Raw genomic sequence first — 57,671 nt, forward strand, 5'->3', positions numbered from 1 at the left:
CGGAGTAGCGATTAAAAACTGAATGTAATCTTGTTCGGTACATTTTGCAGCGTTCATCTTTGTATAGCCAAGCCAGAATAAATTGATTGCGGCACAACAGTAGGATTGAAGGTGCTGCGCCGATTTTAACAATCATTTTGTGGTGGATCGACTATATTCTAAAGCTATTTTTGGTCAACTGCGTAACTCCTATAGTCATCAGCTCTTCGCGCATCGCCACGCACCTTTGCAGCGGGATAGCGAATAGCGTTAATTGCGATTTTCTCGTTAGCCGCCGCAATCAAATCAATATCCAATCGCTCTGCCAAGCGAATGAGATACAATAAAATATCGGCCATTTCATACCCCACCTGCTGCTTCTTATCGTCACTTAACGTTGCGCTCTGGGTTTCAGTCAACCATTGAAAATGTTCCAGCAATTCGCCGGTTTCACCTGCCAACGCCATTACCAAATTTTTTGGCGTGTGAAATTGCTCCCAATCGCGCTCACGCGCAAATTGTAGCAATTGAGCATTTAATTGATCAAGGCTGTCTGTCATCATCACTGTTACCGTTGCGGTGAATACAAATACAGCATTTTCAATAGACGTTACTTGCGCAAATGCTGTTCACAATGTCATCTATTGCCAAGCGATTATTGAACGGCACTGATTGCCTGTAATCGCACCCGTGCCCGCACAATTGCTGCCCGCACCTGATTAGGTGCAGTACCACCAAAATGATCGCGGGCAGCCACGGAACCTTCTAACGTTAATACCGTAAACACGTCATCTGTAATCATTGTAGAAAACTGTTGCAATTCGCTTAACGTGAATTCAGATAAATCACGTCCTTCGCGCACTCCAAAAGCCACTGCTTTACCAACGATTTCATGTGCATCACGAAAGGCAATACCCCGCCGTACTAAATAATCCGCTAAATCAGTCGCTGTACTAAATCCCTGTTGTGCTGCTGTCCGCATCTGTTGTCGATGACAGGTGATATTGCCCATCATATCGGCGTATACGCGCAGCGCACCTTTTAGATTGTCAACGGTATCAAACAGCGGTTCTTTATCTTCTTGATTGTCTTTGTTATACGCCAGCGGTTGACTTTTCATTAAAGTGAGCAACCCCATCAAATGCCCAAAGATGCGTCCAGTTTTACCCCGCACCAATTCAGGTACATCAGGATTTTTCTTTTGGGGCATGATAGAAGAACCGGTGCAAAAACTGTCGGCTAATTCAATAAAATTGAATTGTGCAGATGACCATAAAATGAGCTCTTCAGAATAACGCGAGAGGTGCATCATTAAAATAGCGGCAGCAGCGGTGAATTCAATCGCAAAATCTCGATCTGAGACCGCATCAAGTGAATTTTCAGCGGGTCGTTCAAAACCCAATAATTGTGCAGTGTAATGCCGATCAATAGGATAAGTCGTGCCCGCTAATGCGGCAGCACCCAGTGGCATCACATTTAAGCGCCGCCGACAATCAATTAGCCGCTCATAATCACGTTCCAACATCGCAAACCATGCCAATAGGTGATGTCCAAATGTAATGGGTTGCGCAACCTGTAAATGTGTAAAGCCGGGCATGATTGTATTCAATTCGCGCTCGGCTAAATCAAGCAATGCAGTTTGTAGCCGCAGTATTTCTAAACAAATCACATCAATTTCAGCGCGTAGCCATAACCGCACATCGGTTGCCACTTGATCATTGCGCGAGCGTCCGGTGTGCAGTTTTTTACCTGCTTCGCCAATTCGCGCCGTCAATGCCGTTTCAATGTTCATGTGTACATCTTCTAACGGAATTGACCAATTAAAAGCTCCGGCATCAATTTCTGCTCGCACCGCTTCCAATCCGGCAATGATCGCGTCGCGTTCGACAGTAGTCACGATGCCTTGTTGCGCCAACATGGTGGCGTGCGCAATTGAGCCTTGAATATCATAGGCATACAGCCGTTGGTCGAAGCTGACCGAAGCGGTGAAGGCTTCAACAAACGCATCAGTTGGCGCATTAAAACGTCCCGCCCAAGGTTTGGCAGTCATTGTCATGTCGTGCATTGAAAAGTCCTGCAAAGTTGAATTGATCGTGAATAGTAACGGTGGCTATTATTGCGTAGTGGTGCGGAATTGTGGAATTAACCGCCAATAAATAACGGTGATTAACCCGATCCATAGTGCGGCGAGCCAACCAATGACGCCATCATAATGCCCAACTAAATAAGCAAATGGGGCGCTGCTATTATTGTCGGTGAGCCAGCGCGTCAGTTGAATTACCAGCACCCAGCCGGCATGAATCCCAACGCACCAGCCAATATGCCCGCTGTGTTCGCGTATAAGTGCTAGTAGAATTCCACAAAACAATAACGCGGTGAAACTGTCAATCTGGTGCCAATTGAACGCATCAGTAAAGGCGTGGGTGAATAAAAACCATGCGGTGCTGCTATTAAATACAACGTCGGCGGGTAATACGCCGGGTTTGAGAAAATGCACAGCCGCATATAATAATGCCGAGCCAATGATCGCAGCGCGTATTCCTTCGCGGGCGCGAATGGCGCTGTACAGTGCGCCCCGAAAAAAGGTTTCTTCCATGAGACCAATGAGTAAACCGCCCAATAATGCTTGCGTGAGTTTCGGTAAGAATTCAGCCCAAAATGTCATTGGCGGGGCGGGAATCCGAATAGTGAGTGCTAATAGCGCCAGCACTACTATCAATAACATGGCGCTGCCAATCACACTGCCATAAATAAAACTGCGCCACCAAATGCGCCGCGTGATGTCATAGCCAAGCGCGGCGCGGTTAGTAAGTGCCAATGCGGATAATAATGGCCAAATGCCAATTAAAATCAGGAGTTGCGTGAGACGGCTCATTATTCGCTGTGGTTCTATAGTGAACCAGCCGGTCGCTACCAATAAAGGCGTCAGTAGCGTGGCGACTATGAAGCAGAATAGAAGGAAGGTGAAAAAAATGAGGGTGCTGCGCATCGCTAATTGGCACGAGGTGAATGGGTTATTCAGGTGACGCTGGAGTCAATGACGTTTACGTTGCAGTAAATGGTAAGCGTCCGTATAGCCGCGTTAATTCGCGCAATTGCGCGGCGGTGGCGGCAGTATCTAATTGCGCTTCACAATAGCGCCATTGCCAATTGCCGCCCGCCACGCCGGGGCGATTCATACAGGATTCAGCACCTAAACCCAATACGTCTTGCAAGGGAAATAGTGCTAATGCGGCGACCGAACTTAATGCAACGCGAATTCCATCCCAATGAATCTCTTTTCCGGTGCTATTGAGATAGCGGCAAATTTGCTGTTGCGTGGCGGGATCACGTTCTGCCCACCAGCCTTGTAAGCTGTTGTTATCGTGGGTTCCGGTGTATACCGCTTGTTGCGGGCGATGATGATGGGGCAAAAAGGAGGAGCGCCCAAAATCACCTTCAATTCCTTCAAAACCGAATTGCAACACGGCCATGCCGGGCAGTTGCAGCGTATCGCGCAGCATTTCAACATCCGGTGTGATGACGCCCAAATCTTCGGCAATCAGCGGCAAATCGGCACCCAGTGCGGTTTGTAGTGCTTGAAATAGCGCCAGCCCCGGCCCTTCCACCCAGCGTCCATTGATGGCGGTCTCTTCGGTCGCTGGGATTTCCCAGTACGCCGCAAAGCCGCGAAAGTGATCAATCCGCACCAGATCAACCAGTTGCAGCATCCGCTGTAAGCGATTGATCCAAAACTGATACCCGTCAGCAGCGAGTACGTCCCAGCGATACAGCGGATTGCCCCAGCGTTGTCCGGTGGCGCTGAAATAATCTGGCGGGACACCAGCGATGACAGTGGGATGACCGGCGGCATCGAGCGTAAACCAGTCGGGATGCGTCCACACTTCGCTCGAATCGTGGGCGACAAAGATGGGGATGTCGCCGACTAGATGGACGCCGTGCTGGTGGGCGTAGGTGCGAAGTGCTTGCCACTGTTGGAAAAATACAAATTGCGCAAAGCGTTGTAAATCCAGCGCCTCGCCGTGTGCGGCACTCCACTGCGCGAGCGTTTCCGGCTCGCGTTGCGCCAATGCGGGTTCCCAGTCCGTCCACGGCAAATGCTCGTGATGGATTTTGAGGGCGCAATACCGCACAAAATCCTCCAACCATCCCGCCTCTGCCGCGCAAAATTCGGCAAAAGCCTGACGGTCAGCGGCGCTGGCGCCAGCATTGAAACCATCCCACGCCGTCTGCAATAACGCATGTTTCCAAACGGCCACTGCTCCAAAATCAACCTGCGCGGCGGGAAACTCAGGACGCGCCTCCAGCGCAGTCGCCGCCACCCAACCGGCTTGCACCAGGTCTTCAGGGCTGATGAGCAGCGAATTACCGGCAAAGGCGGAAGTACATTGATAAGGCGAATCCTGATAACCCGTTGGCCCCAGTGGCAACATTTGCCACAACCCCTGTCCGGCTTCGGCAAGGAAATCGACAAAATGGCGGGCGCTGGGCCCAAGATCACCGATCCCAAAAGGGCTGGGTAACGACGTAGGGTGGAGCAAAATGCCGCTGGTGCGGTGCATGAGAGGAGGTCTCCGTAAGACGCTGCGTGTTTAACCAGATCAGTCTACCCAAAGCACCAGCGAAAAACCCGCCTTTGACAGTCAAAACGCCACGGAATGACGCCGGCGCGAGTCTCGAAGAATCGGCATATCTGTGAAACAATCGGTCAACTTGGTTGCCGTTTGTTGAACGCTGTTGACGGTACCACCTCAATTGATTCACGATTTCTGCATTATGATGCAAAAAATAGCATGATCCTGTATAAAATAATGTTAAAACTTACAAAAAGTTGTGTTTCATTTTTAATGGTTGGTTGCAAGACTAATGAAAATTAGCAAGACCTTGATTGAAACAACGCGCTTGCGGGAACAAGCACGGCGTATCTTGCATGATCATTCCTTTGATAGCGTGTTGGCTGAATTCAAACGCGGTGAATTTAGTTTGGATATGCTGTTAGAAGAGCTGCACATTTATCATGCCGAGCTGCTCATTCAACAAGATGCGCTGCGAGATAGCCAAGAAGCGAATGAATTGGCGCTCACGCGCTTTATTCGTTTATATGAAAATTTGCCCTTGCCCGCATTATTAGTCTCGTGGCAAGGACGCATCAAAGAAGCGAATGCTGCTGCAATCAATTTGCTGGCGCTCAATCGCCAACTGTTCAGTCATCTTGCTAATCCTCATCATGTATCAGTATTAGAAAATGCGTTTGAAAAAGCACGCAGTTCTGGTAAAGCGGATTGTTTAGAAATTTCACTGCATGGATTGAAAAACAGCACCTTGGTCGCTGATTTAACGCTCATTCGTCTGCCCGGCACGATTAACGAAAACGCAGAATTTGTTTGCACGGTTATCGATCAAACTGAACGCATTGCCCGCGAGGGACGCTATCGGCAACTGACCGCAATTATGACTGATATTGCCTATTCCTGCGTTGATTCTGGCGCAGGTGTTTTACAAGTCGATTGGATGACTGGCTCCGTTGAAGCACTCACTGGCTATTCAATCGGCGAAGTGATTACAAAAGGCTGTTGGGGGTTTCTCGTTATTCCCGATGATCTCCACATTTTCCAAACGCAGGTCGCGCAAATTCAACCCGGGCAAAGTAGCAGTTGTGAATTACGTTTGCGGCATCGTGATGGTTCAATATGCTGGATGCGGGTGACGAATGAATGCGTATTGGAACTCGGACAAAATCCGCTGCGCCGTGTCTATGGCGGTTTGGTCAATATCACCGCCAACAAACAGCAACTAACTGAAATTCAACGCTTGGCGCTGGTGATTGAACAAAGTCCAAGTATTGTGGTCATTACGGATACGCAAGGCATTATTGAATACGTCAATGAGCGGTTCTGTGAAGTGACGGGTTACACGCGTAAAGATGTGTTTAAGCAGCCAGTGGCGTTGTTGCGTTTTAGTGGTATCGCAGATTCCATTGAAGAGAAAATGTGGCAATTGTTGGCGGCGGGACAACCGTGGCGAGGTGAGTTTCAGAATCGCAAAAAATCTGGCGAAGCGTATTGGGAACAGGCGTTCATCACGCCGTTGCGTAATGAACACGGGCTGGTGTCGCATTTCGTCAAGATGGCGGAAGATGTCAGCGAGAAGCGGGCATTATCAGCGCAATTGAGCTACGTCACGCGCTACGATCCGCTCACCGGCTTGCCCAATCGCATTTTGATGCGCGAACGGATTGAACAGGCGCTGCTGGAGGCGGCACGCACGACGTCTCACTTGGCGGTGCTGTCGGTTGACTTGGATAATCTCAAGTTTATCAATGACTCGCTGGGGCACGCTGCCGGTGATCGGCTGTTGCAAGCCGTCGCCCAACGCCTGCGGACGTTGTTGCGTGAAGAAGATGTGCTCGCCCGCCTCGGCGGTGACAATTTCCTGCTGTTAATCACGCAGTTGCGGCAAGTCCGCGATGCCGCCAGTCTCGCCGAACGGATTCAAACCGCGCTGGATGAACCGATCACTTTTGGCATTGATCGCGCTCATATCACCGCCAGCACGGGCATTGCGCTGTATCCCGAAGATGCCAGCACGACCGACGCTTTAATCAGCCACGCCGATGCCGCGCTGCACATCGCCAAAGCTGACGGGCGGCACACTTATCGCTTTTATACCGCCACGCTCAATCAACAATTATTGGAGCAATTTCAGCTTGAGCAGGCGCTGCGACTGGCATTCGAGCGCGATGAGTTGGTGCTGCATTATCAACCTCGCGTCGATATGGCGACCGGAGCGGTATTGAGCTTGGAAGCCTTGGTGCGCTGGAATCATCCTGAGTGGGGATTGGTATTGCCGGGGCGCTTTATTCCGATGGCGGAAACGACCGGCTTGGTGGTGCAAATCGGGCCAATTGTGTTGCGGCGAGCGTGTGAGCAAATTCAACGCTGGCGGCAGGCTGGAGTGCCGCTGGTGCCGGTGGCGGTAAATTTGTCGGCAAATGAGCTGTATCAAGATTATTTAATCAGCCATATTCAACAGGTGATTGCAGAATACGAAGTGAGCGCCGCTGATTTGGAATTCGAGGTCACTGAAAGCGCGGCGATGCACTCAATTGAACAGGCGGTGGTGATTTTATCGCGGCTGCGCGAGTTGGGATTTGCACTCTCGCTGGATGATTTCGGCACCGGCTATGCGTCGCTGAGTTATCTCAATCGCCTGCCGATGCAGGCGCTCAAAATTGATCGGTCGTTTCTGGCTGACATTACGGCGGCGGATATTGTGCCCGGTGCGTCGCCGACGCAGAGCGTGACTATCGTCAAGGCAATCATCGGCTTAGGTGCCAATTTGGGTTTGCACATCATCGCGGAAGGCGTGGAAACGCAAGCGCAGCGCCAGTTTTTAATTAACCACCACTGTTTTGTTGCGCAGGGCTATCTTTTTGCGCATCCGCTGCCCGCCGCCGAGGTGACGCCGCTGTTGACTGCGGGCATGGTCGTGATTCCGACTTAACGCGCTGGCGCTGCTTGACGTACTGCCCACGCGACGGCAGCGGCGTGGCGATTGGCAGCAACATCGTGAACGCGCAGCACGGCAACTCCGGCGGCGACGCCCAGCGCGGTGGTCGCGCAGGTGGCGGAGAGCAAAGCGGCTGGCGCAGCACCGTCGCTCACCGTCGCCAAAAACCGTTTGCGACTCGCACCGAGCACGACCGGAAATCCCAGTGCCACCAGTTCTGAGAGTCCCGCCAACAATGCCCAGTTATGTTCAAACCGTTTGCCAAATCCCAGCCCCGGATCTAACGCAATCTGGCGCGGAGCAACGCCCGCCGCCAGCGCCGCCGCCACGCGAGCGGTTAATTGCGCACAGACTTCAGCGACCACGTTGTCGTATTGCGGATTCATTTGCATATCACGCGGCTGACCTTGACGGTGCATCAACACGATGGGCACACCGTGCGCGGCTGCCAGCGGCAACATGTCTGGATCGTCACTGCCGGCGGAGGTGTCATTGATCCAATTTGCTCCCGCCGCCAGCGCCGCCGCTGCCACCTGCGCCGAGGTCGTGTCAATGCTCAACGCCACCCGCGCTGGAATCCGCTCCCGCAACTGCCGCAGCACCGGCACCACCCGCTGTTCCTGCACCGCGACCGGCACCGGCTCCGCCCCGGGGCGAGTGGATTCGCCGCCAACATCAATCACATCCACTCCCTCCGCACACATCGCCAACCCGTGCGCCACCGCCGCCTCGTGCGCAAGATAACGCCCGCCATCGGAAAAGCTGTCGGGCGTGCAATTGAGAATTCCCATAATACTAAATGGGGCAGATTGAATGAGCGCAGTACGCATCATCACGCAGTCCTGTTTTAAGATGTCATTAACGCAATGATACCAATATAACGATAATCACCAGAGGAATAACTGATGCCCAAAAAACCATTTGATGAACGGCGACATGCGGCGCGTAAATTGTGGGAAGGGCAGGTGCAATTATTGCCATTGATTCCAAAAATTCCAGTTTTGGGAATTGAGCAAGTGTTGGGGCAAGATTTGAGTGAAAAAGGGTTACAAGTGCAAAGCAAACGCGCCCTGCCCTTACAAACAACCGTGTTAATTGAAATGCACATTCCAGATTGTCAGCAAGGAATTCAAGTGATGGGCGCAGTGAGTTGGATTTCACCCGCAACAAATAATCAATGGAATTTAGGCATTGAGTTTTCTGATGTGGGTGACAGCGCCCGCCATAGCATTCGGGCGTTATTAGAAATGGATGAACTGCACTGCGCCGAATCTCAAACTGTGGTCGCCAATTGCCGATAGATGTCTAAATACCGCTGCGCCGGCTGCCGCCAAGAAAAATCATACGCCATGCCATTGACGCGCAATTGGCGGAAATACTCGGGATAAGCGTGCCATAAACCAATGGCGCGTAATAAGGCGCTATCCAAACCGGCGGCGCTGAGTTCATCAAACACATAACCATTGCGCAATTCAAAAGGCTGCTCAGAATAATTGGCATCAAACACCGTATCTGCCAAGCCGCCCACCCGTCGCACTACCGGCACTACTCCATATTTCATTGCGATCATTTGCGTTAAACCGCACGGTTCATACAGGCTTGGAATTAAAATCATATCCGCGCCCGCATAAATCAAATGCGCTAACTGCTCGTTATAACCCAATTCCAAATGACAATCGGGGTTAGAGAGTGTTTCCTGTTTTAATTGCGCAAACTGCGCAGCAATCACCGGATCAAGCGCAGTGCCGAGTAGCACCACTTGACTATTATTTGCCAATGCGGTGCGAATACCGTGCGCCATTAACGCCACACCTTTTTGATGATCGAGACGGCTCACAATCGCAATAATGGGTTTACTGTCTGTTTGTAATCCCAACTGCGTGCGCAGCGCCTGCCGACTCAAGGCTTTATGCGGTAACGTGTTGATGTTAAATGGTTGTGGCACCAGCGGATCGCAGTCTGGATTCCAAATCGCATCATCAATGCCATTTAAGATGCCGCCGAATTTATGCGCATGAGTTTTGAATAGCGGCTGCAATCCCATTCCTTGCTCAGTGTGTTGAATTTCCCAAGCATAGCGCGGTGATACTGTATTCACAAAATTGGAATACACGATGCCACCTTTTAATAAATTAGCCTGCCGTCCATCGTGCGGATCACACAACCGATCTGCTTGTAATAAGCGGCGCGGTTCTAAACCTACTTGCTGCAAAAGCTCTGCACTCACTTGTCCTTGATAACCAAGATTGTGCAGGCTATAGCAGACGCGAGTGCGGTTCATTCCCAAGGCTTGATAAATTTCGTATAACAGCACCGGAATCAAGCCGGTATGCCAATCATTGCAATGCAAAATATCTGGCTGCCGTTTGGAATTCAAAATGAATTCCAACACCGCCCGCGCAAAAAACGCAAAGCGTTCAGCATCATCCGTTTCGCCATAAATGCGCCCGCGTTGAAAAAACCCTTGCGGCGATTGCGGATCAAAGAATACACAATTGACGCCGGTTAAGGTGGCATTGAAGACGCGGCAAGTGAGGTGGTGCTGATTAAAAGGGACGCGCAAATCGGCGCAGATTTCGTGCAGATCATGCAATTCCGTCGTGCGCAAAACGTCATAATACGGCAGCATGATCTCAACGGTTTCGCCGCAATGGGTTAATTCCCGCGCCAGCCCCTGTACGAAATCACCAAGTCCGCCCGCTTTAGCAACCGGTGCGCATTCGGCGCTCACCAAGATGATGTGCATTATGTGACTATCCTAAAACAGATGATGCGCAATAATAACCGCAATTGTGTTTTGATTTAACCGCATCATTGCGCGATTATTCTGGACGCAGTCTGGTGAGTTCAGGCGGGGGATGTTGCAATAAGGCTTGCGTTAATAATGCGGGATCATCGACCTGAATTAACAATTGAAAACGTCCACCTGCGCCAATAAAATAACGCTGTCCAAATAAGTCAATTTCACTATTGGGTTCGCCGCTGCCGTGAATGCGCAATTCCGCTTCAATCAATAAACCTGCATGGCGTTGAATGGCGCGTCCATAAATCAACGTGGGAATACGCGGCGCAGCGGGCGCTGGCGGCTGCGCCAGGAATGGCGCGTCCATAAATCAACGTGGGAATACGCGGCGCAGCGGGCGCTGGCGGCTGCGCCAGCTTTGGCAGTGGAAACACCGGCTCCAGCGCGGTCAGCGGCGGGTCGAGATGCGGATCAAATGACAATTCCAGCGCCAGCTCGGACAGTGACGCAGGTGTCAGTTTGGGCGCGGGCGCAGCGTCGGGTTGCGGCGCAGCGGGGGTGGCAATTGGCGGCGGCGGGAGCGGCTGCGCGGTGGTGTGAACGGCGGCGGGCGGTGGCGCAGTGCTGGTGGCGGTGAGCCGGTTGGAGCGGGCGAGCAGCATCCAGCCGCCGTCATCGTTGGTCAAGCCGAGTTCGGCTTCAAACTGCGCGGCATCCAGCCCCACCGTGAACTCGCGCTCGCCATCGCCCTGCGTGCCGGTGAGCGCCAGCCGCACTTCCGCTGCGGCTTCGCTGCCTCCGTCCGGGTGCAAACGCCGTAACCGCAGCGCCGGTATCGGCGCACCGCCGCTGGGCGGGAAGGCGTGACCGACGCCAAGATACTCATCTGCGTCCAGATGCCAATGCACCAGAATTTCACCCGGTGCGCCCGTCTCCAGCACCAGTTGGCTGGTGTGAATGACCAGTGGAAACACCGGCTCCAGCGCGATGAGCGGCGCTGCCAAATCAGGTGCAGTCAAATCCAGAACAGCGGCAGAAGGCGTCAATTCGCACAGCGGGCGGTCAGGGTCTGGGAGGCGAGCCGCAGGTGTGGTGATGGTTGGAATCCTCGGCTGCGTAGCAGCACCGTGATAATTGTGGGAATTGCGCGGTTGCGAAATAAGTTGTCAGTCGGCAGCGCCGTTGTCACCGCCGCAATCGCGTTTCGGCATCGCGCAATGCCACTTCAGCGGGAGCGATGCGGGCATATAAATGCGGAATCCACGCCTCGCCCCAAAACAGAAAACAACTGGTTTCGGCTTCTAAAATCAAGCGCCGTGCTGTGTGCAGCGTGTCACCAGCCAACTGCCACACGTCGGGATGATCTTGGCACAGCGTCCAGTAATAGGCACTTAACCGTTGGATATCAGCCACCGCTTGCTGTTGTTCAGTGCTGCCGCACCACTGCGAGAAATCAACCCCGGCGCTGCTGCCAACATTCCACGCCCCGGCTTGCACCCGCGCTGGCGGCAGATGTCGCACCTGCGCGAGATAATCGCTGAGGTGCAGCGGCACAATGTCGGCATGACCGCTGCGGCACCAATCCATATACGGCGCGAAAAAGTAACCGAAAAATCCCGCTGGTTCATCGTGTTGGCGAAACCAGCCGCCGTTTTCGCCACCCGACCACGATGTCAGCAAACGCGGCGCGTGCGGACGCGGAGAACCGGCAACGCGCCAGCGCAGTTCATCTTGAAACCAATCCAGCCGCAGCCCGCTTTCTTGCGCGTTCGACAGCTCCCGATCACGCGGCACCACCGTGATGCACATGCCGTCATAACAGGCGACATACGGGCGAAAACTATCGTTAATGCCATCAAAAGGGCGCACATGAACGCCATCAACGATCACATACTCATAACCCGCCTGCACCAGCGCCGGAATCATCTCCATCGTAAACGCCAGCTCCGGCGGCCAAAATCCCCGCGGAGCGCGTCCAAAAATCCGTTCGATCATGGCGCGTCCGTGCGCGAGCTGTTCGCCCCAATCGGGACGCGGAATCAAAGGAAAAATCGGATGATAGTAGCCAGTGCCCAACAGCTCGATATTGTCCGCCTCGCGGTAAGCGTTGAGCATCGCCGGCACGTCCACCAAATGGCGATACCGATCCACGAGCTGCGGATCAGTCAATTGTTCCAGCAAAATTCCTGAAAAGCTGACGTGCAACCGCGCCACATCCCGATACTGCTGGGCAAACCGCACCGCCCGCGCATAACACAGAATGATCTCCTCGGCTTCCCACGGATTGACCGCCAGCAACAGCCGCAGATTATCTGGCGGCTGATGCAGGTGCAGACCAAGCGCGTGGTGAATAAGAGTGTCGGTCATGGGAACCGAAGCGGGTGGAGAAGTTTTCAGTTGTGCGTGTTATTTGCTGCCAGTGCGCAGTTGCCGCGCATCAATCTTACCGGCGTAGCGATACGGCAAGGTCAGCATCCCATCTGCGATTGTCACCGTGCCCGCAATTGACCACGCCAGCGGCTGCTGTTTCAGCGCCAACGCCGGTAATTGCCGCAGCAGCGTCAACACGCTGCCGTTGACTTCCACCTCCACCGTCGCCTCGCCGAAGGGCGGAATCTGTTGCGCCAGCGCCCCGCCACCTTCCGCGACATCCTGCCCTTCCAAACCAATGTGATAGGTCATCGCCTTGATCGGCAGAGTGCGGTCGTTGGGATTTCTGACCGCCAGCGTTGCGATCAACACCTGTCGCGTTAATCCCAGCGCCTTCGGCTGGAGCTGGAGCAGCGCCACCTCCGGCGTCTGCCAAGGTTTCAGCAGGCTGGCGCAACCACTCAGCAGCGCACTGACCAGCAGCAATAACAGGAAGGATCGCAACGCTGGCGCGGCAATCATGCGCTGACCATCCCGGCGATGCGCTCCAGCGCCAGCTCCAAATTGCGGTCGCTGGTGGCAATCGAAATGCGGAGATGTCCGCCCAAACCGAACTCCGCGCCGGGCACCAGCGCCACGCCCGCATCAATCATCCGCTCGGCCAGCTCCACGTCATCAGTGACACCGGGCAGCCGTTCGATCATGCCGTGAACGCTCGGAAAGACATAAAAGGTGCCGTCAGTCGGCAGGCAGTGAATGCCGGGGATTTGATTGAGGCGCTCGACCACAAAATCGTGACGCGCTTTGAACGCCTGCCGCATCACGCCGATGCACTCTTGCGAGCCTTCCAACGCCGCCTGCGCTGCGACCTGCGCGATAGAATTCGGATTTGACGTGCTTTGTGATTGCACCTTGGTCATTTCCTTGATGATCGCCACCGGTCCGGCAGCGTAGCCAATGCGCCAGCCGGTCATCGCATAGGCTTTGGACACGCCGTTGAGCACCAAAGTACGCGGCGCGAGATCGGGGCAGACGTTGACGATGTTGACGAATGGCTCGCTGCTCCAGCGGATGTGCTCGTACATATCATCGGTCGCAATCAACACGTCGGGATAGTCGCGCAGCACCGCGCCGAGTGCCGCCAATTCTGCGCTGCTGTAGGTCATGCCCGTTGGATTCGACGGGCTGTTAATCACCACCATCCGTGTCTGCGCCGTCAGCGCCGCTCGCAACTGCGCCGGAGTGATTTTGAACGCCTGATCAGCGCCAGCGTGAATCAAAACCGGCGTGGCGCTGGCCAAGCGCACCATGTCGGGATATGACACCCAATACGGCGCGGGAATGATGACTTCATCGCCGTGATCCAGCACCGCCTGCGCGAGATTAAAAAAGCTCTGCTTGCCGCCGCTGGACACCAAAATCTGCGCTGGCGCGTAGTCCAAGTCATTCTCGCGCTTGAATTTATCGACAATCGCCTGCTTCAAAGCGGGCGTTCCATCGACGGCGGTGTATTTGGTAAAACCGGCGTTAATCGCAGCAATGGCGGCGGCTTTAATGTGATCTGGCGTGTCAAAATCGGGTTCCCCGACGCCGAGACCAATCACATCTTTACCAGCAGCGCGGAGTGCGTTGGCGCGAGCGGTAATAGCGAGCGTAGCGGAAGGTTTGACAGCCAGAACGCGGGCAGCAAGTGTCGTGGTCATCGGCGATGATTCCTTAAAAATTCCAAAATGTAGCGAAATGACAGGTTGAGGTGACGCGACAATCATAGCGAAACCACGAAACCTGAGCATCAATGATCGTCCCACTGACAACCGCCAACTCAAAAAACCGACAATTCAAAACATGCTCCCGTTCCAACTCGCCGCTCCCTTCGCCCCCGCTGGCGATCAACCCGAAGCCATCCGCCAACTCGTCGCCGGTCTCAACGCTGGCGCTGAAGCCTTGACGCTGCTGGGCGTCACCGGCTCCGGCAAAACCTTCACCATCGCCAACGTTATCGCCCAAGTGCAGCGCCCGACGCTGATTCTCGCGCCCAACAAAACGCTCGCCGCCCAGTTATACGGCGAAATGCGCGACTTTTTCCCGCACAACGCCGTCGAGTATTTCGTCTCGTACTACGACTATTACCAACCGGAAGCCTACGTCGCCGCCACCGACACCTACATCGCCAAAGATTCCGCCATCAACGAACACATCGAACAACTGCGCCTATCCGCCACCAAAGCCCTGCTCGAACGCCACGACGTCATCATCGTCGCCAGCGTCTCCTCCATTTACGGGCTGGGCGATCCCGCCGCCTATCTCAAAATGGTGCTGATCCTCAAACGCGGCGACCGCATTGACCAACGCGCCATCCTCCATCGCCTCACCGCGTTGCAATACAGCCGCAATGATGTCGCCTTCACTCGCGGCACCTATCGCGTGCGCGGCGACGTATTAGATATTTATCCCGCCGAATCTGAAGACACCGCCATTCGCATCACTTTATTTGATGAAGAAATTGAAGCATTGGCGCTATTTGATCCTCTCACTGGCGCAGTAAAACAACAGATTACCCGCTGCACCATTTTTCCAAAAACGCATTATGCCACGCCGCGAGAAATCGTTCTCAACGCCATCGAATTAATTAAAATAGAACTCAAAACGCAACTCGAATGGCTGCGCGAGAATAACAAATTAGTCGAAGCGCAGCGGTTAGAACAACGCACCCAATTTGATTTAGAAATGATGCTCGAAGTGGGCTATTGTTCTGGCATTGAAAATTACAGTCGTTATCTCTCAGGACGTGCCGCTGGTGAACCGCCGCCCACGCTCTATGATTATTTACCGCCCGACGCCATCGTCGTGATTGATGAAAGCCACGTCACCATTCCCCAGCTCGGCGGCATGTATCGTGGCGACCGGGCGCGTAAAGAAAATTTAGTCAATTACGGCTTTCGTTTACCTTCCGCACTTGATAATCGCCCGCTGCAATTCGAGGAATTTTGCGCTCGCCAGCCGCCGACGATTTACGTTTCCGCCACCCCGCGCCCGTATGAACTGGATCATTCCAGCGCCGTGATTGAACAGGTCGTGCGCCCGACCGGGCTGGTTGATCCGGTGCTGGAGGTGCGTCCGGTTTTAACGCAAGTAGATGATTTATTGTCAGAAATTAACCAACGCGCTGCGCTCGGCGAGCGGGTGCTGGTCACGACGCTGACCAAACGGATGGCGGAAGATTTGAGCGACTATTGCAGCGAGCACGGCGTCAAAGCGCGTTATCTCCACGCCGACATCGACACGGTGGAGCGGGTCGAAATCATCCGCGATCTGCGCCTCGGCGTGTTTGATGTGTTGATTGGAATCAATCTGTTACGCGAAGGATTGGACATGCCGGAGGTGGCACTGGTCGCCATTTTAGACGCCGATAAAGAAGGGTTTTTGCGGTCGGCAGATGCGCTGATTCAAACGATTGGACGCGCTGCCCGTCATATCAACGGCAAGGCGATTTTGTACGCAGATCGCATCACCGGCGCGATGCGGCGGGCAATTGATGAAACCGAGCGGCGGCGCACCAAACAAATTGCTGCGAATCGCGCCAATGGCATTACGCCGCAAACGATCCGTAAAAATGTGAATGATATTTTAGAATTAGCAACGCCTGGCGCACCAACGGCATCACGGCAATTCAAAAAGGTGGCGGCACAAATAGATGCCACTGATCAATTGACGCCGCAGCAAGTGATGAAACGAATTAAAGCGTTGGAGAAAGCAATGGCGCAACATGCGAAGAATTTGGAGTTTGAGCAGGCTGCCGCAGTGCGGGATCAAATTCGGACGCTGCGGCAAAAATAGTTCAAAACGTGCGGCATCACACCGGCACGTTATTTAAGATAAACGCGGTGATTTCCGTTTCAGAAATGCGTTGTCCCGGCTCGCCGCCCATTAAGCGATGAATGACACAAGATGGCAATACTGCTTGGACATCTTCGGGAATGACGTATTCACGTTCTGCTAATAATGCCCACGCTTTGGCGGCGCGTAATAATCCCAAACCAGCTCGCGGCGATAAGCCATACATGAAGCGTTCTGAACCGCGAGTGAATTGTAAAATGGCGTGAATGTAATCAATGATTGGGGCGGCAGCGTGAATCGCGGCGACGCGCTGTTGCAGCGCCAGCAATTCGGCATGACTCAGCGCCGGTGCCTGCCGCGCTACCATTTCCCGCCGATCCTCGCCCGCCAGCAATTGTTTTTCCTGCGCGGCGGCGGGATAACCCAGCCGAATCCGCATCAAAAAGCGGTCAAGCTGCGACTCCGGCAGCGGGAAGGTGCCGATTTGAAACAGCGGATTTTGGGTGGCAATCACAAAAAACGGCTCCGGCAGCGGGCGCGTTTCGCCCTCCACCGTCACCTGCCGCTCTTCCATCGCCTCCAGCAACGCGCTCTGCGCTTTCGGCGTGGCGCGATTGATCTCATCTGCGAGCACGAGTTGGGAAAAAATCGGCCCCGGATGAAAGCGGAAGGTCTCGCTGGTGCGGTCATAAATCGCTACGCCAATCACGTCAGCCGGCAGCAGATCGCTGGTGAATTGAATCCGCGCATAGTCCAGCCCCAGCAGGCGGGCGAGCAGATGCGCCAGCGTGGTTTTGCCGACGCCGGGCACGTCTTCAATCAACAGGTGTCCCCGCGCCAGCAGACAGGTCAGCGCCAAGCGCAGTTCGTGGTCTTTGCCGAGAATGACGGCGCGGGCGCAGTCCAAAATGGTGTCGGGCAGACTGCGATTGGAGGTGGTGATTTGATTTAGACTAGGCGACGTCATGGCTTCAGGCTCTTTTGGTTATGTGGGCAAGCGATCAATACGATGTAGTGGTAGTTGGCGGCGGTCACGCGGGCACCGAGGCGGCATTGGCGGCAGCGCGGTGCGGGGTGCGGACGCTGTTGCTCACCCAGAATATCGAGACGCTCGGACAGATGAGTTGCAATCCGGCAATCGGCGGCATCGGCAAAGGACATCTGGTCAAGGAAATCGACGCGCTGGGCGGCGTGATGGCGCAAGCCGCAGATCGCGCTGGCATCCAATTTCGCATTCTCAACGCCAGCAAAGGGCCGGCAGTTCGCGCCACGCGAGCGCAGGCGGATCGGGCGCTGTATAAAGCCGCCGTGCGCCTCGCGCTGGAAAATCAGCCCAATTTAACCCTGTTTCAACAAACCGTTGACGATCTGATAGTCGACAATGAGCGCGTCGTGGGCGTGCAAACGCAAATGGGGCTGCGCTTTGCGGCACGCGCCGTGATTCTCACAGTGGGCACTTTTTTGGGTGGACGCATTCATATCGGGCTGGCGCATTACGACGGTGGTCGCGCTGGCGATCCGCCATCCACCGCGCTGGCGCGACGCCTGCGTGAATTACCTTTTGCGGTGGAGCGGCTGAAAACCGGCACGCCACCGCGTCTTGATGCCCGTTCTATTGATTATCGCCAGCTCGCCGAGCAGCGCGGTGATGAACCGGTGCCGGTGTTTTCTTATCGCGGCAGCGCTGCCGAACATCCGCGCCAAGTCAGTTGTCATCTCACCCAAACCAATGAACGTACTCACGACATCATCCGCTCCGGGCTGTCGCGCTCGCCGCTGTTTATGGGCGTGATTGAAGGAATTGGCCCGCGCTATTGCCCGTCGATTGAGGACAAAATTGTCCGCTTCGCCGATAAAAATTCGCATCAAATTTTCCTCGAACCGGAAGGGCTGGACACCCACGAGGTCTATCCCAACGGCATCTCCACCAGCCTGCCGTATGACATTCAAGAGGCGCTGGTGCGCTCGATCAGCGGCTTGGAACACGCGCATCTCACGCGCCCCGGCTATGCCATTGAATATGATTTTTTTGATCCCCGCGATCTCGCGCCGACGCTGGAAACGCGGCATCTGCGCGGGCTGTTTTTTGCCGGGCAAATCAACGGCACCACCGGTTATGAAGAAGCAGCCGCGCAGGGTTTATTGGCGGGCGTCAACGCTGCGTTGCAGATTCAAGAGCGCGAGCCGTGGCTGCCGCGCCGGGACGAGTCATATTTGGGCGTGATGGTCGATGATTTGGTCACTCGCGGCACCAACGAGCCGTATCGGATGTTCACCAGCCGCGCTGAATATCGGTTGACGCTGCGCGAGGACAACGCCGATCTGCGTTTAACTGAGATTGGACGCCAGCTCGGTTTGGTTGGCGAGGCGCAGTGGCGGCTGTTTGAGGCGAAGCGCGAGGCGATTGAACGCGAGCGCCAGCGGTTGCGTGAGCTGTGGATTCGCCCCGACACGGTCGATCAAACGCTGGCGACGCAGATTTTGGGTGAACCGCTGCGGCGGGAAGCGCGGGCATCTGAGCTGCTGGCGCGTCCTAACGTCGGTTATGCCGGAGTGCAGCAGTTGACGGGCGCAGCACCGGAAGCGGTGGCAGCGGCGGTGAGTGAACAGTTGGAAATTCAAGCGCGTTATGACGGCTATATCACACGCCAACGTGCTGAGATTGAGCGCCAGCGCGAGCAGGAAACCAAACCGCTGCCACCTGAATTTGATTTTGATCGGGTGCGCGGGTTGTCAAAAGAAGTGTGCGAGAAATTCAAGCGGGTGCGTCCGCTGACGGTCGGACAAGCGGCGCGAATTCCGGGCGTGACGCCGGCGGCGGTGTCGCTGTTGCTGATTCATCTCAAACGGCAGTCGGGCTGAATGACCAAAAAAACCAATCCAATTGCGTTTGATACGGCGCAGCTCGGCGAGCGGTTGACGCAGGGCGCAGCGCAAATGGGGCTGGCGCTGACGGCAGAGCAACACGCGGGTTTGCTACAATTTTTGGCGCTGCTGGCGCGGTGGAATCAGGTGTACAACCTGACGGCGGTGCGTGATCCGCTGGACATGGTCGCTCGTCATCTGCTCGATAGTGTGGCGCTGCTGCCGTATCTCGACGGCGAGCGGATACTTGATCTGGGCACGGGTGCGGGATTGCCGGGGATTCCGCTGGCGCTGCTGGCACCTGAGCGCGAGTTCGTGTTGCTGGACAGCAACGGCAAAAAAATTCGCTTCGTGCGACAGGCGGTGCTGGAGTTGGGACTGCGCAACGTGGCGCCGGTGCAGGCGCGGATTGATCGTTATCAACCGGAGCGCCTGTTTACGACGCTGGTGAGTCGGGCGGTGGCGGAAACCGATATTTTACCGGCGCAGGAACGGCTGCTGGTGCCGACGGGACGGATGTTGTTAATGAAGGGGCGCTGCAATGAATCATCCTGGTCGGCAATGGCAGATCGGGTGCGCGTTCACCCGCTGCAGATTCCTTTTTTAGACGGTGCCCGCCATTTACTTGAGATGCGCAAATAATTGTTGCAGAAAAATACACGGACTTGCGTTGACCCTTTATCGGCAACGCCTTATACTATACCTTCGATAAGGCACCTTAAATCACCCGATTCGTGACGATTTCATGCAGCAGCCGGGTGCAATCCAAGCAAAAAAAATCATTCAGGCTCAAATCGCTTTTGGGTTACTGATAATTATCGTCGCGTTTTTGCTGCGCAGCGATTTAGCATTGTCTATTGGCACTGGTGCTGGGATTTGTATCATTGCTAACGCACTACTCGCAGCTTGGATGTTTCGAGACTACCGCGCTCAAAAAATTTCGCATTTAGCAGCGCGTTTTTATTGGGGCGAAGCCATAAAAATTGCGGTTATTCTCGGATTATTTGCATTAGCAGTTGTCGTATTTACTAACCTTAATCTACCGGTCATGCTGGGTGCTTATTTTTCCACTCAAGTCATACCAACTGTGATCGCCGCCCAATTCGGCAGTCAAAACCAGATGTGAGAAATGATTGATGTCTTCTTCCGAAATACTCACTTCCCAAGGCTATATCCAGCACCATCTCACCAATCTGACGCTCGGCGTTCATCCTGAGCACGGGTTTGGTTTTGCACATTCCAGCGCCGATGCTGCTGCAATGGGTTTTTGGGCAGTCAATGTTGATACCGTGTTTTTCTCCGTGTTGCTCGGCGGCTTATTTATCTGGTTTTTCAAAGGGGTAGCTGAAAAAGTTACTGCGGGAATTCCGGCCGGGGCGCAGAACTTCGTCGAGTGGATTGTCGATTTTGTTGAGGACAATGTGCGCGGTTCATTTAATGCCAAGAATGCAATGGTAGCACCGCTGGCGCTCACCATCTTTGCGTGGGTATTTTTAATGAATCTGATGGATTTATTGCCAGTTGATTTGCTGCCTTATTTATTCGGTCAATTCATTGCTGTATTCGGCGCTGATCCGCATCATGTGTTCTTGCGCGTGGTACCAACTACTGATCCCAATGCCACCTTTGGAATGGCGCTGACAGTCTTTTTCTTGGTGTTGTTTTACAGCGTCAAAATGAAAGGTGTGGGCGGGTTCTTAGGTGAATTGACATTGCAACCGTTTGGTAAATTTGGCTTGCCAGCAAATCTATTGTTAGAAGGCATCAGTCTTTTATCAAAACCGCTCTCACTGGCATTGCGTCTTTTCGGTAATATGTACGCCGGTGAGATGATCTTTATTCTGATCGCATTGCTCTACGGCGGTAGCATGACGCTGAATATCACTGGTGGTTTGCTCCAATTTGTTTGGGCTGTTTTCCACATTTTGATTATCACGCTGCAAGCCTTTATCTTTATGGTGTTGACAATCGTTTATCTCGATATGGCGCACCAAGAGCATCACTAAATCAATTACACTCCGTTAAAGTCGCGTTTGGCTTTAACGGAGTGTTTGATCGCATTGAATCACCGTTTTACCATTCATTATTTCATCGCAACACCTAACCTGGGGGAACTCATGGAACTTGAAGTCGCACAAGCATTTGCAGCAGCTATTAAATTCATCGGCGCAGGCCTGATGCTCGGTCTCGGTGCCGTTGGCGCTGGCGTCGGTATCGGCGTTCTCGGCGGTCGTTTCTTGGAAGGCGCTGCCCGTCAGCCGGAATTGATTCCGATGCTGCGTACCCAGTTTTTCATCGTGATGGGTTTGGTTGACGCCCTGCCCGTTATTGCGATCGCCATGGGCTTATACCTCATGTTTGCTGCCTAATTGACGTCCCGCTCCCGCCAGGGTTGCGGTTTCCACCAACTACCCTGATTCGGTACGAGACCTAGGCACGAGGTGACGCTATGAATATCAATTTGACTTTGTTGATCCAGATGATCTCCTTTGCGGTGTTCGTCTGGTTTTGTATGCAATATGTCTGGCCGCCCATTGTTACGGCGCTGGCAGAGCGCAAGACCAAAATTACAGAAGGTCTTGCTGCTGCGGAACGCGGTCATCAAGAACGCGCTCGCGGTGAGCAACATGCTCAAGCCTTGCTGACGGAAGCGAAGGCGACTGCGGCTGAGATCGTGACGCAGGCACAGAAACGGGCAACTGAAATCGTTGAGGAAGCGAAGGATGATGCTCGCGCTGAGGGTGGTCGTTTGGTCGCAGCCGCGCAGGCTGAGATTGAGCGCGAAACCAATCGCGCCCGCGAAGAATTGCGGGAGCGGGTTGCAGCATTGGCAATCGCGGCTGCCGAAAAAATTCTGCATAAAGAGATCGATGTCGATACACACCGGTCGCTCGTCGATACTTTCGCCAAGCAGCTCTAGGGGTATTTCATGGCCGGAGATATGACCACCATCGCCCGTCCCTATGCTGAAGCAGTGTTCGAGCGTGCCAAGGACGTCGGGGAAGTTGACGCTTGGTCACAGGCGTTGGAACTGCTGGCGTTGGTGACGACCGATCCCGACCTCACTGCCCAAATTGGCAATCCTAGCCTGCCGCGTGAGCGGGTTCGTGATCTCATCCTTGAGGTCTGCGGGGCGCAACTGCCTGCTGAAGTAGCAAATCTCGTGCGGTTGTTGTCACACAATGCCCGCTTAACGGCTCTGCCGGAGATTGCGCGTCTGTTTGAAGTGCGCCGGATCGCCGATCAGGGGGTGCGTCATGTGCAGGTGCGCAGTGCTTTCGAGGTTAGCGCCGAAGAACAGGCAACCCTCGCTACGGCGCTGGCACGTCGCCTCGGCGGTCGCGTGGAGCTGACGGTCGAGACGGACAGCGCGTTGATCGGCGGGATTGAAGTCCGCGCTGGCGATCTTGTGTTCGACGACTCGATTCGCGGCAAGATCAAGCAATTGGCTAACGCTTTGCAATTCTGAACTGGACACCGTCATGCAACTGAATCCATCCGAGATCAGCGATCTCATTAAACAGAAGATCGAAAATTTCGACCTTCAGACCGAAGCCCGGACTGAGGGCACCATCGTCAGCTTGACCGACGGCATTGTCCGTATTCATGGGTTATCTGACGCTAAGTATTATGAAATGTTGGAATTTCCGGGCGACGCCTTTGGTTTGGCGTTGAATCTGGAGCGTGATTCCGTCGGCGCGGTGATTCTCGGCGACTATACGCATCTGTCCGAAGGTGACTGGGTGCGCTGCACTGGGCGCGTGTTGGAAGTGCCGGTTGGTGAAGGGTTGCTGGGGCGGGTCGTGGATTCGCTCGGTAATCCGATTGACGGCAAGGGGCCGATTAACGCGGCTGGCACGTCGCCAATTGAAAAGGTCGCGCCGGGCGTTATTGCGCGGCAATCGGTTGATGAGCCGGTGCAAACGGGTTTGAAAGCCATCGACGCGATGGTGCCGGTTGGTCGTGGTCAGCGTGAGTTGATTATTGGCGACCGCCAGACCGGTAAAACGGCGGTGGCGATTGACGCGATCATCAATCAGAAAGGCACGGGCGTTAAGTGCATTTACGTTGCCATTGGGCAGAAAAATTCCTCGATTGCGGCGCTGGTGCGCAAGCTCGAAGAACACGATGCGATGGCGCATACCATCATTGTGGCGGCGGCGGCGGCGGAATCTGCGGCAATGCAGTTCATCGCGCCTTATGTCGGCTGCACGATGGGCGAGTATTTCCGCGATAAGGGCGAAGATGCGCTGATCGTGTATGACGATTTGACCAAGCAAGCGTGGGCGTATCGTCAGGTGTCGTTGTTGCTGCGGCGGCCACCGGGTCGGGAAGCCTATCCCGGCGACGTGTTTTATCTGCATTCGCGATTGCTGGAACGCGCAGCGCGGGTCAATCCGAACTATGTGGCACAGGCGACTGGCGGCAAGGTAACGGGTAAAACCGGTTCGTTGACGGCGCTGCCGATCATTGAAACCCAAGCGGGTGACGTGTCGGCATTCGTGCCCACCAACGTGATTTCGATCACTGACGGGCAGATTTTCTTGGAAACCGATCTGTTTAATGCTGGCATCCGTCCGGCAATTAACGCCGGTCTGTCAGTGTCGCGGGTCGGCGGCGCGGCGCAAACCAAGATCATTAAGAAGCTCGGCGGCGGCATTCGTTTGGCGCTGGCGCAGTACCGTGAATTGGCGGCCTTTTCGCAGTTTGCTTCTGATTTGGATGAGGCAACGCGCAAGCAGTTGCAACGCGGTGAGCGCGTCACTGAGTTGATGAAACAAACGCAGTATTCGCCGATGAGCGTGGGACAGATGGCGATTTCGCTGTTTGCCGCTAACGAAGGCTATCTCGACGACGTGGATGTGAAAAAGGTCGTTGATTTTGAGCGGGCGCTGCAGAGTTATATCAAATCAGCGCAGGCGGAATTGCTTGCGAAGATTGACGCCACTGGCGATTTCAACGATGCCATTCAGGGTGCGATGCACACTGCGATCAAGACTTTTAAGGCGAATAACACCTGGTAAGCCCGATCTCACCAATCCCCCCCTGCCCCCCTTTTCCAAAGGGGGGCGCAACATCTCCCCCCTTTGGAAAAGGGGGGTTGGGTGGATTTGATGGTCCAAATACAACAAGGATTGAAACCAACAAGGGTTGAAACAAACCATATGGCAGGCGCCAAAGAAATCCGCACCAAGATCGCAAGCATTAAGAGTACCCAAAAGATTACCAAGGCGATGCAAATGGTCGCCGCCTCGAAAATGCGCAAGGCTCAGGATCGCATGTCGTCTTCCCGTCCTTATGCGGAAAAGATGTTGCAGGTGATTAGTCATCTGGCTCATGCGACGCCGGAATATCGGCACTCGTTTATGTCCGCGCAGCGCCCGCATAAAACCGTCGGTTATATCGTGGTGTCCTCAGATCGGGGCTTGTGCGGCGGGTTGAACAGCAATCTGTTTCGCCGGTTAGCCGCTGAAGTGAAAGCGCATCAAACCGCCGGCGTTGACGTGGCGTTTTGTGCCATTGGCAACAAGGCGCTGGGCTTTTTTAAGCGGTTCGGCGGGCAGGTGTTGGGACAGGCCACGCATTTGGGCGACCAACCGCACATTGAAGACTTGATCGGCACCGTCAAGGTCATGCTGGATGCGTATGAATCCAAACAGATTGACGCGATCTATGTCATCAGCAATTCCTTTGTGAACACCATGACCCAGCGGCCGCTGATCCGTCAGTTGGTGCCCATCAGTGGCGAAGCACAGGATCCGCTGCCGAGTCATTGGGATTACATCTACGAGCCAGATGCCCGCACCGTGTTAGATGCGCTGCTCACCCGTTATATTGAATCGCTGGTTTATCAAGCAGTCGTTGAGAATAGTGCGTGCGAACAGGCAGCACGCATGGTGGCGATGAAGTCCGCTTCCGATAACGCGGGCAATCTCATCGGTGAGCTGCAACTGGTTTATAACAAGGCGCGTCAAGCAGCAATCACGCAAGAAATCTCCGAAATCGTGAGCGGTGCTGCGGCAGTGTAAACCCGCCTCGTCAGCCCAGTTCCAGACAGAATCGCAGAGGAAGTAATTTTATGAGTTCCGGTAACGTGGTGGAAATCATCGGCGCCGTTGTGGACGTACAGTTCCCACGCGGTGAGATGCCCAAAATTTATGAAGCATTAATGATTGATTCGGCAGGGTTGACGCTGGAAGTGCAGCAGCAGCTCGGTGATGGCGTGGTGCGCACGATTGCGATGGGTTCGACCGATGGTTTGCAGCGCGGTTTGGCTGTCACCAGCACTGGTGCGCCGATTCAGGTGCCAGTCGGTCAGGCAACGCTGGGGCGCATCATGGACGTGCTCGGCAAGCCGATTGATGAGCTTGGCGATGTGGCGACTGAGGAGCGGTGGTCTATTCATCGCGCCGCGCCCAAGTTGGAAGATCAAGCGACGTCTACCGAGATTTTAGAAACCGGCATCAAGGTCATCGACCTCATCATGCCGATTGCGAAAGGCGGCAAGGTTGGTCTGTTTGGTGGCGCGGGCGTGGGCAAGACCGTCACGCTGATGGAGCTGATTCGTAACATCGCCGCCGAGCATTCTGGCTTTTCCGTGTTTGCTGGCGTGGGAGAGCGTACCCGTGAAGGCAACGACTTTTATCACGAGATGAAAGAGTCGAACGTGCTGGACAAGGTGGCGCTGGTCTACGGGCAGATGAATGAGCCACCCGGCAATCGCCTGCGCGTGGCGCTGACTGGCTTAACGATGGCGGAGTATTTCCGCGACGAAGGACGTGACGTGTTGTTGTTTGTTGACAACATTTACCGTTACACGTTGGCGGGTACGGAAGTGTCGGCATTGTTGGGGCGGATGCCGTCAGCGGTGGGTTATCAGCCGACGCTGGCATCAGAAATGGGTGCCTTGCAAGAGCGCATCACCTCCACTCGCACCGGTTCGATCACGTCGTTCCAAGCGGTCTATGTGCCAGCGGACGATTTGACTGATCCGTCACCGGCGACGACGTTTGCGCATTTGGACGCAACGCTGGTGTTGTCGCGGCAAATTGCCGAGCTGGGCATTTATCCGGCAGTTGATCCGCTCGATTCCACCAGCCGGATTTTGGATCCGAACGTGGTTGGTGCCGAGCATTACGAGACGGCGCGAGCTGTGCAGGGCACGTTGCAGCGGTATAAGGAACTGAAAGACATCATCGCCATTTTGGGCATGGATGAATTGTCTGATGAGGATCGGCTGTCGGTCTCACGGGCACGCAAAATTCAGCGGTTCTTGTCGCAGCCGTTCTTTGTGGCGGAAGTGTTTACGGGCGCACCGGGCAAGTTTGTGTCGGTCAAAGACACCATCAAAGACTTCAAAGCCATCGTCAGCGGTGATTATGACCATCTGCCTGAACAGGCGTTTTATATGGTCGGCGGCATTGCTGAAGCAGTCGCCAAAGCTGAGAAGATGGCGGCGACGAGCTAAGGAGAATCTCCGATGGCAACGACCATGCGCGTTGATATTGTCAGTGCTGAGGGTGCGATCCACTCTGGGCCTGCCACGATGGTGTATGCAACCGCTCAACTGGGTGAGGTGGGCATTGCGCCGCGTCACACCGCGTTTATCAGTCGGCTCAAACCCGGCGATGTGCGGGTAGAAAACGAACATGGTGAGCAGGAGCATTTTTATGTCTCCGGCGGCATGTTGGAAGTGCAGCCCAGTGTGGTGACGGTGCTTGCTGATACCGCGATTCGTGCCCGCGATCTTGATGAAGCGGCGGCGATGGAAGCCAAGCGGCGAGCCGAAGATACGCTCGCGGGTCAGGTGGCGAAATTTGAATATGCCAAGGCGCAGGTTGAATTGGCCGAAGCAATTGCGCAACTGCGAGCAATTGAAAAATTGCGCAAAATGAAAGGGCGTTAGTGTGCTGTTGTTTTAGCAGCGACCATGCGTTTTTTCCTCTCAACGCTCCTCGTTATCGTGACGGGAGCGTTTTTTTTCGTGGAGATTGAAGTGTGAGCGCAACAGCACCCTGCGTCAGCGCCGGTAAACTGGTCGCGTTGACCTACAGCATCACCGATGTCAACGGCGCGGTTTTGGAACAAACCGATTTGCCCGTCACCTACATTCACGGCGGCGCAACGGAATTGATCGGCGGCATGGATGCAGCGATTGCCGGCAAGTGCGTGGGGGACGCGGTGACATTGCAACTGCCGCCAGAGCACGGTTTTGGCGCACACGATCCCGCGCTCACGTTCACCGACGATCTGGACAATGTGCCGCCAGAATTCCGCTTTATCGGCGCAGAAGTGCCGATGCAGAATGAATCCGGCGCGACGCGCACCTTCGTCGTTTCCGCCATCGCCGACGGCAAGTTGACGGTCGATGGCAATCACCCGCTCGCCGGCAAAGCGTTGGTCGTGCATCTGCGCATTCACGCAGTGCGCGAGCCAACTCCAGAAGAATTCGCTGCTGCATCAAGCGGTTGCGCCTTACCTGCTGGCAGTTTTCACTGAACTATTTGAGATTTCACCATGACTCTCGGCGTTGTCATTCTCGCCGCCGGACGCGGCACCCGCATGTGTTCCGATCTTCCCAAAGTGCTCCATCCGCTCGCCGGGCAACCGTTGCTGGCGCACGTTCTGAATGCCGCGACCACGCTGGATGCTGCGCAACAGGTGGTGGTGTTTGGACACGGCGGGGCGCAGGTGCCAGCGGCGTTCGCCGAGCGCGATTGCATTTGGGTGGAGCAAGCCGAGCAGCGCGGCACCGGTCACGCGCTGATGCTGGCATTACCGGCGCTGCTGCCAGCGGTGACGCAGGTGCTGGTGCTGTACGGCGATGTGCCGCTGATCACGCCCGCCACCTTGCGCCGTTTGGTCGCCAGCAATGCCAACACCGGCTTGGCGCTGTTGACCGCCGAGGTCTGCAATCCCAGTGGTTATGGTCGCATCGTCCGCGATCACACCGGACGACTGCTGCGCATCGTGGAGGACAAGGACGCGAGCGTGGCGGAGCGGGATATTCAAGAAATCAACACCGGCTTTTTGGTCGCAGAACGGACGCAATTGGCGGCGTGGCTGGCGCAAATCGGCACCAATAACGCGCAGGGCGAATACTATTTGACCGACATCGTGGCGCTCGCAGCGCAAGACGGCGTAGCGATTGCCAGCACCCGTCCGGGCTGTTTGACGGAAGTCACCGGCGTCAATGATCGCGTGCAATTATCTGAATTAGAAAGGTTTTATCAACGCATCGCTGCGGAAAATTTGATGCGGGCGGGAGTGACGTTGGTAGACCCAGCGCGTTTTGATCTGCGCGGTGCGCTTCATGCCGAGCGCGATGTCCACTTGGACATCAACGTCATCATTGAAGGCGAGGTGTGGCTGGGCAGCGGAGTGCGGGTCGGCGCAAATTGCGTGTTAAAAGACTGTCGCATCGGCGCGGGCACCGAGATTTTTCCCAACTGTGTGCTCGATGGCGCGACTGTCGGAGCCAACGCCCGCATCGGCCCCTTTGCGCGGCTGCGCCCGGCGGCGCTGTTGGCGGATGACACCCACGTCGGCAATTTCGTCGAGATCAAAAAAACCACGCTGGGGCGCGGCAGCAAGGCGAACCATTTAACGTATTTGGGCGATGCCGACATTGGCGCGGGCGTCAACATCGGTGCGGGGACGATCACCTGCAACTATGACGGCGTGAACAAATCGCTCACCCAGATTGGCGATGACGCCTTTATTGGCTCCAACACCGCGTTGGTGGCACCGGTCAGCGTCGGTGCTGGCGCGACGATTGGCGCGGGTTCAGTGATTACGCGCTCGGCACCCGCCGCGCAATTGACGCTGGCTCGCACGCGCCAAACCACGCTTGCCGGTTGGCAACGTCCACAAAAACCCACCAATAAATAACCGTTAGTTTTAATTGCAGCAACTGCTATTCAATGCCGAATGAAGCATCGCACTTCATTCGGCATTTTTTATTACGCTACACCGCAACTGGTGCGACCTGCCAAATCTGCTGTGCGTATTCAGCAATCGCCCGATCTGAAGAAAACTTGCCCATTCTAGCGACATTCAAAATCGCCATACGATCCCAATTAGAAGCGTCACGATATGCGGCACTCACGCGCTCTTGGCAAGTTAAATACGCCCGATAATCCGCCAATACCATAAAGGGATCATGGTTCACTAAATGATCGGTTAAAGGACGGAATAACGCCGAATCACCATGTGAAAATACCCCCGAATTGATGAGATCAATATCCGCCTTCAATTCTGGATCATTCTGATAAACTTCCCACGGATGATAACCAGCGGCTTGTTTCCGCTGCACTTCGTCGGCAGTCATACCGAATAAAAAGAAATTCTCCGCACCAACTTCTTCTCGAATTTCCACATTAGCACCGTCTAACGTGCCAATGGTGAGCGCCCCATTCATAGAAAACTTCATATTGCCGGTGCCAGAAGCCTCTTTACCCGCCAATGAAATCTGCTCAGATAAATCGGCGGCTGGATATAAACGTTGCCCATTCTTCACATTAAAATCTGGCATAAACGCTACACGAATCCGCCCCTCAATTTGGGGATCGTGATTGATAACCTCTGCCACTGCGTTAATCAATTTAATAATCAGCTTGGCGAGATAATACCCCGGTGCTGCCTTACCGCCAAAAATAAAGGCGCGAGGCACTACTTCTATATTCGGCTCTTGCTTTATCCGCTGATACAGACGAATGATATGCAGCACATTGAGATGTTGACGTTTGTATTCATGTAAACGTTTCGCTTGCACATCAAATAAGGCTTGCGGATCAAGCTGAATACCAGTTTGCAGCAATAACCACTGCGCAAAGTCACACTTTGCCGCAGTTTTTACATTACGCCAACGCTGTTGAAAAGCGGGATCAGTAGCATACGGTTCTAATTGTCGGAGCAGCGTTAAATCTTGAATCCAATCATCACTACCGCACACTTCAGTAATTAACTCTGCCAAACGCGGATTACTCACCACAATAAAACGACGCGGTGAAACACCATTCGTGACGTTGTGAAACTTCTCCGGCCATAACTCATAAAAATCTTTCAATAACGTCGTTTTCACCAATTCCGAATGAAGTGCAGCTACGCCATTCACTGCTTGACTACCAACGACTGCTAAATTCGCCATCCGCACCCGCCGTTGTTCACCTTCCGCAATCAACGACATGCGTGCGATTCGTTCTTCATCATGCAAAAACCGTGTGCGTACTTCATCAAGAAATTGCTGATTGATGGCATAGATCATTTCTAAATGACGCGGCAATAACCGCTCAAATAACTGCACCGGCCAAGTTTCCAAGGCTTCAGGTAAGAGCGTGTGATTGGTATAAGAAAAGGTGTTGCGCGTGATATTCCACGCCGCTTCCCAATTCATATCATGCACATCAATTAACAATCGCAGCAATTCTGCTACTGCTAATGCCGGATGGGTGTCATTTAATTGCGCCGCAAACTTTTGCGCAAACGAATCAAGTGCGCCCACCGTGTGTAAATGCAAGCGAATCATATCTTGAATTGAACAGGACACAAAAAAGAATTGCTGTTTTAAGCGCAATTCTTTACCAATCTCCGGTTCATCATTCGGATAAAGCACCTTGGAAATGGTCTCGGCTTCAATTTTTGCGTGTACTGCGCCGTAATAATCACCAACATTAAAGGCTTGAAAATCAAAAGACTGTGATGCTTCTGCTTTCCATAGACGCAATAAATTAACGTTGCCAACGCCATAACCCAGAATTGGCGTGTCATACGCAACGCCATTGATTTCTTGCGCTGGAATCCAGCGGCGGCGCAGTGTGCCATTCGCATGGCGATACTGTTCGGTATAACCACCGTAATTCACAGGAAAACAAATTTTAGGGCGGGGAATTTCCCAAGGATTGCCATTGCGCAACCATGTATCGCTCTTTTCAACCTGCCAGCCATTTTCAATCCGTTGATCGAAAATACCGAATTCATAGCGAATGCCATAACCAATTGCTGGAATACACAACGTTGCCAATGAGTCCATAAAACACGCTGCCAATCGCCCTAAACCACCATTTCCTAATCCCGGCTCCTCCTCCTCTTCTAAAATGGTAGCAAAATCCAATTCCAAATCTGCTGCGGATTCCTGCGCAATTTTGGTAATGCCTAGATTAACCAAGTTATTCGCTAAGTGCGGCCCGAGTAAAAATTCCGCTGATAAATAACACACCGTGCGAGCATGATTCGTTTTGAAAGCCTGCGCGGATTTTACCCAGCGTGCTAATAAGCGATCACGCACTGTATAAGCGGCGGCCATATACAAATCATGGGGCGTTGCCACTTCACGGAAGCGCCCTTGAATATAAAAAAGATTATCAATGTAGGCTTGTTTTAACGCCGCTTTAGACATTCCAGTGCGGGTATGTTCACGGTCTGGAGCGAGTAATTCAGTCGCTGAAATTATCACAGTGAATCCTCTAAAACTGTCATTAAGCTATTAAAAAATGCCCGGTAAGCAGCAGCTTCCGGGCAAGTGCGGTCAACGCATCACATCACCAACCATACCTATTTAACTGCCTGTAGTTTTTTATAGCGCATTGAAGAAACCAACGCAAAGGCAATAAAGGCAACTCCAATTAGTCCGGTAATGACTTCGGGAATGTGCATCACAATACTGGCTAACATGATGCCTGCTAAAGCGCCAATTGCCCAATGTGCGCCGTGTTCTAAAAAGACGTATTCATCTAGGGTGCCTTTATTCACTAAATACACCGTTAATGACCGCACAAACATTGCCCCAATTGCTAAACCCAACATAATAATAACAACATCACGGGTAATGGCAAAAGCACCAATCACACCATCAAATGAGAATGAAGCATCCAGTATCTCTAAATAGAGAAAACCAGCAATGCCAGAACGCTTGGCAGTTTCTACCATTGCCGCGCCTTCTTCTTCATTTTCAAACAGACTATCAAGGCTGCTCACTGCAACATATAAAATGACGCCACCGACGCCAGCGACTAATAATGAAATCTGCTGCGCTGGTTCTAATGGTAAGAATGCTTGCAATAAAAATAGAATTACCAATGCAATCATTACCTCAATGGCGTCGAGTTTACCAAGCCGCGATAAGCGTTCTTCAATTGCGCCCAGCCAATGCAATTCTTTTTCCGCATTCATCATAAAATAGAGAAATACCAGCAACAGGAACATGCCACCAAAAGCAGAAATCCCAACATGGCTATCCGTGAGATATTTAGCGTATTGTTCAGGCTGTTGCAGCGCCATTGCAGTCACTTCAATCATCCCTTGTCCTGATGCAATTGCAACAATCACAATTGGAAATAACAGCCGCATTCCAAACACCGCAATCAAAATACCAACTGTTAAGAAAATTTGTTGCCATTTAGCATCCATTTCCTTGAGCACTGAGGCATTCACAACTGCGTTATCAAACGACAAGCTGACTTCCATAACACCGAGAATTAACACCAGAAATACTGCCGCTAAACCACCCGCTGGCGTTTGCTGCCCCCAATAAAAAGCAGTCACCACACAAATGATGGTGACTAAAATCGAATAACCAAATGTTTTCATTGAACACTCCAAATTAAAACTGCAACATGTACTGAAATGCTGGCAAATTGATGCCAGCATTTCAGCCATCACTTAACTGTGTTGGCGACCAGCAACGCGCAACCGTAACGCATTCAAACGAATAAACCCGGTGGCATCTTTTTGATCGTAAGCACCCGCGTCTTCTTCAAAGGTAGCAATTGAAGCGTCAAATAAGCTATTGGTTGCAGATTTGCGCCCCACCACCAATACATTACCTTTATACAGCTTTAAGCGCACCTCGCCATTGACCACTGCTTGCGTCTGATCAATTGCCGCCTGCAGCATATATCGTTCTGGAGCAAACCAATAGCCGTTATAAACCAAACTCGCATAGCGTGGCATCAATTCATCTTTCAAATGCGCAGCTTCACGATCCAAGGTCAACGATTCCATAGCGCGATGTGCTTTTAATAGAATCGTACCGCCGGGCGTTTCATAACAACCGCGTGATTTCATACCCACATAACGGTTCTCAACGATGTCAGCGCGACCAATACCATGCGCCCCGCCAATCCGATTTAATTCCGCCAACAATGCGGCTGGACTCAAGCGTTCTCCATTCAATGCGACGACATCGCCACCTTCAAACGTTAATTCAATGTTCAATGGTTGTTCGGGCGCTTGTTCGGGTGCCACTGACCACCGCCACATCTCAGCACTGGGTTCGACCCAAGGGTCTTCGAGATCATAGCCTTCGTATGAAATGTGTAATAAATTGGCATCCATTGAATACGGCGATTTCGTACCATCGCGTTTCATTTCAACCGCAATACCGCGACTGGCGGCATATTCCATTAACTTTTCCCGCGACAACAAATCCCATTCCCGCCAAGGCGCAATGATTTTAATCTCAGGATTCAGTGCATACGCAGTCAATTCAAACCGCACCTGATCGTTGCCTTTACCCGTTGCACCATGTGCAATTGCATCTGCGCCCGTCGCTGCCGCAATCTCAATTAAGCGTTTCGCAATTAACGGCCGCGCAATTGAAGTGCCGAGCAGATATTCACCTTCATAAATCGCATTCGCACGAAACATCGGAAAAACGAAATCACGCACGAATTCTTCACGCAAATCGTCAATATAAATTTCTGTCACTCCCGCCGCAGTCGCTTTAGCGCGAGCGGGTTCTAATTCTTCACCCTGACCAATATCGGCAGTGAAAGTTACCACTTCACAACCGTATTCTTCTTGCAGCCATTTCAAAATCACCGACGTATCCAAACCGCCGGAATACGCTAACACGACCTTTTTGATTGCGCTGTGCGCCATCGTTTGCACTCCACAGTGATGCGAAAATAAAATCCCAAAGCAAGCGGTATTACAGTATAAATTTATCAACGCAACCTTGCCACTCAATAGCCGTTATGCAGCGGCTGATGGCAAAATAAACCAGTTGTTTTAATTGGATAAACCATGCTAAAAATCATTGATCGTTATCTGTTACGCGAAGTCATCATCGTATTTGTCGCCATTATTGTCATCTTGCTGTTTATCGTGACCAGCATGATGGTGTTGCGCATTTTAGAAGAGGTCAACGTTGGCGGGTTAAACGTCGATTTTTTCTTACAACTTTTGCGGTTACAACTCATACGCGACACCTCCAGCTTGCTCCCTCCCGCATTTTTTCTCGCCGTTCTCGTTAGCCTCAATCGCCTATCCCGCGACAGTGAATTGATTGCGCTCAATGCTTGCGGCGTCGGTATGCCGAGGTTGTATCGCATTTTGCTATTATTAGCAGTGCCAATTGCGCTGCTCACTGCTTGGTTTTCATTAAAATTACAACCGGAAGCCGCTACCACAATTCAAGAAATTCGTTTACAACAACGCGAACAAGCCACCCAATTAGCCGGTTTACAAGCGGGACGGTTTTATATTGAAGAACACGGGCAATTGATCATTTATATTGGCGCGATTGTGCAACGCCGAGCACTGGGCAATCTATTCATTCTTGATCGACGCGGAACGCGAACGCAGCTCGTGGTCAGTGCTGGCGGCACTCATCATCTTGATACGGTGACTGGCGATCATATCGTGACGCTCCAACAGGGTTATCGTTTTGATGGTCAAGCGGGCGATGGCGCATTTTTAATTGGTCAATTTGCAACGTATCAATTACGGATTCGTGGCAATGGTACCCCGCCACAATTGCCTTCAAAACGCGCCACCACGCCAACAATGCAATTATTAAACACGACTAATCCGGCGCAGCGAGCTGAATTAGAACACCGATTAGCAGCGCCATTGGCAATTGTCATGCTGGCAATTTTAGCGGTGCCTTTAGTGGAGATTTCACCGCGTCATAGCACCACTTGGCGTTTAGGGTTAGCACTGCTCGCGTATTTCAGTTTTTTCAATTTACAGCGTCTCGCCGAGAATTGGTTAGAAACCGGCACCACTCCACTTTGGCTCGGCAGTCTGTGGTATCAACTGGCAATTGTCGGCGCAGTATATTTCATTTTAATGCCCGATAGTTTATGGTTAAAACGCCTGCGACAACGGTAAGCAATTCTTTTGAGCAAGGCAAATAAAACCCCCTTTTTGCAAAGGGGGCAAGAGCAGTTTAAGCACGAATGGCTTCTAATACGCCATCCCAAAACCGAATACGCGCACACAATGCTTCTTCCGCCGCCGCTTCTGCTTCGGCAATGCGCGTGGCATCAGTACCGCACAGCGTTTCCAAGAGCTTAAATGACAGCGGCCCGTGAAAATCTTCATCTAAATGAATATGGCGATTCAAATAGAAATGAAACACCGGCGCTTGTGCTTCAGTAATGTGCATCTGTTTGAGAAACTGGCGAAACATTGCCGGAATTAAATTCTCGCGCCCCAAAGCCAATGCCGCAGCGACACAATGCGCTTTATCTTCACGAATAAAACTAAAGGTCGTTTCACAAAAATACCGCGCTGACACCGGCACCATTGGCGCATACAGCGCCGCATCAATTCCTTGCTCGGCAACCAAAGTTAAAAATTTCTCTGGCAATTGCGCATCTGCGCCCACTTCCTGCATGGCGCGGCAATAAGATTCAAAATGGCTGGCGTAACCCATTTGTCCATCTGCCAATGGCACCGTATCCGATTCTTCTTCCAGCGTGAGTTGATTGATGAAAAAACGCAAACTCGGATCACTGCGCGGAATCCAAGGCACCTGCACCGGCGCAATATGCCGCTGCAAGTATTTAATCAGCGACATAAAATCCCAAACTGAAAAGACATGATGCTGCATAAAAATACGCAGGTCTTCAATAGAAGTTAATGCGCCATAAATGGGATGTTGGTTGAGTTGGTCACGCAGCGGTTGTAAATGGGAAAGATTGAGTGATGACATGAATACAGATGCTCGCGTCAGGCATAAAAAGAAATGATTAACTTTGCCGCGCTTTTAAGCGTGCCAAGCGATCAAGCGCCGAATTGGTTGGCAATGTGTGTCCACTCGCTGCCGCCAATGCCGCTGCTAAATGTGGATCATCTTGTTCGGGACGACTCGGCGCTAATAACTTCGCTTTTGCCGTTGCTGCCTGCGCTTGTGCTAAATCTCGCGCTGCCGCGTCATTCATTGCCTTGAGCGCCACACTTAACCCACTGGTTGTACTCGCTAAACCAGCAGCTCGCCGCGCCGATTCCGCTTGCCGCTCCGCCAATTCCCGCTGCTGTTCAGCGCGTTTCATATCCCGTTCTGCCCGTTGCAATTCACTCCGCGCTGATTTCAATTTATTGCCAGCATCAGCATAGGTTGATTCCAACATCGCTAAAAAATCTTGCGCATCAACCGCTTCAGCGGTTTCACGTTCTACTTCTGGCGTCATCTGTTCTAATAAATCAAGCAGCGTATTCAAACTTCGTTCTAACGCCGCTCGCCGCATTGGTTCCGCTTCAATACTGATCTGCGTTTGCAATAATTCAGCCGCCGCCATCCGTTGCGTTAATAACACGCGAATGGCATCCGCTTCTTTCTTTTCACGTTCATAAACTGCTCGCGCCTGCGCCACTTCTAAACCCAATTCATCAAGGCGTTCTTCCATTGCCCGCAATTCGGCTTCAGTTGCGCCTTTGGGATCCCAGCGCACCAATGCTTCAATACCCGCTTGCATGGCTTGATCGGCTTTCACTCCAGTGAAATGACGAATAAATCCTAGCATTTTTTAACTCCTCAGTCTCAATAACACAGTGAATATCAGCCCGCCATCGCGCCAGCATTTAATACCGCAATGGATAGTTGAATGCCGACTAATACTAAAGCAATCGCTACATTATCCGCTTCAATGGCGGTGCGGAAACGACGAAAAAAAATGGTGAATAACAAAAACGTTAATAATTGAATCACCACGGCGACGCTGCCCCATAATACGATGTCGAGCCAGACGCCAGTTGTTGCTAACGTTGCCGCCAGCGGAATTGCAATTGAAAGCAGCGCCCCGCTGAGAACTAAACCCGCAGCGCGATTGCCGCGTTCAATCAATGCCCGTTCATTAAATGGCGTGATGAATACATAGCAGGTCACGCCAACCACTAATAATACAACGGTGGTTAAAAATTGCAGCAGCAGTACCGGTAAACCGCTATTCAACGTTTGCCATAACGCAGTAAAAATATCAGCCATGCTCACAACTCCATTGAGTGCTCAAAACACAATTAACTCAATTGCAAGGCAGCAAGCGGAATGTCAATTCCCACTTGCAGCGCAATCCACGCGGCATCTGGTTGTTCAATCGCCTGCACCAAAAGATATTCAGTCGGGGGCGCAGGTGCCGGCGCAGCAGTCAATCGCGCATACAACATCGCCTGCTCATGGCGCATTGCCCCGCCCGCCGGTTCCAGCGTTTCCGTCAACAGGTGCGGGGCGATGCGCGTCGTGCCCGGCGACCAGTGGCGCTGATAATGCTGCCCATCTTTGGTGGCAAAGGTCGGTCGACCCAGCAGCCCGTCGGCTTGATCCAGCCAGATGCGCCATTCCTCCGCGTCAGCGGGCGCAACCTCGTCAAGCTGCGAAAAATAGCGGCATTCGTCCGGTTGCCCGGCTGCGTCCAGATGCACCTGAAAAAAGCCGGTGCCGCTCGCAACATACAGCCGATACCACGTTTGCCCGCTACCTTCGACGCGCCCGACTTGCTCCACTGACAGAAAGCCGCTGGCGGTCGCAGCTTCCGGTGCCGTCACCGTCGTATAGGGCGCGGCGAGAATGAACAACGATGGATCAACCGGCAGCGTCATGCCCACGCGAAACAGGTGCGACCGCGCTGAAGGTCGCGCTGCGGCAGTGGACGCTGTGCCGGAGCTGCGGCTGCGGCGTCGCCATAACCACCACAGCACGACTGCGCCGATCAAGCCGCCAATCAATAGCAGCATAATCAAGCCCGTCACGATGGCGGAAAGCACGGAGCCGGCGCTGGCAGCGATGGAAGTTGCGGTGGGAGCGGCAGCGGCTGGCGCGGCTGCAACTGCGGCAGTGGTCGCCGCAGCAATTGGCACCGCCGCTGCGGTGGCGGCGGCATTGGGCGCGTTATTCACCACGACGACGGTCGGAGCGCGGGTCGTGAATAACGGCACAACCGCTTCCACAACATCATCTAAATCAAGGTCAACGCGATCAAACAAACCGCGTGAGCGGTGATGCGTGGTGGACGGACGGCGCGACTGGCTGCTGGGCGGCAACACCACTGCGGTTGAGGCTTTTCGCGCCGCGTCCGCTGCTCGCAATGCCGTCAGCGCCCCTTTTGAAGTTTGGCGACTCAGCGCCCGATCGCTGGCGCTGGACGGCGCAGCTTTACCAGTGGACGGCGTGCGAGCGGCGTGGCTGTAGCCCGCTGATGAGGAACGATGCGACGTGGAATGACTGCCGCTGCTGCGGGCGCTGCTGTCAGGCGGCAGCGCCAGCGCCATCATCATTGCCAACGTGATAATTGAAACCACGCGGCGCAGGTCATTCGCTTTCATCAATTGACGCGGAATGATGGTGAATTGTCGCTGGCGCATAAATTGAACTCTCCACGCACGACGCGCCGTGCTTACGCTCGCCGTTGCTGAATAAAATACTCTAATAACGCTCGCGTCGAAGGATCGTGCGGCGCAGTGAGTTTACCGGTTTGTAATTCATCCAAAATCACGCTGGCCAATTGTTTGCCCAATTCCACGCCCCATTGATCAAATGAATTCACGCCCCAAATGATGCCCTGCGTAAAGATGCGATGCTCATATAACGCAATTAACGCGCCGAGCGTTTGCGGCGTCAAGCGTTGCATTAAAATGGAATTCGTCGGGCGATTGCCGGGGAAAGTCCGATGCGGCGCTAATAATTGCGCTTGTGCTTCTGCAACTCCGCTGGCTTGTAATTCTGCCAAGGCTTCCGCAGTCGTGCGTCCGCGCATTAACGCTTCCGTTTGCGCAAAGAAATTCGCCATAAACTTGGGATGATGATCGCGGAGTTCATTATGGCTGTGAATTGCGCCAATGAAATCCGCCGGAATCAATTGCGTGCCCTGATGAATCAATTGATAAAACGCATGTTGCCCATCAGTGCCCGGCTCGCCCCACACCACCGGCCCGGTGCTGTATTCCACCGCCACGCCGTCTCGCGTCACACGTTTGCCATTACTTTCCATATCGCCCTGTTGCAAATAGGCGGCGAGAAAACGCAGCGATTGGTCATACGGCAGCACAGCGTGAGTGCGAGCGCCAGCAAAGTTGGCATACCACACGCCGAGCAGCCCCAGCAGCGCAGGCATGTTGTGCGCGATGTCAGCGGTGCGGAAATGCTCATCCATCGCGTGAGCGCCTTCGAGCAATTCGACAAACCGATCAAAACCCACCGCCAGCGCAATCGGCAGCCCAATCGCTGACCACAGCGAATAACGCCCGCCAACCCAATCCCAAAATCCAAACATGTTATTCGGATCAATTCCAAACGCAGTGACGCGCTCGGCGTTGGTGGAAACGGCGACAAAATGCCGCGCCACTGCCGTTTGATCGCCCAGCGCCGCCAGCAACCAAGCGCGGGCGCTGGTGGCATTGGTCATCGTTTCCTGCGTGGTAAACGTTTTGGAGGCGACGATAAACAGCGTCGTTTCGGGATTGAGCCGCGCCAGCGTTTCCACCAAATGGGTGCCGTCGATGTTGGATACAAAATGCACCCGCAAATCATCGCGTTGATACGGAGCCAGCGCCGCACACACCATCTTGGGGCCGAGATTGGAGCCGCCGATGCCGATATTCACCACATCGCTGATGCGCCGCCCGGTGTGGCCGAGCCAATCGCCGGTACGCACCCGCCCAACAAAATGCTCCATCCGCGCCAACACCTGATTGATGAGCGGCATCACGTCTGCGCCGTCCACCACAATCGGGCGATTGCTGCGATTGCGCAGCGCGATATGGAGCACGGCGCGGTCTTCCGTGTTGTTAATTGCCGCGCCGTTGAACATCCGCTGCGTCCAGCCGCTCAAATCCACTGCGTCCGCGAGCGCCGCCAGCAATTTCAACGTGGTGGGCGTGATGAGATTTTTAGAATAATCAAGATATAAGCCAGCAACCGACAGACGCATCGCGGTTGCCCGCTGCGGATCGGCAGCAAAAAAATCGGTGATGCGAGCGGTGCGCAGTTCGTCCCAATGCTGTTGGAGCGCCTGCCACTGAGGAGTGTGATTAACGAGCGACATGATGAGGAATGTCCTGACAGAAGGGGAAACGTGATTACAACACAACAAGAAAGCCGCTCTTGCAACTCGACAACGAGCCGAGGCAAGGCTGCGATATTCTAGTCTTTCCATGCGCCGGCGCATGTGTCACCAGACTTTTAGGATTTAGCGATGCCACTCAAACGATCACATTCCATTCGGTTGCTGCCATTCACATTGCTGGCGACCGCCATTGTGATCCTTACCGTTGGCGGCATCGCCGTCAATTTTAGCCAGCAACGCGATTATGAAGCCGCCCGCCTCATTACCATCGCCGAATTCAAAGCGCGGCAAATTGCTGAATGGCTCAATGAACGGCGCAATGATGCGCGATTCATTCAAAACAGCCGCATGATGCTTGATCTCAAACTCAACACGCTCACCGCAGCGGGCGCACAACAGAACGATCTCACCACATATCTGCGCAATTTTGCCCGCGATAACGCTTTCCAAAACCTCATGTTATTGAGTGACAGCGCCACCCTGCTGTGGAGTTCCAGCACCGCGCCGAGCGTCATTGATCCACATTTAAGCGCCGCCGTCATTGCCAGCAGTGCTGACCGCCGTCTGCGCCATGAAGGGCCATATCGTGATCAAAAAGGCGAATTGCATTTAGATTTTCTCGCGCCGCTCCCCGCCACCGCCGCGCATCCCAGCATGGTGTTGGTGCTGCACACCGATCCAGCGACCTATCTCTATCCCACGCTACAAACCTGGCCCGTGCCCAGCGCCAGCGGTGAAACGCTGCTGGTACGGCGCGAGGGCGAGCAGATGGTTTTTCTCAACGCGCTGCGCCATCAGCCTGATGCGGCATTGAGCTTGACGCGCTCGCGGCGAGAACCGCTGCTGTTATCCGCGCAGTTGCAACGCTCTCCACACCTGCTCGGCACTGCGATTGAAGGTGTCGATTATCGCGGGATGCCGGTGCTGGGCGTGGGCGTCATCGTGCCGTCTACCGATTGGATACTGATTGCAAAACGCGATCTCGCTGAAATCAACGGCGAGGTGATGAGCACGGTGCTGTGGATTGGGTGGGCGGGAGTGCTGGCGCTGTTAATGACGATCAGCGGGGCGGTGCTGCTGCGCCAGCGGGAGCAATTGGTGCTTGCGGAATCGGTGCAAGCCGCACAGAACGAGCGGCTCGCGGCGTTGAAATTATTGGCAGATGAAACCTGCCGCCGGCAGGCGCTGATCGCGCAATCCCGCGACGGCATCTTGGTGTTTAACGACGATCACTGCGCGATTGAAGGCAATCAACGCATGGCCGACATGCTGGGTTATCGCTTGGAAGAATTGATTGGGAAGCGCAGTTGGGAGATGGACGCGGTGATGTCGGAGGAGATGATCCGCGAGCATTTCAATCCGTTTCCGATCTCCGGCTTCATGTTTGAAACGCGGCATCGGCGGCGCGATGGCACGGAATATCCGGTCGAAATCAGCGCCAGCAGCGTGTTCTGGGGCGGGCAGCAGTTGGTGTTGTGCATTTGTCGTGACATCAGCGAGCGCAAACGGATTGAACGGCAATTGGCGCAGGAGCGGGTCAACTTGGAAGAGCGCGTCACCGCTCGCACCGCCGAGCTGTATCGGCAAACGCAGGCGCTGCGCACGATCATCGACAACATCCCGCACATGATCTGGCTGAAAGATCGGGAGTGCCGCTTTCTCGCCGTCAATGAAACGCTGGCTGCCATTGCTGGGCGGACGGTGGCGGAGGTGGAAGGCAACACGGATTTTGACATCTGGCCGCTGCCGCTCGCCGAGCGTTTTCGCGCTGACGATCTGGCGGTGATGAAGAACCGCCGGGCGACAACGGTGGAAGAACCCGTCCCGCATCATACTGAAATCATTCACGAAACCTTCAAAGCGCCGGTGTTGGATTCGGCTGGCGCGGTGTTGGGCACGGTGGGCATCTCGCGGGACATCAGCGCCGCCAAAGAATTGGAGCGCATCCAGCAACAGGCGCGTCACGCTGCGGAAGCGGCCAACCATGCCAAAAGCGCCTTTCTCGCCAACATGAGCCATGAAATTCGCACGCCGATGAACGCCATCGTCGGGCTGACGTATCTGTTGCAGCGCGATGCGGTGACGCCAGAACAGGCGGTGCGGCTGGAAAAAATCAAGGGTGCGGCGCAGCACTTGCTGTTGATTATTAACGATATTTTAGATTTATCGAAAATTGAAGCCGGGCGCATGGAATTGGAATACACCGATTTTGCGCTGACCGATGTGCTGGATTACACGCGGGCGTTGATTGCGGAAGCGGCGCAAGCCAAAGGACTGCGGTTGACGGTCGATCCCGGCGAGGTGCCGCCGCGCTTGCATGGCGATCCGACCCGCTTGCGCCAAGGGCTGCTCAATTTTGCCAGCAACGCGGTCAAGTTCACTCCGCACGGCAGCATCCTGTTGCGCTGCGCGGTGCTGCAAAAAGCGACGCCGGAGCAGCCCACGCTGATGGTGCGGTTTGAAGTCAGCGATACCGGCATCGGCATTGCTCCCGACGAATTGCCGCGCCTGTTCACGCCCTTTGGTCAAGCGGATGTGTCCACCACGCGCAAACACGGCGGCACCGGCTTGGGTTTGGCGATCACACGGCGGCTGGCGCAATTGATGGGCGGTGATGCTGGAGTGGAGAGCCGGGCGGGTTGCGGCAGCACCTTCTGGTTTACCGCGCAGTTGGGGTACGGCGTACCAACTGCGGCGCTGGCAACCGCGCCGCTGCTGGCATCCAGCACTTCGGTGGAGCTGGAGCTGCGGCACCGCTGCGCCGGAGCGCGGGTGTTGTTGGCAGAGGACAACGCGATTAACCGCGAGGTGGCGTTGGAATTGCTGAACGCGGTTGATTTAACGGTAGAAACGGCGGTGAACGGGCTGGAGGCGGTCAGCTTGGCCAGCTCGCGCCCCTACGATTTGGTGCTCATGGACGTGCAGATGCCGGAGTTGGACGGTTTAGAGGCAACGCGCCTGCTGCGGTTGCAAGCGGCGACGGCGGAGCTGCCGATTTTAGCGATGACGGCCAATGCGTTTGAAGAAGATCGCCGCGCCTGTTTAGCGGCGGGGATGACGGATTTTGTGGCAAAACCGGTTGATCCCGACGCGCTGTATCGGGCGCTATTGCAATGGTTGCCAGAACGCACGACCACCGATACGACAGATTGATTGCACTGATAATTCAATTTTCATTCACTGAGAAGTTTATTTATGTCCGATCTTCCTTTTCAAAGCGCAGTAATGCCCGAAGCATTGCAGTTAAATAGTCCGCTGCAATTTCATTGTCACCCCGGCATCAGTTGTTTTAACGCCTGTTGTCAACGCGCTGATATTACGCTCACGCCTTATGACGTGCTGCGCTTAAAACGGCGTTTAGGATTAACGTCTACCGAGTTTATTCGCCAATTTACCGTTCCTTTTCAAATGGACGGCGATGGCTTGCCGGGCATTAAATTGAAAACTGATGATGACGGCGCGTGTTTACAACTCGCAGGCGCTGCCGGTTGTAGCGTTTACAGCGACCGCCCCACGGTGTGCCGTTATTATCCGCTGGCGCTATTAACGCTGCGCAAAAAAGATTCCGCAATTGCTGAAGAACGCTATTCACTGGTGAAAGAAGATCATTGCCAAGGTCACGCCGCAGCGCGGACGCTGTCAATTGCGGAATATCGCACCGAGCAGCATTGCGATGAATTCGATGCAAAAAACCGCGACTGGTATCAACTGGTCTTAAAAAAGAAATCGGCGGGGCCAGCCGTTGGGCGACCACCGCAATTGAGTTTGCAATTCTTTTTCATGGCCTCTTATGACGGCGATACTTTTCGCCGCTTTGTCTTGAGTGACAATTTCCGCAATACCTACACCTTGCCCGCAGAGTTTTATACGGAAATTGAACAGGATGATGAAGCGTTGTTGGAGTTTAGTTATCGCTTTTTGCGGCAAGTTTTATTTGGCGAGCGCACCATTCAAGAAATGGCAGATGCGTGGGAACAGCGCGTCACGCAACGGCAAGATGTTTGGGAAGCGCGGCGACAAATTGAAATTGAACGCCGCGCTGCCGCTGAAGATGACAAATACCGCGCTGATGGAAATGATGATTGTGGCTGCGCTGGTTAATTGCCATGACTGATATTGCCGCATTCACTGCGCATCTTCGCGTTCAATTAGATGCCACTGCTGCATTGATTGCCGCTGTTCAAAGCGACGCTGAGGTATTGGCGGCAACGGTTGCAGCAGCGACGCGCACTGCGGCAGCCATTCAACACGGCGGCACCTTATTTATTTGCGGCAATGGCGGCAGCGCCGGTGAAGCAACGCATCTCAGCGGTGAATTGATCGGGCCATTTCTGAATAAAACGCGGCGACCTTTACCTGCAATTGCGTTGGGATTTGATTTAAGCGCCAGCACTGCCATTGCCAATGATTTCACCTTTGATGCCATTTTTGCACGGCAATTAAATGCGCTGGCGCGTCCCGGCGATGTGCTTTGGGCGCTATCAACGAGTGGACGTTCTGCCAACATTGTGAATGCGTTAAATGCTGCCACTGAGCGCGGTTTATTGACGGTGTTATTTACCGGCGCGGCGCATTCTGATTTGCCTGCCGCCGATATTGTTTTAGCGGTTCCATCCCGCGATACGCCGCGCATTCAAGAGCTGCATTTAGTGCTCGGTCATTTTATGTGCGAAATGATTGAGCGGTTGAGTGTGTAAGACGGAGGTGAAAAACTAACGATAGCAAGTTGCAAGTATCTTTTCCTTTAACTCTGTGGAGCATTGCGATGTTAATGCGATTTTCTGAATTGAAACGCTGGACAATGCTGACCGGTTTATTGGTCAGTACGCCGTTTTATATCAATGCTGTTCATGCTGCTGGTTTGAATGATACGGGCATTACCACCTGCGGAAATATCGACACCAACGGCTTGCCGTGTCCGGTCGCCGGTTTTCCCGGACAAGATGCTGAATTCGGAACCAATGGCTTTGATTTCACCAAACTGGATGCTGACGGCAATGAATTGCCAGCGACCGCCACCGATCACACTTGCGTCCGCGATAATGTCACCGGTTTGATCTGGCAAGTGAAACTCAGTGATTCAGAGTTCACCTTCGACCAAACTGCCGGTTATGTGACCAGTGTTAATGCAACTGGCTTGTGCGGATTTAATGATTGGCGAATGCCGGACGTAAAAGAATTAGTGGGAATTGTAAATCACGGAAAAACTGATCCCACAATTGATACCAATTATTTCCTGAATATGCCAAGCGATTCTGGGTTTTGGTCCGGTTCTCCGCTTGCCTACGACTCGTACGGCGCGTGGGGCGTGTATTTCTACGATGGCTACGCCTACGGCTACGACTTTCGGTACTTCGACTTCCACGTTCGCCTCGTCCGCGGCGGACAGTCTTTTGACACTTTTGTTGATAACGCGGATGGCACCGTAACGCAGTCGAACACTGGGCTGATGTGGGCAAAATGCAGCGAAGGGCAAAGCGGCACGAATTGTACTGGTGACGCAAACACAATGGATTGGAGCGCAGCATTAACTGCCGCTAATAATTCTAATCTGGGTGGCTATAACGATTGGCGACTGCCGAATGTGAAAGAATTACAAGCCTTGGTCGATTACAGCCGCTATTCACCGGCAATTGACACCACCTACTTTCCGAATATGCCAAGTGGTGCTGATTCGTGGTTTTGGTCCGGTTCTCCGAATGCCAACTACTCGAACTTCGCGTGGAACGTGAATTTCAACGATGGCTACGCCGTCAGCAACGGTCGGTACGACTACTTCCACGTTCGCCTCGTCCGCGGTGGACAGTCTTTTGATCCTTTTGCCTTAACCGTCAATAAAACCGGAAGTGGTGCCGGTCTGGTAAAAAGCGGCGACGGCAAAATCAATTGCGGTTCCAATTGCAGCAGCGATTTTGAAAGTGGCAGCAGCATTATTCTCACCGCTACGCCTGATACCAGCTCCGGTTCGACTTTTAGCGGTTGGAGCGGCGCATGTACCAATAAAACTGGCGATTGCACCGTGACTATGAGCGCAGCGCAAACCGTCACTGCTAATTTCAATCTATTGCCCAGTTATAAACTGTCAATTACCAAAAGTGGCAATGGCACTGTCACCAGTTCACCGGCAGGAATTAATTGCGGCACCGCTTGCAGTAAACAATTCACCAGCGGCACTGCCGTCACACTTACCGCCAAAGCGGATACCGGCGGGACTTTTAGCAAATGGACGGGCTGCACTCCAATTGCCACCAATCCACTGCAATGCACGGTCACGCTCACCAGCAATAAAACTGTGACCGTTGCACTTAATAATGGTGCATTGGGTGATCTTAAAATCACTGCTATTGCACTCACGCCAACTTCACCGGCAGCAAATAGTATTTTTACCGCCAAGATCACGGTAAAAAATCAAGGTACTGTGACAGCAGCCGGCGGTTATTTGGATGTGTGGGCGCATCAAACAGCGGTGCAAACGTGCGGCGCTCAAGCCGAATGGATTGAAGTCGGTTCATTAGCTGCCGGCGCGAGCAAAACCTTAACGGTGAGTTTGCGGTCAAAAGGTACTGGCACTAAAACGCTCCGCGCTTTTGTTGATAGCTGGTGTCAAACGCCGGAAGCTGATGAAGCGAATAACCAACTCACTAAAACTTATACGGTGAAGTGAGTTAAATCCTTAGCCTCCCTTTTCAAAGGGGGGCTTTTAATAGAGACATTTTTAGTGAGGATGATATGATGCGTTTTTTGAATCCCAAGAATGATTACACCTTTAAGAAAATCTTTGGTTCTGAATCGAGCCACGAGATTTTAATCAGCTTCCTCAATGCAATTCTCGATTTAAGCGGTGCTGAGGAAATTATTGAGGTGACGATTATTGATCCTCATCAGGCAGCAAAAGTTCAGGAATTAAAAAACACCTTTTTAGATGTCAAGGTGCGCAATCAGGGTGGGCGTTTTTACGGTGTAGAAATGCAGGTGCTCAACGTCGAAGGCTTCGAGAAGCGCGTGCTCTACAACACTTGCAAAGCCTATGTGAATCAATTGGGCAAGGGTGAGGCTTATCGGCTGTTGACCAATGTGGTTGCGATTACCATCGCTGATTTCATCCTGTTTCCAGAATTGCAACAGGTGGTCAGTCATTTCCGGTTAGCCGAGACGGAAAACCCAGAAGTCTATCAGCGCGATTTAGAACTGGTATTTGCAGAATTACCCAAGTTTGATTTAACCGAGGCGGAATTAACCACGCCATTGGATCACTGGTTTTACTTTTTGAAGACGGCGGAAAATTTAACTGCCGTGCCGGAATCATTAGCAGCAGAACCCGCAATTGCACAAGCATTGGAATTCGCCGATCACGCTGGCTGGAGCGAGGAAGAATTAGAGGCGGTTGAAAAATGTGAGATGTGGTTGGAAGATCAACGCTATGTGCAGGAACAGGCGCATCTTGCAGAACAACGCGGAGTGGAAATAGGCTTAAAAAAAGGAATGGAACAGGGTTTGGAAAAAGGTTTAGAGCAAGGTTTGGAGCAGGGGCTGGTAAAAGGATTGGAACAAGGATTAGAACAGGGATTGGAGAAAGGACGGGCGGAAGGTGCAACACTCGGTGCAACGCAGGCAAAAGTGGAGATGCTGTTGTTATTTTTACGGCAGCGTTTTGGTTATTTACCTGCGGAGCTGGAAGAAGAGATTCAAGCGGCACCCACTGCGGCATTGGAAGCGTGGATTGTACGGATATTAACTGCTTCTGATTTGGCAGCGGTTTTCACTACTGAAGAAGCCGCAAAATGAATTATAAAGACCTCCGCGATTTTATTGCGCAATTGGAACAACGTGGCGAGTTAAAACGCATTCACGTTCCCGTTGATCCGTATTTAGAAATCACTGAAATCTGTGATCGCACATTACGCGCGGGCGGCCCGGCATTGCTCTTTGAACGCCCCAAAGGTTCGACAATTCCATTATTGGGCAATCTCTTTGGGACGCCGCAGCGTGTCGCGCTGGGAATGGGTGAAGAATCGGTTAGCGCCTTGCGTGAAGTGGGCAAGTTATTAGCGTTTTTGAAAGAACCTGAACCGCCCAAGGGATTAAAAAGCGCATGGAAAACGCTGCCGATTTTCAAAAAGGTGTTGGATATGGCACCGAAACTCTGCCGCAATCCACCTTGTCAGGAAATCAATTTCACGGGCGCGGCGATCAATTTAGATCAATTGCCAATTCAACACTGCTGGCCCGGTGATATTGGGCGCTTGATTACTTGGGGTTTGGTGATTACACGCGGACCAGAAAAAACGCGGCAAAATTTGGGCATTTATCGAATGCAGGTGCTCAATAAAAATCGCGTCATTATGCGTTGGTTATCGCATCGCGGTGGGGCGCTTGATTTCCGTGATTTTCAACGCGCTTATCCCGGACAACCTTTTCCAATTGCGGTCGCGCTTGGTGCTGATCCCGCGACTATTTTAGGTGCGGTAACGCCGATTCCAGATAGTTTATCGGAATACGCATTTGCTGGTTTATTGCGCGGTAGTCGTACCGAATTAGCGAATTGTCAAACCTCTGATTTACAGGTTCCAGCGAGCGCCGAAATTGTTTTAGAAGGACATATTTATCCGCATGATTTAGCAGCAGAAGGACCATTTGGCGATCACACGGGTTATTACAATGAAGTCGATCAATTTCCGGTCTTCACCATTGAACACATGACCACGCGCCGCGAGCCGATTTATCACAGCACCTATACCGGTCGCCCCCCAGATGAACCGGCAATTTTAGGAGTGGCGTTGAATGAAGTATTTGTGCCAATTTTGCAAAAACAATTCCCAGAAATTGCGGATTTTTATTTGCCACCCGAAGGTTGTTCATATCGCTTGGCAGTGGTCAGTATTAAAAAGCAATATCCGGGTCATGCCAAGCGCGTGATGATGGGGGTGTGGTCTTTTTTGCGGCAGTTTATGTATACGAAATTTGTGATTGTCGTCGATGATGATATTTGTACCCGCAATTGGCATGATGTCATCTGGGCAATGACGACACGCATGGACCCGGTGCGCGATACGGTGATGATTGAAAATACGCCGATTGATTATTTAGATTTCGCCTCGCCGGTGTCCGGTTTGGGATCAAAAATTGGTTTTGATGCGACCAATAAATGGAATGGCGAAACCAACCGCGAATGGGGACAACCGATAAAAATGGATGCGGAAGTACGGGCGCGAGTGGATCAAATCTGGAATACGTTAGGGATTTAATTCCCCTCTTTTTTTATAAAAAAAGAGGGGTTATTTTATTCAACTGCGCCCATAATGCGCATCAACGTATTCATCAACCATGCGCTTGAATTGTTCGGCAATGCCTTCGCCTTTTAATGTCGCCACCTTTTCACCATCAATAAATACCGGGGCGGCGGGATGTTCACCGCTGCCCGGTAAACTAATACCGATATTGGCGTGTTTACTTTCGCCGGGACCATTCACGACGCAGCCCATTACCGCAACCTGCATCGTCTCCACTCCGGGATATTGACTGCGCCACGTCGGCATCTGCTCGCGCAAATAACCCTGAATGTTTTGCGCCAGATGTTGAAACGTATCGCTGGAAGTGCGCCCGCAGCCGGGGCAAGCCGTGACCATCGGCGCAAAAGAACGCAGCCCCATCGTCTGTAAAATCTCTTGTGCAACAATCACTTCCCGCGTTCGCGCCTCGCCCGGCGCAGGCGTCAACGAGACGCGAATCGTGTCGCCAATCCCTTCCTGCAACAGCACCGCGAGCGCCGCCGTCGAGCCAACAATTCCTTTTGAACCCATGCCCGCCTCGGTCAAACCAAGATGCAGCGCGTAATCGCTCCGCGCTGCGAGCTGGCGATAAACTGCAATTAAATCCTGTACCCCACTCATTTTGCAGGACAAAATGATCTGGTTTTGTGATAAACCGAGGGCGACAGCACGCTCGGCACTGGAGATCGCCGACTCCACCATCGCCGCGTGCATCACCGCGCTCACCTCTCGCGGCGCGGCGGCACGAGCGTTTTCATCCATCAATCGCGCAATCAATTCCTGATCCAAACTGCCCCAATTGACGCCAATCCGCACCGGACGCTGATAACGACACGCCAATTCAATCATCGTCGCAAATTGACTATCGCGTTTTTCGCCGGTACCGACGTTGCCGGGATTGATACGATATTTCGCAAGTGCTTGAGCGCACTCAGGATAATCGGTTAATAACCGATGTCCATTGAAATGAAAATCTCCAATCAATGGTACTGCGCAGCCCTGCGTATCAAGTGCATCACGAATGAAAGGCACTGCTTTAGCTGCGGCTTCGTGATTGACGGTAATCCGCACCAATTCCGATCCAGCGCGTGCTAAATCAGCAACTTGGCGCACAGTTGCTGCAATATCGGCAGTATCCGTATTCGTCATTGATTGAATGACAATTGGATAATTTCCACCCAATTGAATTGCACCGATAGCGACGGAAATTGTGGCATGGCGAGTGATTAAATTTGGTGCTGTATTCATAACAAGTTCTGCACATTCATTGGTTGTATGAATTCCCCACTTTAAAAAATTGGAGTGAGGGGTGATTTAAGATGTCGCATCAAGTATAAACCAGCGCATCATATTTATAAATAGTCATGTGCGTATGATGGTGATTATTTATTCATCTAGCGCAGTGTCATCTAATGAGATATTAAACTGTTCATCAGTGTTCGATTTAGCGGCAGTTTTCAACACTGAATGCAACAGCGGTAAATCAATCAGTTCTCGCTTTTCAATCATGTTCTGCACGGTCACAATACGAATCACCGGATCATCACGATGAAATAGCACATGATGATAAAAACCAGCATCCAGCGCCTCTTTTTTCATGTCAGCAGTGGGCTTTTGCAGCGTGATGAAAATGCCCATCACGGCTTTTTCACGGATGCGGTCACTGTTCAATTTAGCAATATCGCCGCGACCAACTTTGCCAGATTTGACTTGAAAGACAACGGGCGCAGTGCTATTGGAATCAGTGGCAATATAAACAATGCCATCAATGCCGCGATCTGCGCCCTTCTTTTCATTGATGATCGCGTGATTTTTACTGTAAGTTAATACCGCCCATTTCTCAAACTCTTTGCGCACCCGATCATCTTTTTTATTCGCCAGCGCAATCGCTGACTCCATATCACGCGGAATGCCGTTTAACGTGATCGTATTCAGAACATCAGCACCAAACTGATCTTCTAGCCGTTTCAGAATAACCGCAATGCTCTGATAAGTAATATCAATCCCAAGCCATTGGCGTTTCAATCGCTGCGCAACTGCAACGGTGGTACCGCAACCACAATACGCATCCAAAATCACATCGCCTTCATTGCTGCTGGCTTGAATGATCCGCTCCAATAACGCTTCTGGCTTTTGCGTGGGATAACCGAGGCGTTCAGTCGCCATCGCATTTAATGCTTGAATATCAAATATATCATCAGGCAATTTTTCTATAGTAACTGCGCGGGTTGCTCCTGGAGTTCCACTCTTAATCCGTCGTAAAACTTCATCAGTTCTTGGTACCAGAACGCGCTGTGGATAAAATTGGTATTTTTTAGATTTTATGTACAAAAAAATAATGTCATGCTTGCGTCCAAACCACTTTTTACTCACGCCACCAGTTTGATAACGCCACACGATCTCGTTCAAATAATCTCCACCCCGCGCACAAAACACGCTATCTAAAATCAGCTTCAAATAATGCGACGCGGTGGGATGGCAATGTAAATAAAAGCTGCCGGTGGGTTTTAACACGCGCTGAATCGCATTCACCCGCTGCGTTATACTCACGAGATAAGATAATAAACCGCTGCGCCCCAACACTGCTTCCAATCCCTTGAGCAATTCAATGGTTTGGCGCGTATAACGTCCGCCTTCATTGCCGATAATTTCCAACAAAGCGCGATCTGCTAACACATTCCATGTCCAAGTATCAATAAATGCTTGCGCTTGTGCCTGATCTTCCTTGCCGACATTGGTATAAATCTGGAAATAATTGCGCTTAGAGTTAAACGGCGGGTCGATGTAACATAAATCAATGCTGTCTTTTTCAATTTTATTGCGCAGCACGTCCAGATTGTCGCCATAATACAGTGCGTTATTATTCATGTGCTTACTCGTCAGGTTCTGTCTCATCTAACGAGATATTAAACTGTTCCTCAGTGTTCGATTTGGCGGCAGTTTTCAATACTGAATGCAACAGCGGTAAATCAATCAGTTCTCGCTTTTCAATCATGTTCTGCACGGTCACAATACGAATCACCGGATCATCACGATGAAATAGCACATGATGATAAAAACCAGCATCCAGCGCCTCTTTTTTCATGTCAGCAGTGGGCTTTTGCAGCGTGATAAAAATACCCATCACGGCTTTTTCACGGATGCGGTCACTGTTCAATTTAGCAATATCGCCGCGACCAACTTTGCCAGATTTAACTTGAAAGACAACGGGCGCAGTACTATTGGAATCAGTGGCAATATAAACAATGCCATCAATGCCGCGATCTGCGCCCTTCTTTTCATTGATGATCGCGTGATTTTTGCTGTAAGTTAATACTGCCCATTTTTCAAACTCTTTGCGCACCCGATCATCTTTTTTATTCGCCAGCGCAATCGCTGACTCCATATCACGCGGAATACCGTTTAACGTGATCGTATTCAGAACATCAGCACCAAACTGATCTTCCAAGCGTTTGAGAACGACGGCAATGCTCTGGTAAGTAATATCAATCCCAAGCCACCGGCGATTGAGACGCTGCGCAACCGCAACAGTGGTACCGCAACCGCAATACGCATCCAAAATCACATCGCCATCATTGCTGCTGGCTTGAATGATGCGCTCCAATAATGCCTCTGGCTTTTGCGTGGGATAGCCGAGGCGCTCTCTGCTAGTATTACCAATTCGTTCAATTTCAATCCAATTGGTGTCAATCGGCTTACCCGGTCGTTCATCAAGATATACTTTTAATCCATCTAAACGAGGTCTGCCATCAAGTTTCGTTAGAATTTTTCCCTCTTCCCATAACTTTTCAAGTCGGGTTTCACTAAATGCCCATCCTCTGTTTTTAGCAGGTTTGGTACCACGCCAAACAAAATTGCGATAGGTATTGCCAGAAAGCGTTAAATCTTGACCCGTAAATAAACGACCATTTTCATCTGGTTTATAGCGTTTAAGCTGCGCAGGTGAATAAATAGTATGGGATTTATTCCACACAAAGTTCTGACTTTTTGTATAAAAAAAGATGATGTCATTTGAGCGTACATAACCACGAGTTTTCATGTTATGCGCATTAGTGCGTGGCCACACGATCTCATTCAAATAATCTCCACCCCGCGCACAAAACACACTATCTAAAATCAGCTTCAAATAATGCGACGCGGTGGGATCGCAATGTAGATAAAAGCTGCCGGTTGGTTTTAACACGCGCTGAATCTCATTTACCCGCTGCGTTATGCTCACTAAATAGGATAATAAACCGCTGCGCCCCAACACTGCATCCAATCCCTTGAGCAATTCAATCGTCTGGCGCGTATAACGTCCGCCTTCATTGCCAATGATCTCCATTAAAGCGCGATCCGCCAACGCATTCCACGTCCAAGTATCAATAAATGCTTGCGCTTGCGCCTGATCTTCCTTGCCGACATTGGTATAAATCTGGAAATAATTGCGCTTGGAGTTAAACGGCGGGTCGATGTAACATAAATCAATGCTGTCTTTTTCAATTTTATTGCGCAGCACGTCCAGATTGTCGCCATAATACAGTTCGTTATTATTCATGTGCTTCACCGTGTTGTTGATAAACTTGCCGCTGTTGCTAACAGCGGCACATGAGGTTAATCTCATTATAACTGAATTAACCTGTTAGCGGAAAATTGCGGCGATTATTCTGGCAGCTTTACGCGCAAACCGCGCACCAATTCTAAATAATCCGGCTCTGCAGGCGTTATTAAACCGTGTCGAATCAGAAAATCAATAATGACCAAATTACAATTCAATTTGAATTGATCACTGTCGCGCACCAGTTCCAGCACTTCCGCTGCCGGCATTCGCACAAAACTGTCCACTTCGCCATCGGTGCAGCGCGGCACAAAATCTTCTAGCAATTCAAGGTCATAGCAATACATCACATCCGGTTTCAAACCTCGCGCCGAGTCTTGGCAATAACTCACCGCGCCAACTGCGACCGCCTGATCCGCCAATTTCGCCGCCATTCCCGCCTCTTCCGCACATTCTTTGCGCAAATTGTCTGCCAAACTCAACCCCGCTGGCAGCCCGCCGGCCACGAGATGATCGAGACAATTGGGATAATGACGCCGATTCGCCGCCCGCCGCCCCACCCACAGCTCCAAACCGTGCGCGGTACGGACAAAACCGTTGAGATGTTGCCCAAACGCACGCATTCCAAAGAATGGCGCGGCCGCCCGATCAATCAAACAACGCGCCTGTTCGCGGGTGCTCGCCGTCACCGGGTACAGCTCGCCGTGCTGATGCGTGATCAGCTCTTGTGCGGCGAATTCCGCCACTATATCGGCTAAAATCGCCGAACGTGCGGCGAAATCAGCGGGCGCTCCGTACCAATACACGGCCGCTAACGTCACCTCAAACTGCTGTGGCCAGCGCCGCAACTGTTCTGCCGCTGCCGGGCGCAGGCTGCCGATGCGCTCACCGTTGAGATAAAACGGTAAAAAGTGTTCTGAATTCCAAGTATTACAAGCGCGGAGCTTGTCAAGAAATGACATATTTACCACCATTGACGGTTATACAATTGATGAAAAAAACAGCGCAGAATACCCGTTAAAAGCGTTATCCCGTATCCTTGAATGTTACGCCTTACTTTTCAACAGGACTGACTACTATGCCGCACTATCGTTCACGCACAACCACTCACGGGCGCAATATGGCTGGTGCTCGTGCATTATGGCGGGCAACGGGTATGACCGATGCCGATTTTAATAAGCCAATTATTGCCGTCGTCAATTCGTTTACGCAATTCGTGCCCGGTCATGTTCATTTGAAAGATTTGGGACAGTTAATTGCACGTCAAATTGAAGTGGCGGGTGGCGTAGCAAAAGAGTTTAATACCATCGCCATTGATGATGGAATTGCAATGGGACACGGCGGAATGCTCTATTCGCTGCCGTCGCGTGATTTAATTGCGGATTCGGTGGAATACATGGCAAATGCGCATTGTGCTGATGCGCTGGTGTGTTTATCCAATTGCGATAAAATCACGCCCGGCATGTTAATGGCATCACTGCGTTTGAACATTCCTACTGTGTTTATTTCCGGCGGGCCAATGGAAGCGGGAAAGATATTGCGCAGCGATGGTGAACACGCGCTCGATTTAATTGATGCCATGATTGCAGCGGCTAATCCGAATGAAAGTGACGCCGATGTTGCGCAATTAGAACGCTCGGCGTGCCCGACTTGCGGTTCCTGCTCCGGCATGTTTACTGCCAACTCCATGAATTGTTTAATTGAAGCACTTGGTTTTGGTTTACCCGGCAATGGCTCATTACTCGCCACTCATGCCGAACGCGAAACGCTATTTTTAGAAGCTGGTCGTTTAATTGTCGAATTGACGCGCCGTTATTATGAACAGGATGATGCCAGCGTCTTACCGCGCTCAATTGCAACCTTTGCTGCCTTTGAAAACGCAATGAGTTTAGATATTGCAATGGGTGGCTCCACGAATACGGTGCTGCATTTATTAGCGGCTGCGCACGAAGCGGGCGTTCATTTCACAATGGCGGATATTGATCGCCTCAGTCGGCAGGTACCCAATTTGTGCAAAGTTGCACCCGCGACGCAGCTTTTTCATATGGAAGATGTGCATCGAGCAGGCGGCGTCATTGGAATTTTGGGTGAATTAGATCGCGCCGGATTGCTGCACCGCGATTGCCAAACCGTGCATTCCGCAACCCTCGGCGCGGCGTTGGCGGAGTGGGATATTGCTGGAAAAACAGTGACTTCGACCGCGCAGCACCGGTATCTCGCCGCACCCGGCGGAGTGCCGACGCAGGTTGCGTTCAGCCAACATGCGCAGTGGGCGACGTTGGATGTGGATCGCGCTGGCGGCTGTATTCGTGATCTAAATCATGCGTATAGCCGCGACGGTGGCTTGGCGGTGCTGTTTGGCAATCTGGCAGCGGACGGCTGCATCGTCAAAACGGCGGGCGTTGATGCGGCAAACCTGACATTTACCGGCCCGGCGCGTATTTTTGAAAGCCAAGAGGACGCAGTAAACGCAATTCTCACTGAGCAAATTCAAGCTGGTGATGTCGTGATCATTCGCTACGAAGGGCCAAAAGGTGGGCCCGGAATGCAGGAAATGCTCTATCCAACCAGCTATTTGAAATCAAAAGGACTGGGTAAAGCCTGCGCATTGATTACTGATGGACGGTTTTCGGGTGGTACTTCAGGATTATCAATTGGTCATGTATCACCGGAAGCTGCGGAAGGTGGCGTGATTGCTTTAATTGAAAATGGCGATCAAATCGCAATTGATATTCCAGCCCGGCGGATTGACGTATTGCTTGATGATGAGACATTAGCGACGCGGCGCAATGCAATGTTGGCGCGGGGTACGGCGGCATGGCAACCGCTGGCGCGGGAGCGTGAAGTGTCAGCGGCGCTGCGGGCGTATGCGGCAATGACCACCAGCGCGGCACATGGCGCAGTGCGCGACATTACGCAGTTGCGATAACGATTTTCAACCTCCATTATACAAAAATGGAGGTTTTCTCTTGCTAAAAAAGAAGCGTTAAACCGCAAAACTGTTTAACGATTCACACAAAAAATGAACTGGAGCATTTGTAATGACGGATACGGATGACAACACTTTAGAACACGATGCTACACCATCAGCGGATGACAACACATTAGAACATGATGCGGCGTCAACAGCAGATGATTCCATTCAACTTGCCCGCGCTAATGATGTATTGCCTACTGAAATTCATTTATTGCCGGTTGCGTCGCGTCCATTCTTTCCTGGGCAAGCCGTGCCGTTAATGATGGATGCTGCACATTGGACTGCGACCATGCGTGCAGTT

General features: G+C 52.5%; 49 protein-coding genes (1 of these 49 running past the window's edge). 25 read left to right on the plus strand and 24 right to left on the minus strand.

Annotated features, from left to right (window positions below; genetic code table 11):
- Positions 1–164: 164 nt before the first annotated feature.
- The 4 genes from CKO12_RS06260 to malQ all read right to left on the minus strand — a co-directional run bounded on the left by CKO12_RS06260 (position 165) and on the right by malQ (position 4,541).
- Entirely contained in the window at positions 165–539 is a 375-nt protein-coding gene (locus tag CKO12_RS06260) for a nucleotide pyrophosphohydrolase (protein ID WP_200153959.1), read from the minus strand.
- Positions 540–634: 95 nt separating this feature from the next.
- On the minus strand, positions 635–2,044 hold the full coding sequence (gene argH / locus CKO12_RS06265) for an argininosuccinate lyase (protein ID WP_200153891.1): 1,410 nt from the start codon (positions 2,042–2,044) through the stop codon (positions 635–637).
- Between the two features lie 48 nt (positions 2,045–2,092).
- Positions 2,093–2,854, minus strand: coding sequence for a CPBP family intramembrane glutamic endopeptidase (locus CKO12_RS06270; protein WP_242466238.1), 762 nt, complete (start codon positions 2,852–2,854; stop codon positions 2,093–2,095).
- 169 nt (positions 2,855–3,023) lie between these two features.
- Positions 3,024–4,541, minus strand: coding sequence for a 4-alpha-glucanotransferase (gene malQ, locus CKO12_RS06275; protein ID WP_200153893.1), 1,518 nt, complete (start codon positions 4,539–4,541; stop codon positions 3,024–3,026).
- Between the two features lie 304 nt (positions 4,542–4,845).
- On the opposite strand from malQ, the gene CKO12_RS06280 reads away from it, so the two are divergent.
- Entirely contained in the window at positions 4,846–7,482 is a 2,637-nt protein-coding gene (locus CKO12_RS06280) for a putative bifunctional diguanylate cyclase/phosphodiesterase (RefSeq protein WP_200153894.1), read from the plus strand.
- On the opposite strand, the gene folP is transcribed toward CKO12_RS06280, so the two are convergent.
- Positions 7,479–8,321, minus strand: a complete 843-nt coding sequence (gene folP / locus CKO12_RS06285; RefSeq protein WP_242466239.1) for a dihydropteroate synthase — start codon at positions 8,319–8,321, stop codon at positions 7,479–7,481. The two genes, CKO12_RS06280 and folP, sit on opposite strands and share 4 nt — an antisense overlap.
- Positions 8,322–8,393: 72 nt before the next feature.
- Here folP and CKO12_RS06290 point away from each other — a divergent pair, with 72 nt between their 5' ends.
- Positions 8,394–8,789: a PilZ domain-containing protein gene (locus CKO12_RS06290; RefSeq protein ID WP_200153896.1), complete on the plus strand. Its 396-nt coding sequence runs from the start codon at positions 8,394–8,396 to the stop codon at positions 8,787–8,789.
- On the opposite strand, the gene CKO12_RS06295 is transcribed toward CKO12_RS06290, so the two are convergent.
- The 6 genes from CKO12_RS06295 to CKO12_RS06320 all read right to left on the minus strand — a co-directional run bounded on the left by CKO12_RS06295 (position 8,762) and on the right by CKO12_RS06320 (position 14,304).
- The gene (locus CKO12_RS06295; protein ID WP_200153897.1) at positions 8,762–10,234 is read right to left on the minus strand and encodes a glycogen synthase; all 1,473 of its coding nucleotides are present in this window, start codon (positions 10,232–10,234) and stop codon (positions 8,762–8,764) included. The two genes, CKO12_RS06290 and CKO12_RS06295, sit on opposite strands and share 28 nt — an antisense overlap.
- Before the next feature lie 76 nt (positions 10,235–10,310).
- The gene (locus CKO12_RS06300) at positions 10,311–10,598 is read right to left on the minus strand and encodes a hypothetical protein (protein ID WP_200153898.1); all 288 of its coding nucleotides are present in this window, start codon (positions 10,596–10,598) and stop codon (positions 10,311–10,313) included.
- Positions 10,495–11,277 carry a hypothetical protein gene (locus CKO12_RS06305; protein WP_200153899.1) on the minus strand — a complete coding sequence of 261 codons (783 nt, stop codon included), beginning with the start codon at positions 11,275–11,277 and terminating at the stop codon, positions 10,495–10,497. The genes CKO12_RS06300 and CKO12_RS06305 overlap by 104 nt, the downstream gene beginning before the upstream one ends.
- A gap of 139 nt (positions 11,278–11,416) precedes the next feature.
- A complete protein-coding gene (locus tag CKO12_RS06310) occupies positions 11,417–12,598 on the minus strand; it encodes a polysaccharide deacetylase family protein (RefSeq protein WP_200153900.1) in 1,182 nt (393 codons plus the stop codon).
- Positions 12,599–12,637: 39 nt separating this feature from the next.
- Positions 12,638–13,123 carry an LEA/WHy family protein gene (locus CKO12_RS06315; protein WP_200153901.1) on the minus strand — a complete coding sequence of 162 codons (486 nt, stop codon included), beginning with the start codon at positions 13,121–13,123 and terminating at the stop codon, positions 12,638–12,640.
- Positions 13,120–14,304, minus strand: a complete 1,185-nt coding sequence (locus CKO12_RS06320) for a pyridoxal phosphate-dependent aminotransferase (protein ID WP_200153902.1) — start codon at positions 14,302–14,304, stop codon at positions 13,120–13,122. Before CKO12_RS06320 ends, CKO12_RS06315 begins: the two co-directional genes overlap by 4 nt.
- Before the next feature lie 142 nt (positions 14,305–14,446).
- On the opposite strand from CKO12_RS06320, the gene uvrB reads away from it, so the two are divergent.
- On the plus strand, positions 14,447–16,438 hold the full coding sequence (gene uvrB, locus CKO12_RS06325; protein ID WP_200153903.1) for an excinuclease ABC subunit UvrB: 1,992 nt from the start codon (positions 14,447–14,449) through the stop codon (positions 16,436–16,438).
- Positions 16,439–16,454: 16 nt separating this feature from the next.
- Here the strand turns inward: uvrB and CKO12_RS06330 are convergent, their stop codons facing one another.
- Positions 16,455–17,405 carry an AAA family ATPase gene (locus tag CKO12_RS06330; protein WP_200153904.1) on the minus strand — a complete coding sequence of 317 codons (951 nt, stop codon included), beginning with the start codon at positions 17,403–17,405 and terminating at the stop codon, positions 16,455–16,457.
- Positions 17,406–17,425: 20 nt separating this feature from the next.
- On the opposite strand from CKO12_RS06330, the gene mnmG reads away from it, so the two are divergent.
- The 13 genes from mnmG (at position 17,426) to glmU (ending at position 29,194) form a co-directional block, all read left to right on the plus strand.
- Positions 17,426–19,300 carry a tRNA uridine-5-carboxymethylaminomethyl(34) synthesis enzyme MnmG gene (gene mnmG / locus CKO12_RS06335; RefSeq protein WP_200153905.1) on the plus strand — a complete coding sequence of 625 codons (1,875 nt, stop codon included), beginning with the start codon at positions 17,426–17,428 and terminating at the stop codon, positions 19,298–19,300.
- Positions 19,301–19,945, plus strand: a complete 645-nt coding sequence (gene rsmG, locus CKO12_RS06340) for a 16S rRNA (guanine(527)-N(7))-methyltransferase RsmG (RefSeq protein ID WP_200153906.1) — start codon at positions 19,301–19,303, stop codon at positions 19,943–19,945.
- Between the two features lie 103 nt (positions 19,946–20,048).
- Entirely contained in the window at positions 20,049–20,429 is a 381-nt protein-coding gene (locus CKO12_RS06345; protein ID WP_200153907.1) for an ATP synthase subunit I, read from the plus strand.
- A 10-nt stretch (positions 20,430–20,439) separates the two neighbouring features.
- Positions 20,440–21,309, plus strand: coding sequence for a F0F1 ATP synthase subunit A (atpB, locus tag CKO12_RS06350; RefSeq protein ID WP_200153908.1), 870 nt, complete (start codon positions 20,440–20,442; stop codon positions 21,307–21,309).
- Between the two features lie 111 nt (positions 21,310–21,420).
- A complete protein-coding gene (gene atpE / locus CKO12_RS06355; RefSeq protein ID WP_105074832.1) occupies positions 21,421–21,672 on the plus strand; it encodes a F0F1 ATP synthase subunit C in 252 nt (83 codons plus the stop codon).
- Between the two features lie 80 nt (positions 21,673–21,752).
- A complete protein-coding gene (locus CKO12_RS06360) occupies positions 21,753–22,223 on the plus strand; it encodes a F0F1 ATP synthase subunit B (RefSeq protein WP_200153909.1) in 471 nt (156 codons plus the stop codon).
- A 9-nt stretch (positions 22,224–22,232) separates the two neighbouring features.
- Positions 22,233–22,772 (plus strand): F0F1 ATP synthase subunit delta, encoded by a 540-nt coding sequence (locus tag CKO12_RS06365; protein WP_200153910.1) that lies wholly within the window; start codon positions 22,233–22,235, stop codon positions 22,770–22,772.
- Positions 22,773–22,785: 13 nt separating this feature from the next.
- On the plus strand, positions 22,786–24,327 hold the full coding sequence (gene atpA, locus CKO12_RS06370; RefSeq protein WP_200153911.1) for a F0F1 ATP synthase subunit alpha: 1,542 nt from the start codon (positions 22,786–22,788) through the stop codon (positions 24,325–24,327).
- A 141-nt stretch (positions 24,328–24,468) separates the two neighbouring features.
- Positions 24,469–25,332, plus strand: coding sequence for a F0F1 ATP synthase subunit gamma (gene atpG, locus CKO12_RS06375; protein ID WP_200153912.1), 864 nt, complete (start codon positions 24,469–24,471; stop codon positions 25,330–25,332).
- A 50-nt stretch (positions 25,333–25,382) separates the two neighbouring features.
- Positions 25,383–26,771, plus strand: a complete 1,389-nt coding sequence (atpD, locus tag CKO12_RS06380; protein ID WP_200153913.1) for a F0F1 ATP synthase subunit beta — start codon at positions 25,383–25,385, stop codon at positions 26,769–26,771.
- 12 nt (positions 26,772–26,783) lie between these two features.
- The gene (locus CKO12_RS06385; protein ID WP_200153914.1) at positions 26,784–27,209 is read left to right on the plus strand and encodes a F0F1 ATP synthase subunit epsilon; all 426 of its coding nucleotides are present in this window, start codon (positions 26,784–26,786) and stop codon (positions 27,207–27,209) included.
- A gap of 92 nt (positions 27,210–27,301) precedes the next feature.
- The gene (locus tag CKO12_RS06390) at positions 27,302–27,802 is read left to right on the plus strand and encodes an FKBP-type peptidyl-prolyl cis-trans isomerase (RefSeq protein WP_200153915.1); all 501 of its coding nucleotides are present in this window, start codon (positions 27,302–27,304) and stop codon (positions 27,800–27,802) included.
- Between the two features lie 18 nt (positions 27,803–27,820).
- A complete protein-coding gene (gene glmU, locus CKO12_RS06395; protein ID WP_200153916.1) occupies positions 27,821–29,194 on the plus strand; it encodes a bifunctional UDP-N-acetylglucosamine diphosphorylase/glucosamine-1-phosphate N-acetyltransferase GlmU in 1,374 nt (457 codons plus the stop codon).
- Positions 29,195–29,270: 76 nt separating this feature from the next.
- Here the strand turns inward: glmU and CKO12_RS06400 are convergent, their stop codons facing one another.
- The 3 genes from CKO12_RS06400 to CKO12_RS06410 form a co-directional block, all read right to left on the minus strand.
- Positions 29,271–31,700 carry a glycogen/starch/alpha-glucan phosphorylase gene (locus CKO12_RS06400; protein ID WP_200153960.1) on the minus strand — a complete coding sequence of 810 codons (2,430 nt, stop codon included), beginning with the start codon at positions 31,698–31,700 and terminating at the stop codon, positions 29,271–29,273.
- 155 nt (positions 31,701–31,855) lie between these two features.
- A complete protein-coding gene (locus CKO12_RS06405) occupies positions 31,856–32,890 on the minus strand; it encodes a DUF475 domain-containing protein (RefSeq protein ID WP_200153917.1) in 1,035 nt (344 codons plus the stop codon).
- A 72-nt stretch (positions 32,891–32,962) separates the two neighbouring features.
- A complete protein-coding gene (locus tag CKO12_RS06410) occupies positions 32,963–34,183 on the minus strand; it encodes an argininosuccinate synthase (RefSeq protein WP_200153918.1) in 1,221 nt (406 codons plus the stop codon).
- Positions 34,184–34,327: 144 nt separating this feature from the next.
- Here CKO12_RS06410 and lptF point away from each other — a divergent pair, with 144 nt between their 5' ends.
- Positions 34,328–35,416 (plus strand): LPS export ABC transporter permease LptF, encoded by a 1,089-nt coding sequence (gene lptF / locus CKO12_RS06415; RefSeq protein ID WP_200153919.1) that lies wholly within the window; start codon positions 34,328–34,330, stop codon positions 35,414–35,416.
- Positions 35,417–35,474: 58 nt separating this feature from the next.
- Here lptF and CKO12_RS06420 read toward each other — a convergent pair whose 3' ends face one another.
- Genes CKO12_RS06420 through pgi form a run of 5 tightly spaced genes read right to left on the minus strand, consistent with a single transcriptional unit; the run spans position 35,475 to position 40,566 of the window.
- Positions 35,475–36,242 carry a DUF3050 domain-containing protein gene (locus tag CKO12_RS06420; RefSeq protein WP_200153920.1) on the minus strand — a complete coding sequence of 256 codons (768 nt, stop codon included), beginning with the start codon at positions 36,240–36,242 and terminating at the stop codon, positions 35,475–35,477.
- A 37-nt stretch (positions 36,243–36,279) separates the two neighbouring features.
- Positions 36,280–37,053 carry a hypothetical protein gene (locus CKO12_RS06425; protein WP_200153921.1) on the minus strand — a complete coding sequence of 258 codons (774 nt, stop codon included), beginning with the start codon at positions 37,051–37,053 and terminating at the stop codon, positions 36,280–36,282.
- A 35-nt stretch (positions 37,054–37,088) separates the two neighbouring features.
- Complete coding sequence (locus CKO12_RS06430) at positions 37,089–37,514, minus strand: DUF350 domain-containing protein (RefSeq protein WP_200153922.1); 426 nt, start codon at positions 37,512–37,514, stop codon at positions 37,089–37,091.
- A gap of 32 nt (positions 37,515–37,546) precedes the next feature.
- A complete protein-coding gene (locus CKO12_RS06435) occupies positions 37,547–38,887 on the minus strand; it encodes a DUF2491 family protein (protein WP_200153923.1) in 1,341 nt (446 codons plus the stop codon).
- A gap of 32 nt (positions 38,888–38,919) precedes the next feature.
- Positions 38,920–40,566: a glucose-6-phosphate isomerase gene (gene pgi / locus CKO12_RS06440; RefSeq protein ID WP_200153924.1), complete on the minus strand. Its 1,647-nt coding sequence runs from the start codon at positions 40,564–40,566 to the stop codon at positions 38,920–38,922.
- A gap of 150 nt (positions 40,567–40,716) precedes the next feature.
- Between pgi and CKO12_RS06445 the strand changes: the two genes are divergently transcribed.
- The 6 genes from CKO12_RS06445 to ubiD all read left to right on the plus strand — a co-directional run bounded on the left by CKO12_RS06445 (position 40,717) and on the right by ubiD (position 49,832).
- A complete protein-coding gene (locus CKO12_RS06445; protein ID WP_200153925.1) occupies positions 40,717–43,740 on the plus strand; it encodes a PAS domain S-box protein in 3,024 nt (1,007 codons plus the stop codon).
- 42 nt (positions 43,741–43,782) lie between these two features.
- The gene (locus tag CKO12_RS06450; protein WP_200153926.1) at positions 43,783–44,688 is read left to right on the plus strand and encodes a YkgJ family cysteine cluster protein; all 906 of its coding nucleotides are present in this window, start codon (positions 43,783–43,785) and stop codon (positions 44,686–44,688) included.
- Positions 44,689–44,693: 5 nt separating this feature from the next.
- The gene (locus CKO12_RS06455; protein WP_200153927.1) at positions 44,694–45,284 is read left to right on the plus strand and encodes a D-sedoheptulose-7-phosphate isomerase; all 591 of its coding nucleotides are present in this window, start codon (positions 44,694–44,696) and stop codon (positions 45,282–45,284) included.
- A gap of 68 nt (positions 45,285–45,352) precedes the next feature.
- Complete coding sequence (locus CKO12_RS06460; RefSeq protein WP_200153928.1) at positions 45,353–47,251, plus strand: Lcl domain-containing protein; 1,899 nt, start codon at positions 45,353–45,355, stop codon at positions 47,249–47,251.
- Between the two features lie 65 nt (positions 47,252–47,316).
- On the plus strand, positions 47,317–48,372 hold the full coding sequence (locus tag CKO12_RS06465) for an Rpn family recombination-promoting nuclease/putative transposase (protein ID WP_207146289.1): 1,056 nt from the start codon (positions 47,317–47,319) through the stop codon (positions 48,370–48,372).
- Entirely contained in the window at positions 48,369–49,832 is a 1,464-nt protein-coding gene (gene ubiD / locus CKO12_RS06470; RefSeq protein WP_200153930.1) for a 4-hydroxy-3-polyprenylbenzoate decarboxylase, read from the plus strand. Before CKO12_RS06465 ends, ubiD begins: the two co-directional genes overlap by 4 nt.
- 39 nt (positions 49,833–49,871) lie before the next feature.
- On the opposite strand, the gene ispG is transcribed toward ubiD, so the two are convergent.
- The 4 genes from ispG to CKO12_RS06490 all read right to left on the minus strand — a co-directional run bounded on the left by ispG (position 49,872) and on the right by CKO12_RS06490 (position 55,355).
- The gene (gene ispG / locus CKO12_RS06475) at positions 49,872–51,104 is read right to left on the minus strand and encodes a flavodoxin-dependent (E)-4-hydroxy-3-methylbut-2-enyl-diphosphate synthase (RefSeq protein WP_200153931.1); all 1,233 of its coding nucleotides are present in this window, start codon (positions 51,102–51,104) and stop codon (positions 49,872–49,874) included.
- Between the two features lie 138 nt (positions 51,105–51,242).
- Positions 51,243–52,724 carry a DNA methyltransferase gene (locus CKO12_RS06480; protein ID WP_200153932.1) on the minus strand — a complete coding sequence of 494 codons (1,482 nt, stop codon included), beginning with the start codon at positions 52,722–52,724 and terminating at the stop codon, positions 51,243–51,245.
- 4 nt (positions 52,725–52,728) lie between these two features.
- On the minus strand, positions 52,729–54,393 hold the full coding sequence (locus tag CKO12_RS06485) for a DNA methyltransferase (protein ID WP_200153933.1): 1,665 nt from the start codon (positions 54,391–54,393) through the stop codon (positions 52,729–52,731).
- Between the two features lie 104 nt (positions 54,394–54,497).
- Positions 54,498–55,355, minus strand: coding sequence for a DUF4743 domain-containing protein (locus CKO12_RS06490; protein ID WP_200153934.1), 858 nt, complete (start codon positions 55,353–55,355; stop codon positions 54,498–54,500).
- Positions 55,356–55,471: 116 nt separating this feature from the next.
- On the opposite strand from CKO12_RS06490, the gene ilvD reads away from it, so the two are divergent.
- Positions 55,472–57,322, plus strand: a complete 1,851-nt coding sequence (ilvD, locus tag CKO12_RS06495; RefSeq protein ID WP_200153935.1) for a dihydroxy-acid dehydratase — start codon at positions 55,472–55,474, stop codon at positions 57,320–57,322.
- A 112-nt stretch (positions 57,323–57,434) separates the two neighbouring features.
- Positions 57,435–57,671 carry the 5' portion of an endopeptidase La gene (lon, locus tag CKO12_RS06500; protein WP_200153936.1) on the plus strand. It continues 2,193 nt past the right edge of the window, so only the first 237 of its 2,430 coding nucleotides appear in the window; it begins with the start codon at positions 57,435–57,437; its stop codon lies off the right edge, out of view.

Origin of the sequence: Chromatium okenii, from assembly GCF_016583745.1 — a bacterium.
GTDB classification, from domain to species: domain Bacteria; phylum Pseudomonadota; class Gammaproteobacteria; order Chromatiales; family Chromatiaceae; genus Chromatium; species Chromatium okenii.

Excerpts from the sequence above, each read along its gene's own strand:
- CKO12_RS06360 (WP_200153909.1), top strand. The coding sequence starts at position 21,753 with ATGAATATCAATTTGACTTTGTTGATCCAGATGATCTCCTTTGCGGTG.
- CKO12_RS06445 (WP_200153925.1), top strand. The coding sequence starts at position 40,717 with ATGCCACTCAAACGATCACATTCCATTCGGTTGCTGCCATTCACATTG.
- uvrB (WP_200153903.1), top strand. The coding sequence starts at position 14,447 with ATGCTCCCGTTCCAACTCGCCGCTCCCTTCGCCCCCGCTGGCGATCAA.
- atpA (WP_200153911.1), top strand. The coding sequence starts at position 22,786 with ATGCAACTGAATCCATCCGAGATCAGCGATCTCATTAAACAGAAGATC.
- CKO12_RS06465 (WP_207146289.1), top strand. The coding sequence starts at position 47,317 with ATGATGCGTTTTTTGAATCCCAAGAATGATTACACCTTTAAGAAAATC.
- CKO12_RS06490 (WP_200153934.1), bottom strand. The coding sequence starts at position 55,355 with ATGTCATTTCTTGACAAGCTCCGCGCTTGTAATACTTGGAATTCAGAA.
- atpE (WP_105074832.1), top strand. The coding sequence starts at position 21,421 with ATGGAACTTGAAGTCGCACAAGCATTTGCAGCAGCTATTAAATTCATC.
- CKO12_RS06400 (WP_200153960.1), bottom strand. The coding sequence starts at position 31,700 with ATGTCTAAAGCGGCGTTAAAACAAGCCTACATTGATAATCTTTTTTAT.
- atpG (WP_200153912.1), top strand. The coding sequence starts at position 24,469 with ATGGCAGGCGCCAAAGAAATCCGCACCAAGATCGCAAGCATTAAGAGT.
- CKO12_RS06295 (WP_200153897.1), bottom strand. The coding sequence starts at position 10,234 with ATGCACATCATCTTGGTGAGCGCCGAATGCGCACCGGTTGCTAAAGCG.
- CKO12_RS06455 (WP_200153927.1), top strand. The coding sequence starts at position 44,694 with ATGACTGATATTGCCGCATTCACTGCGCATCTTCGCGTTCAATTAGAT.
- CKO12_RS06410 (WP_200153918.1), bottom strand. The coding sequence starts at position 34,183 with ATGGCGCACAGCGCAATCAAAAAGGTCGTGTTAGCGTATTCCGGCGGT.
- pgi (WP_200153924.1), bottom strand. The coding sequence starts at position 40,566 with ATGTCGCTCGTTAATCACACTCCTCAGTGGCAGGCGCTCCAACAGCAT.
- CKO12_RS06405 (WP_200153917.1), bottom strand. The coding sequence starts at position 32,890 with ATGAAAACATTTGGTTATTCGATTTTAGTCACCATCATTTGTGTGGTG.
- CKO12_RS06315 (WP_200153901.1), bottom strand. The coding sequence starts at position 13,123 with ATGATTGCCGCGCCAGCGTTGCGATCCTTCCTGTTATTGCTGCTGGTC.
- ubiD (WP_200153930.1), top strand. The coding sequence starts at position 48,369 with ATGAATTATAAAGACCTCCGCGATTTTATTGCGCAATTGGAACAACGT.
- CKO12_RS06420 (WP_200153920.1), bottom strand. The coding sequence starts at position 36,242 with ATGTCATCACTCAATCTTTCCCATTTACAACCGCTGCGTGACCAACTC.
- CKO12_RS06330 (WP_200153904.1), bottom strand. The coding sequence starts at position 17,405 with ATGACGTCGCCTAGTCTAAATCAAATCACCACCTCCAATCGCAGTCTG.
- CKO12_RS06345 (WP_200153907.1), top strand. The coding sequence starts at position 20,049 with ATGCAGCAGCCGGGTGCAATCCAAGCAAAAAAAATCATTCAGGCTCAA.
- argH (WP_200153891.1), bottom strand. The coding sequence starts at position 2,044 with ATGCACGACATGACAATGACTGCCAAACCTTGGGCGGGACGTTTTAAT.
- malQ (WP_200153893.1), bottom strand. The coding sequence starts at position 4,541 with ATGCACCGCACCAGCGGCATTTTGCTCCACCCTACGTCGTTACCCAGC.
- CKO12_RS06280 (WP_200153894.1), top strand. The coding sequence starts at position 4,846 with ATGAAAATTAGCAAGACCTTGATTGAAACAACGCGCTTGCGGGAACAA.
- atpD (WP_200153913.1), top strand. The coding sequence starts at position 25,383 with ATGAGTTCCGGTAACGTGGTGGAAATCATCGGCGCCGTTGTGGACGTA.
- glmU (WP_200153916.1), top strand. The coding sequence starts at position 27,821 with ATGACTCTCGGCGTTGTCATTCTCGCCGCCGGACGCGGCACCCGCATG.
- CKO12_RS06485 (WP_200153933.1), bottom strand. The coding sequence starts at position 54,393 with ATGAATAATAACGAACTGTATTATGGCGACAATCTGGACGTGCTGCGC.
- ilvD (WP_200153935.1), top strand. The coding sequence starts at position 55,472 with ATGCCGCACTATCGTTCACGCACAACCACTCACGGGCGCAATATGGCT.
- CKO12_RS06270 (WP_242466238.1), bottom strand. The coding sequence starts at position 2,854 with ATGAGCCGTCTCACGCAACTCCTGATTTTAATTGGCATTTGGCCATTA.
- CKO12_RS06310 (WP_200153900.1), bottom strand. The coding sequence starts at position 12,598 with ATGACCGACACTCTTATTCACCACGCGCTTGGTCTGCACCTGCATCAG.
- CKO12_RS06385 (WP_200153914.1), top strand. The coding sequence starts at position 26,784 with ATGGCAACGACCATGCGCGTTGATATTGTCAGTGCTGAGGGTGCGATC.
- CKO12_RS06450 (WP_200153926.1), top strand. The coding sequence starts at position 43,783 with ATGTCCGATCTTCCTTTTCAAAGCGCAGTAATGCCCGAAGCATTGCAG.
- atpB (WP_200153908.1), top strand. The coding sequence starts at position 20,440 with ATGTCTTCTTCCGAAATACTCACTTCCCAAGGCTATATCCAGCACCAT.
- mnmG (WP_200153905.1), top strand. The coding sequence starts at position 17,426 with ATGTGGGCAAGCGATCAATACGATGTAGTGGTAGTTGGCGGCGGTCAC.
- CKO12_RS06290 (WP_200153896.1), top strand. The coding sequence starts at position 8,394 with ATGCCCAAAAAACCATTTGATGAACGGCGACATGCGGCGCGTAAATTG.
- CKO12_RS06435 (WP_200153923.1), bottom strand. The coding sequence starts at position 38,887 with ATGCGCCAGCGACAATTCACCATCATTCCGCGTCAATTGATGAAAGCG.
- rsmG (WP_200153906.1), top strand. The coding sequence starts at position 19,301 with ATGACCAAAAAAACCAATCCAATTGCGTTTGATACGGCGCAGCTCGGC.
- CKO12_RS06320 (WP_200153902.1), bottom strand. The coding sequence starts at position 14,304 with ATGACCACGACACTTGCTGCCCGCGTTCTGGCTGTCAAACCTTCCGCT.
- CKO12_RS06300 (WP_200153898.1), bottom strand. The coding sequence starts at position 10,598 with ATGGACGCGCCATTCCTGGCGCAGCCGCCAGCGCCCGCTGCGCCGCGT.
- CKO12_RS06425 (WP_200153921.1), bottom strand. The coding sequence starts at position 37,053 with ATGCTAGGATTTATTCGTCATTTCACTGGAGTGAAAGCCGATCAAGCC.
- CKO12_RS06430 (WP_200153922.1), bottom strand. The coding sequence starts at position 37,514 with ATGGCTGATATTTTTACTGCGTTATGGCAAACGTTGAATAGCGGTTTA.
- folP (WP_242466239.1), bottom strand. The coding sequence starts at position 8,321 with ATGATGCGTACTGCGCTCATTCAATCTGCCCCATTTAGTATTATGGGA.
- ispG (WP_200153931.1), bottom strand. The coding sequence starts at position 51,104 with ATGAATACAGCACCAAATTTAATCACTCGCCATGCCACAATTTCCGTC.
- CKO12_RS06460 (WP_200153928.1), top strand. The coding sequence starts at position 45,353 with ATGTTAATGCGATTTTCTGAATTGAAACGCTGGACAATGCTGACCGGT.
- lptF (WP_200153919.1), top strand. The coding sequence starts at position 34,328 with ATGCTAAAAATCATTGATCGTTATCTGTTACGCGAAGTCATCATCGTA.
- CKO12_RS06480 (WP_200153932.1), bottom strand. The coding sequence starts at position 52,724 with ATGAATAATAACGCACTGTATTATGGCGACAATCTGGACGTGCTGCGC.
- CKO12_RS06260 (WP_200153959.1), bottom strand. The coding sequence starts at position 539 with ATGACAGACAGCCTTGATCAATTAAATGCTCAATTGCTACAATTTGCG.
- CKO12_RS06365 (WP_200153910.1), top strand. The coding sequence starts at position 22,233 with ATGGCCGGAGATATGACCACCATCGCCCGTCCCTATGCTGAAGCAGTG.